The organism is Burkholderia sp. HAN2018 (assembly GCF_024704855.1).
GTDB classification, from domain to species: domain Bacteria; phylum Pseudomonadota; class Gammaproteobacteria; order Burkholderiales; family Burkholderiaceae; genus Burkholderia; species Burkholderia cepacia.
Genome location: NZ_QOBB01000002.1, coordinates 1 through 57671, shown reverse-complemented (window position 1 = coordinate 57671; position 57671 = coordinate 1). Strand labels below are relative to the sequence as shown.

The following is a 57671-nucleotide window of genomic DNA, read 5'->3' as shown; positions in this document are numbered from 1 at the left end:
GACAACGGCCCGTTCGGCGCGGGCGCGGCCTATACGAACCAGAAATACGGCGCGTCGGCGGGGCTCCCGCCGACCAGCGTGCGCAACTGGGGCGCAGGGGTGCACTACACACTCGGCACGGTCACGGGGAAGGCGCTCGTGACGACCGTACGGAACTCGGCGAACGGCGCGGGCGCGTGGTCGGCGGAAGCCGGCGCGTCGTGGCATCCGTCGCCCGCGTGGGTGGTCGGCGCGAGCTACACCTACATGAAAGGCAACGACACACTCGACAATGCGCACGCGCACCAGCTCCTGGCGGCCGTCCAGTACTGGCTGTCGAAGCGCACGATGGTGTACGTGGCGGGCGTGCATCAGCGCGCGAACCACGGCAGCAACGCGCAGATCAACGGCGTGATGGACGCGAACGGTGCGTCGAGCGGCGCACTGCAGTCGATCGCGCGGGTCGGATTCAGTACGCGGTTCTGACACGCGCGGCGGTCGGCCGCGCAACCCGCGTAGCCGGCCCGAAGCTTTCGTTGCGGCACACGCTCGGCTGCAACGACTTCGGTACGACGAGGGTCGGCTTCACGTAGAAACCGTCGCGCGCATCACGGCCGCGCCCCCGGCCTGTCGCCCGACCGGCCGGCAAGCGCATCGAACGTATCGAGGCAAACGCGCCGCAACCGACCATACGCCGCAGAACCGGATCCGGGCCTACCGGCTGCAAGCAAATTTGAGCGGGCGCGCCGCAATCGAGCCGGCGCCCGCCCCTCATCGCGCATCCCGTCAGTCGCCGTCCTTCTCGAGCACGTTCTGCGTGAGCGCGACCGACGGAATCGTCGGCTTGAGCGACGCGCGGTGCGCGCGGCCGCTCAGCCACTTCCAGCCGGCCACGAGCAGCAGCGCGACGAGCGGGATCGACGCGATCGTCCACGTGCCGTTCGGATAGTCGAATGCCATCAGGACCAGCACGCCGAGCAGGAACAGCAGCGTCAGCCATGACGTCACGGGCGCGCCGGGCATCCTGAACGACACGTCGTCCACCTCGCCGCGCGCGACCGCCGCGCGGAACTTCATCTGGCACACGACGATGAATGCCCACGTACTGATGATGCCGAGCGACGCGATGTTCAGCACGATCTCGAACACGCTCGACGGCACCAGGTAGTTGAGCAGCACGCCGACCACGTAGATCGCGACCGTCACGAGAATGCCCGCGTACGGCACGGATTGCCCGCTCATCCTCCCGAGGAACGCCGGGGCCGAGCCGCCCATTGCGAGCGAACGCAGCACGCGCCCGGTCGAATACAGTCCCGAGTTGAGACTCGACAGTGCCGCGGTCAAGACCACCAGGTTCATCACCGAGCCGATGCCCGGCACGCCGAGCGCGCCGAAAAACGTGACGAACGGGCTCTGGCCCGCCTTGTACGCGCTCCACGGCAGCAGGCAGACCAGCAGGACGACCGACGCGACGTAGAAGATCGCGATGCGCCAGATCACGTTGTTGATCGCGCGCGGCAGCACCTTGCGCGCGTCCTTGCATTCGCCGGCGGCGGTGCCGACCAGTTCGACGCCCGCGAACGCGAACACCACGCCTTGCACCAGCACCAGCGCCGGCATCAGCCCGTGCGGGAAGAACCCGCCGTTGTCGGTGATCAGGTGCATGCCCGTGTCGTGGCCTGCGACGTGCCCACCGGTGCCGAGGATCACGCTGCCGATCACGAGAAACAGCACGATCGCGGCGACCTTGATCAACGCAAACCAGAATTCCATCTCGGCGAACCACTTCACGCCGATCAGGTTCATCGTCGCGACGATGCACAGCGCGGCGAGCGCGAAGATCCACTGCGGCACGCCCGAAAACGGCGCCCAGTAATGCATGTAGAGCGCGACCGCGGTGATGTCGACGATGCCGGTCATCGCCCAGTTCAGGAAATACATCCATCCGGCGACGAACGACGCTTTCTCGCCCAGGAATTCGCGCGCATACGACACGAAGCTGCCGCTGCTCGGGCGATGCATCACGAGCTCGCCGAGCGCGCGCAGGATCAGGAAGGAAAACACGCCGCATACCAGATAAACGATCGCGAGCGACGGCCCGGCAGCCTGCAGGCGCGCGCCCGCGCCGAGGAACAGGCCGGTACCGATGGCGCCGCCGATCGCGATCATCTGCACCTGTCGATTGCCGAGGGTCTTGTGATAGCCGGCCTCGTGGGATTCGAGCCAGTTCCGTTTGCTGGTGTCGCCGGTCGGCGCGGGTTCGGGAATCGATGCCATGACTGCATCCTCGTGTGCTTGCGTGATCTCGTTCGGACCGTACCGCGATCCGGGCCCGTCGGCGCCCGCGGCCGCGCGACGCGCCATCACGCCGCGCATCGAGGCCGCTGCGCGCCGGACATGGCGCGCGGCACCGTCAACCGCGAACGTATGCAGCCGTAATTCCGTTCACAAACGCTATGCAAATTTCGACTGTCCCGGCATCGAATCGCGCATGCGACATGGATGGAAAGCATTTTGAAATACGTCAGGATTTCGAAAGACGAAAGCGGGAGCACGAGATGAAACTACGCCTCGACCGACGTCGCGCCCGGAACCCGGCTCCGCTGGCGGACGACCGGTCAAGTCACGGAAACAGCAGTGCCGGATTCAACTCGGCTTCGCTGCGTGGCCGGGCGCACCACCCAAGATCCACCGGCACCGGGTAAAGCCGTCGTGCACCAAAACGCGGCCAGAGATGACACAGCGCCCCTCCGCCTCGACATCGAACAACTGATTGATTTCGGTCAGCGCGCGCTGCACCGCGATTCGGCCATCCGGACGGGAGCCGAAGCCGATCGAAAAGCGCCCGTCCTGCGGATTTTCCGCCGGCGCGGCCACCGTCGGCACCTCGAGATCGGTGGTGATGTCGAGCGCCCGCAAACGCCACCCGAACATCCGCGCGCGCGAAGTGCTCCGCGACGCCGGACGCATGCGCACCGGCGCCGCGACCGGCTTACGCCACCCGCGCGCGGCCGACGCGTGCCTGGTTGCCGCGCCGCAGGTCGGGCGGCATCGACTCATAGGCCGCATCGCGAATCAACGCATGGCGGAACGAATAGACCACGCGATCGCGCCGATGTTGCGCGTACAGGACCCGTTCCTCGAGCAGCAACTGCAGGTGCGCGTCGAGCGTCGCGCGATCATGCGGCGAAGCCGCGACGAGCAGTTGCGCATCCACCTCGAGCCCGATCGTCGCGGCGAGCTGCGCGGTGTCGCGCGCGTCGTCGATCCGGTCGAACGCTCGACCGAGCATCCCGCCGAGACTGAGCGGAAGCGGACGGGGATCCGTCGTCAGCAGCCCGGCGAGCGTGCCGTCCGCGCCGCCCATCGTCAGCTCGCGCGCGACGGCCTCGATGAACAGCGGAATGCCCGCCGTGCGCCGGACGAGCGGGTCGAGCCAGAGCGAATCGAGCTCGCCCGGGCCCAGGCATGCCGACATCAGGCGCTGCGCGTCGTCGCGCGGCAGGCGGCGCAACACCAGGCGTTCGGTCGCGCCGCGCCAGCGCGCGAGCTGGTCGGGGCGCGACGTGAGCACGATGCCGAGCGCCGCCGCGCGCGGCGAACGCCGCAGGTACGCAAGAAAATCCTCGGTCGAGCGGTCGATCCACTGGACATCCTCGACGAGGAACAACACCGGCGCGCCATTGCCGAGCGACACGATCAGCTGCTCGAGAACGTCGAACAATGCGTGTCGTTCGCGCGCACTCGACCATGGGACCCTCGTCCCTTCGCAGGGCACCCCCAGCCAGGTCGCGAGTGCAACACGGGCCGCCGCGTGATCGCATTCGAGCGGCGCGATCATGGTGTCGATCGCCGCGAGCGCGAGACCCGCCGGGTCGTCGGCGTCGATATGCCAATGCGCGGCGATGAATCGCAGGATCGGAAACAGTGCGTGATTCTCCCGCTCGGGCAGGCACCCGCAATACGCGCAGGCAGAACCCTCGCCCCGGACGGCCTCGCACAACTCGTGGACGAGGCGCGATTTACCGAGCCCCGCGTCGCCGACGACCAGCCGCAGCACACCGTGCGGCGCAGGCTCGCCGCGCATCACGCGACGATGTCGTGCGAGCGTCTCCTGCCACGCGCGCAGGAGCACGTCGAGTTCGCGCGCGCGGCCGACCATCGGTGCCCGCATGCCGGCGTCGAGCGAATCGAACGGCGTATCGGCGCGCCGCTCGCCGAGCAGTTCGTGAACCGGCTGCGGCACGAGGCCCGCCCGCGCGAGCCGCAACGGGGTCGGCCGACAGTCCGCATGCCGTTCGAGCGCCAGCCGCGCATCGTCACTGATCAGAATCTGTCCGGGCCCGGCAAGCCGCAGCAGCCGCGCAGCCGCGGCAGGCGTCGATACGCCCGACATATGCGACGCATGGGCGAGAACCTGCCCGACGTGAATCGCGGCGGCCGCTTCGACGCGCCAGCTTGCACCACCGGCTTCGCCGCCGGCCGCCGCAGGCACCGGCAGCCGTGCGCGCCCGGCCACCCGCACCATGTCGAGTGCCGCGCGCGCCGCGCGGCGCGCCGGCCAATCGATGTCGCCTTGCAGGCCGAAATGGAACAGCAGCGTATCGCCGAGCCGTGCGTCGACCTGCGCGCCGTAACCGACGGCGATATCCGCGCACTTCGTCTGCCATTGCTCCTCGTAGCCGTCGAGCAAGGCGTCGTGATCGACCCCGGCGTGGCGTCGCCGGCCTTCTCCGGTGATCGTCACACAACAGCACAACGTGGTGATCTGACGGTACCCGCCCGCCGTTGCGATCGGCTCGCCGTACGGCGCGAACGGGCGCGGATGCGTCGGCCCGCTTGCGCGGCCGGCATCGAAACGGCCGACGAGCGCCGCGAAGTTGAGCGTGCGGAACGCTTCCGCGAGTTCGTCGGCCGACGCGGCGCGCTGCTCCGGATTCTTGCTCAGCGCGCGCCGCAATACCGCGCCGAGCGGATGCGATGCGATCGGCGGAGGGAACGCGACATTCGCCGGGCTGAGCTGCTGATAGAGAATGTCGGCCACGCTCGCGCCGCGCATGACGACCTCGCCCGTCAGGCATTCGATCACGACCAGGCCCCACGCATACAGGTCGCTTCCTGGCGTCGGCGGCTCGTTGCGCAATTGCTCGGGCGCGCAATAGGACGCCGAGCCAAGCACCTCGGTCGCCAGCGTCAGGGTCTGGCGCCCGATGTCCTCCGCTCCGGGCAGCAACGCGCCGATGCCGAAATCGAGGAGCTTCGCGTGCGGCCCATCATCGGCCATCGCGATCACGATGTTCTGCGGCTTCAGGTCCCGATGCACGATGCCCCGGCGATGCGCGGCCGCGAGCGCGTCGAGCACCTCCGCCATCAGCCGGCCCGTGTCGACGGCCGACAGCGGCCCCTGTGCCGCGAGCCGGTCGCGCAAGGTCGGGCCCTGCACCAGCTCGAATACGGCGAACAGCCGGCCGTCGGGCGCTTCCCCCTTGTCCAGCAAGGCCACGATGTTCGGGTGCCGCAGCGCCTCGCACAGGCTCGTCTCGCGCTGGAAGCGCGCCCGCTGGCGCGCGCGCTCCGTCGCGGTCCGCGCGGCGTGATCCCGCATCAGCTTGATCGCGACGGCTTGTCCCGTTTCGCAGCAGGTCGCGCGAAACACCACGCCATTGCCGCCTTCGCCGAGCAACGAACCGAGCCGGTAACGCCGCTTGCCGGCCAGTTCCGCAAATGGCGCGAGGGGCACGGCCGGCGCCGAGACCGGTTCTCTCGAGTTCATGAGCAATGGACTACCGGGGCCGGCGCCTGACGATGCACGCCGATACGCGGCTGAGCGGGCGGCACCGACTGGCATTCGAGATGCGCGCCGCGCATGACGCGGAACGGGAAATCGCCGAACCTGACGCTGCCGCGCCGACGCTCGACGAGCTGGCTCGCGCCCAGCCCCGGCAGGGCCGCGAACTGGCTCCGGGCGCGGTGAATCTGCACGTTGACGTGGGACGTATCGATGCCGAGCATGCGCGCCAGCCGGTCGAGTTCGATCCAGCCTTGCGTGGCGGCGTCGTAGCCGGCCTGCATGTCGGCCGAGCGCGCGCGGGCAAGCGTGACGAGACTGTAGTGATGCGCGCGCTCGCCGAGGTCGACCACGCCGCCGCGAACATGCAGCAGCATGCGCACATGCTCTTCGTCCCGGCTGACGAGGAATTCGAGCAGTTGTGCCGGCACGGCCGGATCGGCGGGGGCGGCGAGCCTCATCGTCGAACCATTGCGCGCGAGTGCCAGGCGCCACGTGGCGTCGCCGGTCGATACTTCGTCGCCGTCATGGAGCGCGCGCGGCGGCAACGTGTCGTCGCACAGCCATTCGCCGGCCGGCGACCGGACGATCGTGACCGGCTGCGCGGCGCGTGCGGCCAGGATCTGGCGCGGCGCGAGCACGATCGGATGCGCAGCGCCTCGTATCGGCCACAGCGTATCGGCCGGATCGTCGAGCGCATCGACGCGCCACGGCGCGATGCCGGCCCTGCCGAACCGGATCATGTCACCCGGCCGCAGTACCGCGTGATCGCCGTGGCGTAACGGCACGCCGGACAGCGACGTGCCGTTGCTGCTGTGATCGTGGAGTTCCCACAGCCCGCCCACCCAGCGGATATGGGCGTGAACACGGGACACCGACGCATCCCGGATGACCGTATCGCAACGCGCGGCATCCCGGCCGAACACGTGATACGCGCGGAGCAGGCACGCTTCCCCGGAAGAATCGTTCATGAGTATCGCCATGGCTGCCCCGTATCGAATCCGCCCGGGTCGCTCGAATGACGCATCGACGCCCAGGCAAACGATTGCTTCAATGAACGCGAACGATGTCGCCCGTTCGCCGCCTCGTTATCCGTTTCTTCGTCAGCTTCCTTTCGGATCGTTGCTCATCCGGCACGTGTTGTTTCGACTAATTGAATGGCCGGCTGTATTGTTGCCTTGAAATCGAGCAACCTGATGAAAATCCTGCCAAATAAAATCACGCATCGCAATCGAAACACTCAACTCTCTCCTTGATATTGCAATGCTTTACATTTTCGACCGATTTTTATATCGCATATAAAGGGTCGTAAATGCGAATCGCCCCAGAGCCCCGACAGGCTTACTTGAAACGGACGCAGCCACATTGAATGACGAGGCGAACTTAAATACCTTTGCCGGCGCGGATGTTTTGTTTGATTAAAAGGAAATAAATTAAATAGTTTCGGCTATTTAAATAATTATCCTCGATGTTTTGGCGAATTGCATTGCAAGAGTTACTGTGGGATTAAGGTGTCGCATCTGATGTTTCGGGGGGTGTCGGCGGGCAAGCGGGTACCGGCACGCCGCGCGTCACGATCGATTGCCGGCAACGGCTGGACGCAGGCAAGGCGTCGACGATCCGATCGCCGTGCTCGCTCCGCCAGGAGGCCGATGGAACCCATCGGCAACAACCACCGCCGCAAGCGGCAGGCTCGCAAAGAAATGGGGCCGCTATGGCCCATGCCACTCACGGCTTGATCATCTGGCCTGCGCGTAGCAACACCTTGCCGGGGAGAGGTCGCGCGGCAACTCCGATTCTTGCGAGGGAACGAGAATGCGCCGTCGTGAGGGCCGGTCCGTTTTGTGAGCGCACGGCACTGTCTCACGCCCGATCCAGGTTCCCGATCACCTTGAAGTCAAGCGCATACCGCGTTCCGTGAGGTTGGCGGGGCCGAACCGCGCAATCATTTTCTGCCGTCCCGGATGCTCGAGATGCCCGGTGTTTGGCGGCGCAAAGCCGACAGACCACATGTCCGAAAATGGCGCACGTCGTGGGCGCGCGGGATATACGATGTCACCCATGCCTACCCCCATCGACACCCCCGACAGCGACGCCTGCTACCTTGCGCTGAAGGCGCACGACGCGCGCTTCGACGGCTCCTTTTTCGCGGCCGTCACCAGCACCGGCATCTACTGTCGTCCGGTGTGTCGCGTGAAGACACCGCGTCGCGAGAACCTCCGCTTCTACCGTCACGCGGCAGAGGCAGAAGCGGCCGGTTTCAGGCCCTGCTTGCGTTGCCGCCCCGAATTGGCCCCGCGCGCGGCATCCTGGAGCACGGAGGACGCTTCGCGCATCCTGGCCCTGCAGGCCGCAAGGTTGATGGATGAACCCGACGCATGGCGGCACATGACCTCCGCGCGCCCGACCTTCGGACAGTCGAGCGGCGGCTTGATGCCGCGCATTGCGCAACGGCTGGGTGTGACCGACCGCCATTTGCGCCGCATTTTCGACGCACACTTTGGCGTGTCGCCGCTTCAGTACCTTCAAACACGCCGGCTGTTGGCGGCCAAGCAGTTGATTGCCGACACCCGATTGCCGATGAGCCAAGTCGCGGCGTCCAGCGGCTTTTCCAGCGTCCGACGCTTCAACGATGCCTTCTCGCGCCACTACGGCCTGAATCCCAGCGCCTTGCGCCGGGCCAGATCCGCGTCCGATGGACAAGGCGTGACCGTGCGACTGGGCTGGCGACCTCCCTATGACGTACAGGCAATGGTGGGCTTTTTGCGCCTGCGCGCGTTGCCCGGCGTCGAGCAGGTCGCGGGCCTGGAATACACGCGAACGCTGCGGCTTGTGCAAGGGACGCAGGCGCGTAGCGGCTGGTTGCGCGCTCGCTTCGACGAAGATCGCGCGCAGGCCGTGCTGACGATCAGCGATTCATTGGCCGCCGCCCTGCCGGCGCTGATCAACCGTGTGCGCGCCGCGTTCGATCTGGACGCCGACCCGATCGCCATCCACGCGGCTCTGCACGCCGCGTTCCCGTTGGGCGAAGGCTTGCGCGTGCCGGGCACACTGGACGGCTTCGAGCTGGCGGTGCGCGCCGTGCTGGGCCAGCAGGTCACCGTGGCCGCTGCACGCACACTGGGCGCGCGACTGGTTGCGGCCTTCGGCGATCCGATCGAAACGCCTGTCGCGGGTCTGGATCGTCTCTTTCCCACGCCTGCTGCCCTGGCGGCCGCCACCGGCGATGAGCTCGGCCGCCTGGGCATCACGCGGCAACGCCAGACCGCGCTGCATGCGCTGGCGCACGCGGTGCTGGACGGGCGCATCGCTTTGCACCCCGGCGTAGACGTCGCTGCGACTTGCGCCGAATTGTGCGCGCTGCCCGGCATCGGCGACTGGACGGCGCAGTACATCGCCATGCGCGCGCTGCGTTGGCCCGACGCCTTTCCCGCCGGCGACGTCGCGTTGCAAAAAGCCCTGGGTGTAGGTAGCGCCCGTGCCGCGGCACAAGCCGCCGAGCAATGGCGGCCCTGGCGCGGCTATTCGGTGCTGCGTGCGTGGCATGCGATGAATCACGGTGCTTCGGCCTGACTACGACTCATATCGACATCTTTCCCGGCCGCGTGACTCGTCACCCCCGGAAGCGATCAACTTGCACGATGAATTCAATCACACGGATCCCGAGCACGGTACCTGCACAGAGCGATTTGTTCGGAAGCAGCGACGCCGAATTCTCGATAGACGAGTCCTTTCGATCGGCAAGGCGTTTCGATCTCGACGCTCATTCCTGGATCGAAATCGTGCCCGGATGGATTTCAGGGGCGTCGCAGCTCTATGAGCAGTTGCGCAACAGCGTTCCGTGGCTGGAGCACGATCGGCGCATGTTCAACCAGGTGTTTCGCGAGCCGCGCATGACGGCGGTCTACAAGCATGTCGCCGATGTGCCCGACGCGCGCCTGCTGCAGGCCGTCCGCGCGCTGTCGCGTCACTACGGCGTGGAATACGACGGCCTGTGGATGAACCTCTATCGCAACGGGCAAGACAGTACAGGCTGGCATCGCGACCACGGCTCGTGCCGGAAGCTCGACTGCATCGTCCCCGTCCTGACGCTCGGCACGATACGCCGGTTCCTGATCAAGCCGATCAAGGGCGGCCGCTCCATGACCTTCAAACCGTCTTCCGGAGACTTGGTGGTGATGGGAGGGCGCGCGCAGCAAGACTGGGTGCACTGCGTGCCCAAGGAACCGGAAATCGAGGGCACGCGGATCAGCGTCAACTTCATGAGCTCGGCGCAGGGCGTGAGGGATTAGCACGCGAAGCTGCCGAGGTCTGACGGCATGACGCCTCTCGACACGAAGACAATCCGCATGGATATTCATCCGGGTCGAGTGCGCGTGGATGCCGACTGACCGCTGCGCATTGGTGTCGAGTTGACCCCGTCGTTCAGGGCAAAGCCTCGCACTGCGGTTGATGAATCCACGGCGTGTCAAGACAATGATGGCGTGGCGTCGATTGACCGTCCCACTCTCGTCCCATGCGCCCCCTCGCCGTTGAGCAAAAGCCGCACGATACTTGCGCATCAGATCGTTCGGGTCGCGCGCCAGCTCATCCAGCAAATACCGCTCGCTCCACACCGAACGGCTGAACGGCCGGCCGAGACCCGCTTGCAGCTTGTCGGCTACCTCCCCGTAAACCAGCCTTCGGTATTGAGCGACATCGATTCCGCTACGCGTACTTGTCGCCGACCGTACTACGAATCGGATGGGTGTCGTAGACGATGATCATCCGTTCGATGAGCCCCGCGATGTCGAACTCGAACACGTCGACGCACTCGAAGCGCACCGCCGATCCGTCTTTCAGGCCCCAGTCGTAGATGAAGTAACCTGTCGCACGTCGAGCCCCACTCGCGCTGACGCAGATATCGATCGGTGTAATCTTGCTTTCTCCCGACGCGGCAGCGACCTTCGAAAAAAAGGCCTCAGGATGCATCCAGCCGAGAAATGGCGAGAAAATCTGCGCGTCCGGCGTAAATAGCGCGCAGATGGCACCGACATCGCCTCGCTCCAGTTCCCGAAGGTACGCGCGAACCTGTTCCGTATATAGTGATCCCGACGTTGAGTCCAAAATTATCCTCCGATCATTCGTTGACAACCCCGTTCATTCGCAAGAACAGGGCATCCGGTAGACGCACGATAGCGACGCACCGATGACCGAACAATCGAAAAATGTGCAATCCGGGTATGCAGCGCATGCATATCCGCTGGCTGACCTGACGCGGCCCCTCCCACCGTTGGCAGCGATTCAGTCATTCGTCGCCGCGGCGCAGCTTGGCAGCGTCAGCAAGGCGGCGGCTCATCTATGCCGTACGCAAGGCGCGGTGAGCCGCCAGATACAGCAGTTGGAAACGCATTATCGATGCGCACTCTTTGTGCGCCACGTATCGGGTCTGACGTTGACAGCAGAAGGAAATGGACTGCTGACGGTCGCGGTCAACGTGCTCACGCAATTGGTTCAGCACGCAGACTTCCATGCGCGGACGACTTCAATTCTCACCTTGAAGTTGCCGTCCACGTTCGCCATTCGCTGGTTGCTCCCGCGGCTGCCGGACATTCATCGCGCCATGAGCGGGACGGAGCTTCGTATTTCGACATCCGCGGACGATACGCCGGATTTCACTACGTCCGACGTCGATGCCATCATTGTGCGAGGCACGGGACAGTGGACCGGTATGGAAGCGGTACCGCTGTTTTCCGAGACGCTCACGCCGATGTGCGCGCCCGCATTGGCAACATCACTGCGATCCGTTGCCGACCTTGCGCATGTCGATTTGCTCCATCCCGGGCCCAGCCACGCGGAGTGGAGATGCTGGCTCGATCATGTTGGGGCACTCCAGATCGATGCGGAACGTGGACTTGTATTCGATACCCTCGAATTGACGCTCGCGGCATCGATGGATGGACACGGAATTGCAATCGGCGACCCACGAATGGCACGAGACCGGCTCCGTGCCGGATCGCTGGTGACGCCGTTTGAGGACGTGGTTCAGGACGGCCTTTCCTACTTCCTCGTATATCCGTCCCAACGTGCGGCACAACCGAAAATACGAGCCCTCGCCGACATCTTGCTGCGGCTTGCGCGAGAAGACTGATCGATAGGCGAGAGTCCGATACCCGGGCAGGGCCGACAGTCGGATGTTGCAGCCGAAGTACAGGCGAATGACAGGATCGGGTCATGATCGGCAAGCTACCCCACCTGCTCCTTTCCCGTCGCGCCAGTTTGGTCAACGCTTGTGGACAACCGAATCGAGCACGAAGCTGGTCGTCATGTTCTGCACACCGTCCATCGCACTGATCGTCGCCCAGATGTCGCTGATGCGCTCGTGTGTGGCGGCCTCTATCTGTACGAGCAAATCGACCTCGCCGCTGAGCACCGCGCAATCGCGCACCTCGGCGATCCGCTCGAGTGCGGCAAGCACGTCCGCACCGCGCATCCGGTCCTTGCGGTAAACCAGCATCACGGCGCGCACCGGCACGACCTCATCGGGCAATGCGAGCCGCACCGTATAGCCTGCAATGATGTTCAGTGCTTCGAGCCGGTCGATCCGGTTCCGGACCGCTTGCCTGGACAAACCGATCCTGTCGGCCAGCACCGCGAGCGGAATCCGCGCATCGGCACACAACGCGTCGATTATCTTCTGGTCCAGGCCGTCGATCTTCATTCGCCGAGCCCTGTGTGCCGGGCACCGCGTGCATCGACCGCGTCGCGCAATGCCGCGATGTGGCCGGGGCCGATGCCGCAGCATCCGCCGACGATCCGCGCGCCCAGCGCAAGCCACTGCTCCGCCCATCTTGCATAGCCGGGCGGATCGATGTCGCCGCGCAAACCGTGGAGTTCCTCGTTCGCACGCGCATCGGCGCGCTGAGGCGGAAACGCGTTCGCATAGGCGCCGATCACGAGCGACGTTCCCGTTCGCGCAAGCCCGCGCTGCACCGTCTCGATCGCCGCACCCATCGCCTCCGGCTGGCTGCAATTGAACAGCAGCGCGGTCGCGCGCGCGGACACGGCGGCGTCGATCGCTTCGCCGAGCGTCTGCCCCGATCGCAATACCGGCGTGGCGTCTGCTTCGACGTCATCGCGCAGCGTGAACGAGACCCAGAGCGGCTTCGGATTCTCACCCAGCGCTCGCCGGACCGCGCCGATCTCGTCGGTCAGGCTCTGCGTCTCGGCCAGCCACAGGTCGACGTAGGGATCGAGCCCATCGACGAGCGTCGCCAAGATGGCATCGGCGCGCGCCGCGTCGAACAGGTCGGGGCGGTAGGAACCGCCCGTCGGCGGAAGCGATCCTGCGACGCGCACGGGCCGCCCTGCGCGGTCCGCCGCTTGCCGCGCGAGTTGCCCGGCAAGGGCCGCGAGCGCGACTCCGTCGCGACGGAACCGCTCCTCGCCGATATGGAACGGCACGACCGCATAGCTGTTTGCGGTGATCACGTCGGCACCCGCCGCGACGAATGCGTCGTGCGCAAGGCCGACGTAATGCGGCGCTTCCATCAGCGCGAGTGCCGACCACTCCGGCTGCCTGAACGGCGCCCCCATCCGCGCCAGTTCGCGCCCCATGCCGCCGTCGAGTACTGTGATGTCATGCATAGTCCGTGCTCCGTCGTTGCAATCCGCGCATCTCGTGCCCGAATCGATTCAAAGGTCGGCGCGACGCACACGAGACGTCGATCGAGCGTGCGCACCGGTCCGTGTCAGATCTGCTCCAATGCTTGCGCGATATCGCTTTTCAGGTCGTCGATGTGCTCGATGCCGACCGAATATCGGATGAAATTGAGCGGAATGTCGGCAGCGCGCATTTGCTCCGCCGACATCGTGCCCGCCCACATGGATGCCGTATGGATCGCGAGCGAATCGACGCCGCCGAGATTGCCTGCATTCAGCGGCAAGCGCAGCGCCTCGACAAAGCGCTGCGCTTCGCCGTAGCCTCCCCGCACGCCGAACGCCACCACACCGCCGAAGCCGCGCATTTGCCGGCATGCGAGTCCGTGCTGCGGATGGCTGCGCAGGCCCGGATAAAACACGCGTTCGATCTTCGCGTGCGCTTCGAGGAATTCGGCGAGCGCCTGAGCGTTCGCGTTGATCCGCTCGACGCGCATCGGCAGCGTGCGCAGCCCGCGCAGCAGCAGCCACGCGTCCATCGGGGACAGCACCGAGCCGAGCGTGATGTGCGTATGCCAGATCTGCTCTGCGAGCACGTGGCTCGTACAGATCACGCCGCCGGTCAGGTCGTGATGACCGCCCAGATACTTGGTCGCGCTGTGCACGACGATGTCGACACCGAGCCGGTGCGGCTGCTGATTGACCGGCGACGCGAACGTGTTGTCCGCGAGCGTCAGGATGCCGCGCGCCCTTGCGATTTCAGTCACCGCGGCGATGTCGGTCACGAGCAGCAGCGGATTGACCGGCGACTCGAGCACGATCAGCCGCGTATTCGGCCGGATCGCACGATCGAACGCGACCACGTCGGTCTGGTCGACGAACGTCACCTCGACACCGAACCGGCGCAGCATGTCGTCGAGCATTTTCGTGGTGCTCATGTAATGACGCGTCTGTCCGACGACGTGATCGCCGGCCTTCACGACACTGAGGATCGCGGTCGCGATCGCGCCCATTCCGGATGCGGTGACGAGCGCGGTCTCGGTGCCCTCGAGCTCCGCCATGACCGCCTTTACGCGCTCGTGAACGGGATTGCCGTAGCGGGTGTAGTTGCGCGGATGCTGCGGCACGCTCGACATCTCCGCGAATTCCTCGCTGCCGGCTGCCTTGAACACCGCCGAATAGTGGATCGCCGGCGCGACCGACTTCTCGTCGGTCACGTCGCGGTCCGCAGCCAGCGCCAGCGTTTCAAGCTTGTATCCCATGTCGTCCTCGGATCGTTGGTTGTGTCGCGTTCATTCGGTGCCTGTCAAGCACGCGCGCTGCCCAGATGGCGATTCAGCAGGCCTTCGATGCGTTTGAGCACGGTCGAAAGCACCGCCGTGATGCCGACGTACACGATGCCGGCCAGCATCAGCGCATCGGTCGTATAGGTTTCGATCGCGATGCGGCGTGCGACACCGGTCAGGTCGAGCACGGTGATCGTGCTGGCAAGCGCGGTCGACTTCAGCTGCAGCACGATCTCGTTGCCGAGCGTCGGCGCGACGATGCCGATCGCGCGCGGCACGATCACGAACCAGGTGAGCATGAAGCGGCTCATCCCGAACGCGAGCGCGGCTTCCTTCTCGCCGGCGGGGACGCCGGCGATCCCGCCCCGGATGTCTTCCGCCATGTACGCCGCGAGATTGAGCGTCAGCGCGCACAACGCACACGAGAACGATCCGCCGACCAGCAGCCACAGAGGCGACGCACGCACGATGGAGAACTGCGCGAGCCCGTAATACAGCACGAAAATCTGCACCAGCAGCGGCGTGCCGCGAAACACCGACATGAACAGGCGGCTCGGTGTCGACAGCCACCGGCACGCCGACGTGCGCGCGACCGCCAGCGGCACCGCGAGCGCGAACGCAAGCGTGCATGACAGCACCAGCAGCTCGAGCGTGATCCATATGCCGCGCGCGACGTCCGGGCCGGACTGCACGATGAGGGAAAGAAAGTCGTTCATCACGTGGCCCCCGTCAGGTGCGTTTTGCGTAACCGCGGCCCGCGATGCGCTCGAGCCACGCGAACACGGGGTTGGATACGGCGAGAAAGCCGAAATAGACGATGCCGACCGTCACGTAGAAGACGAATGGCTGCTTGGTGAACTGCGCGGCGATGTTGGCCTTGCGCAGCATGTCCTCGAGCCCGACGATCGACACCAGCGACGTGTCCTTCAGCAAGTTCTGCCACATGTTGTTCAGGCTCGGCAGGCAGATGCGCCACGCCTGCGGCAGACGCACGTGCCACAGTGTCTGCAGGCGTGTCATCCCGTACGCGCGCGCGGCCTCGATCTGTCCGGCCGGCACCGCGATGAACGCGCCGCGGAACATCTCCGACGAGTAGGCGCCGAACACCACGGCGAGCGCGATCACGCCGGCCGAGAACGGGCTGATGACGATGGCGCCATCGAATTGCGCGTTGAGCAGATGCGACAGCCCGAAGTAGCAGATCAACAGGATCAGGAACTCGGGAATGCCGCGCAGGAAATTGGTCAGCGCATAGGTCGCATGTCTGAGCCACCCCAGGCTCGACAGCTTTGCCGATGCGCCGGCGATGCCGAGCAACATGCCGACGCACAGCGCGGCGACCGCGAGCTCCAGCGTGACGAGCGCGCCAGCCGCGATCTGCGCGCCGTAGTTCACCAAGATGTCCATCGTAATATCGCTCCTTGTGAGCCCGATTCGCGCCGGCCGCCATACAGCGACCGCGCGGTCCCGATACGCGGTTATTGCGGCGCGATGCTGAACGGGAAATAGCGCTTGTTGGCTGCGGCGAACGTGCCATCCGCCTGCACCTGCACGATGCCCTTGTCGAACAGCGCCTTCAGCGGCGCGTCGCCCTTGCGTACCGCGATCGCCGTACCGTCGCCGAAGATCTCCGCATCGGCGATCGGCTTGCCGACGAAGTCGAAGCCTTCCTTCCTGCCGGCCTTCGTCAGCCAGTCGTACGCGACCGTGTTGTCGGCGAATACCGCATCGACGCGCCCGGCCTCGAGATCGAGCCAGGCCTCGTCGAGTGTCTGATAGACCTTCACGTTGATCCCCGACTTGCTCGCCGGCAGGCGGCGGCGCAGATAGGATTCGTGCGTCGAGGCCGTCTGAACGCCGATCGTCTTGCCACGCAGCGTGGCGGCGTTGTCCGTGATGCCCGAGCCCTGCTTCGCGACGAGCTGCACGGGCGCCGTCGTGAAAATGCGCGAGAAGTCCACCGACTGCTCGCGCTCCGGCGTCTTCGACATCTGCGCGAGCACCGCATCGATCTGCTTCGCCTTGAGCGCCGGAATCAGCGCGTCGAAATCCATCGTCACCCACTGGCACTTGACCTTCATCGTGTCGCACATCTTCTTGCCGACGTCGATCTCCATGCCCTGCAGCTTGCCGGATGCATCCTTGTATTCGAACGGCGCGTAATCGGCGAGCGTGCCGATCCGCACGACCTGCTCGGCGTGCGCGACCGATCCGAGCAATGCCGCGCCCACGCACAGCGACTGAAGCAGCTTCTTCATGGTTTCCTCTCCGGTTGACAATGAATCCGCATCAGATGATGCTGGACAGAAACTTCTGGAAACGCGGCGACTTCTGGCTCGCGAACACCTCATCGGGACTGCCGTCTTCCTCGATTCTTCCCTGATGGACGAACACGACCCGGTTCGCGACTTCACGTGCAAACCCCATCTCGTGCGTGACGACGAGCATCGTGCGTCCCTCGTCGGCCAGCGAGCGCATCACTTTCAACACTTCACCGACGAGCTCGGGATCGAGCGCCGACGTCGGCTCGTCGAACAGCATCACGTCGGGGTCGGTCGCGAGTGCACGTGCAATCGCGACGCGCTGCTGCTGGCCGCCCGACAGCTGGTTCGGATAGTGTTCGCACTTGCCGGCGAGCCCGACCCGTTCGAGCATCGCGATCGCCTTGTCGCGGGCGTCGCGCTTCGGCACGCCGAGCACGCGCACCGGCACGAACATCACGTTCTGCAGCACGGTCATGTGCGCCCAGAGATTGAACTGCTGGAACACCATCGCGAGCTTGCGGCGCACGCGCATCACCTGCTGCGCATCGGCCGCGACTAGCGCGCCGTCGCGTCCCGCCGGCTTCAGCGCGAGCGTTTCGCCGTTCACGCAGATCCGGCCGCGGTCGGGCATTTCCAGCAGGTTGATGCATCTGAGGAACGTACTCTTGCCTGACCCGCTGCTGCCGAGGATCGACACGACCTCGTGATTCCTCGCGGTCAGCGAGATGCCCTTCAGCACCTCGACACCGCCGAACGACTTGTGAATATCCTCGACCACCAGCGCGTCCGCCGCCGGTTTGCATGCAGGAATTGCTGCTGGCATCCTCGACTCCTTCTTCGATACGTTGCTCACCACACCGCTCCGGTTCGCGCCGCGCCGGCCCGCCAGGCGCCGGCGCTTGCGCATCAGCTCGACAGCCGCCGGTTGCGCCTGAAGCAGACCACCTTCGGCTGCGTCATTTCCGTCATCGCAAACCGAACGCCTTCGCGGCCCAGCGACCCATGCTTGAATCCGCCGAACGGCATGCCGTCGAAGCGGTAGTCGGAAGAATCGTTGATCATCACGCCGCCCGCCTGCAGTTGCTCGGCCGCGCCGAGCGCCACCTCCAGCCGGCTGGTGAACACGCCTGCATGCAGGCAGCTCTCCGACGCGTTGGCCGCATCGAGCGCCTGCTGCAGGTCGGTGAATTTCTCGATCGTCACGACCGGCGCGAACACCTCGTCGGTCCATACACGCGCGTCGTGCGGCACATCCGCGAGCACCGTCGGTTCGTACAGCGCCCCGCGTCGGCGATGACCGCTCAGCACCGTCGCACCGCACGAGACCGCTTCGTCGACCCAGCGTTCGACGCGGATCGCCTGTTCCTCGCCGATCATCGGCCCCATGTCGGTCGCATCGTCCAGTGGGTCGCCGACGACCATCCTGCCGGTCAGCTCGACGAAATACCGGACGAACGGCTCGTATGCGGCCTCGGCGACGAAGATCCGCTGTGTGCCGATGCAGTTCTGTCCCGCCGCCCAGAACGCGCCCGACACGCAGGATTCGGCGGCATCCTTCAGGTCGCAGTCGGCCATGACGATCACCGGCGCATTTCCGCCCAGGTCCATCGCGATCTTCTTGAGCCCCGCATCGCGCGTGATGGCTTCGCCGGTCTGCGGGCCGCCGGTAAAGGTCACCATCCGGATCCGCCGGTCGCGCACCAGGGCCGACGCGATATCCGCGCCGCCGTGCACGATCTGCAGCGCGTCGCGCGGCGCCCCGGCTTCCCACAGAACCTCGACGAGGGCCTGCGCCGACAGCGGCGCGAGCAACGAGGGCTTCAGGATGACCGCATTGCCGGTCGCGAGCGCCGGCCCGAGCTTGTGTGCAACGAGGTTCAGCGGGTCGTTGAAGGGCGTGATCGCGAGAATCACGCCCAGCGGCTCCAGCGTGTAGTAGCCGCTGCGATCCTCGGAGCCGGGATACCCGTCGAACGGGATCGTCTCGCCGGCCAGTCGCTTCGCTTCCTCGCCCGACAGGCGCAACGTGTTCACGCAGCGCGCGACTTCCTTGCGGGCCTGCCGCAGCGGCTTGCCCGCTTCGAGCGCGATCGTGCGTGCGAATGTCTCCGCTTGTGCTTCCACGCTCGCGGCCGCGCGAAACAGGATGTCGGCCCGCCGGCTGCGTGGCAGGGTTGCGGCCGAGCGCGCGCCGTCGAGCGCGCGCTCGACGAGGACCGGCGCCGCATCTGCAGGCGACAGGCGAACCTGGCCGACGATCGAGCCGTCATAGGGCGACCGAACATCGGCCACGCCGGCTCCCGTGCAGTCGGTCACCACCGCATCGCGCGCGCTCATGCCACCACCTCGTGCGAGGCTGCGCCGATTCTGTCCGCGAGTTCAATCAGGTCGGAGAGAATCGCGAACGCCGTTTCCTCACGGCCGGCACCCGGCCCGCTGATCGTCACGCCGCCGAGTACGTCGGTGTCGAACGTGATCGCGTTCGTGACGCCGCTCGCGGCAAGCAGCGGATGGCCGGCCGGGAGCTTGCGCGGTTCGACGCTCGCGGTCACGGTGCCGTCCGGATGACGGACGGCAGAACCGATCAACCGCCACGACATGCGCTCCGCCGCCGCCGCGCGCACGTCGTGCTCGGTCAATTCCACGATGCCGCGGCACGTCACGTCGCCACGCTTGAGGCCGGCATTCCACAGCGCGTTCGCTAGAATGACGACTTTCAGCTGTACGTCCGAACCGTTGACGTCGGCCGCCGGATTCGCCTCCGCATAGCCGCGCTGCTGCGCATCCCGGATCGCCGCATCGAAGCTCGCGCCGGCCTCGACCTCACCGAGGACGTAATTCGACGTGCCGTTCAGGATGCCGGCGAAGCCGTTGATGTCGCAGCCGCGCAGCGAGGTCGCGAGCTGCCGCAGCACCGGCGTGCCGCTCATCACCGTGCCCTCGTACATCACACAGGCACCCGATTGCGCGGCGATCCGCGCCAGTGCCGGCTGCGCGAGCGCGATCGGCCCCTTGTTGGTCGTGATCACGTGCTTGCCGCATTCGAGCGCGGTACGGCAATGCGACAGCGCAGGCTCGCCGGTGTTCGGATCAGTGAAGGTCGCCTCGACGACGACATCCACGTGGTCCGATGCGATGGCCTTCAGCACCGCACCGAGGCCGACGTCCGGCGACACCAGCGTGCCCGGATCGCGGCGCAGCGCTTCCGCATCGACGCCCCGCCGCGCGGTTTCGTCGAGGACGTCCAGCGCGATACCGCGAGGATTCGTCGCGATCCCGAGCCGCAGGTCGGCGACCATCGTCACCGATACGTCGAGTCCCGCCGCCCCCAGCATTGCACGCTTCTTTTTGAGCAGTTCGACCAGTCCCTGATTGACTCCGCCGAAACCGACCAGTGCCAGTTTGAGTTCCATCTCGATCATCTCCTGTTCATTGACCACGTGATACAGGTTAGTCGTGCGAATCGATTTTCAAATTAGTCGTTTCGCCCGAATCAGGTAGTCATCCGTTGCGGTTTGTCATGCGGAACGGGCGGATCGCCCGTTGCCGCGCGAAGCAATTGCGTCAGGTGGCCGGCGGTTCGTCGTCCTTGTCGACCGGCACGAACAGCCCGACCTTGACCGCGCTCAGCACGACATTCGTGTTGATCCGGCGGATCATCGGGTTGCTCTGCATGATCCGCGCGGACAGCCGGTCGTACGCCTCGACGTCGCGTGCGGTGATGATCGCGATCAGGTCGACGGAGCCGGTCACGTAGTAGATCTGCTGGATTTCGTCGTGCGCCTTCGACCACTCGCGGAACCTGGCGACCGTCTCGTAGTTTTCGCGTTCGATCTCGATTGCCGCAATGAACGTCATCGGCCTGCCGACCGCCGCGCGATCGACCACCGCGATTTCCGCCGAAATGATCTTTTCGGTGCGCATGCGTTTCAGCCGCTTCTGCACGGCCGAGGTGGACAGACCGATCCGCTCGGCAATGGCGTCCGCCGTCGCGGTGCAATCGCGCTGGACGATATTCAGGATCTTGCGGTCGAAGGAGTCGAGTGCGTCGGTCATGGCGTGGCCTGCCGGAGAACGGGTACTTGCGTCAAAGATAAAAAGGACGGGCCGATCTGAGCCCGACCAGATGCCGGACACGGTCGAACGCGGTAACCAGCGTTTCGCGCCACTGCGCGACTGGCCCGCGGATGCATACGGGTTCGAAATGAATCGTGTCCACACCTGCAGGAATACGGAACGGGCGCTCGATGCCATCGTCCGATTCGGTCACGAGTGCGGTGCCGTCGACTTCTGTCAGGCTCATCAGCAGATGGGCGGGCGCAGTGGCGCCAAGCAGGTTGCGCAGAGGCGACTCGTCCGCGGACAACTGCTCGAGCAGCGGCAGCTCGTACGTGCCGGGCCACCAGGTATCGTGCTCGTCAAGCCACGGGCCGACGCCCGGCATGCCGACCATCTCGAGGATCCGGTTCGCACCGAGATGCGCATAGGCTCGACACCGGCCCGCCCCGTCGGTCGAAGCGCGTGCCAGCCAGCCGCCGACGCTCGGGACAGGATCCGTCAACGCGACGTTCGCAGGCTTCAGTCGGCCGAGCATTTCAGCCGCGCTTGCAGCGGATCGGTGCCCTTCGCAGGATCTCTGTGCGTGATCCGTGACGATACGACACACCCACTTGGGACCATCCTGCAAGGCGGCGGGAGCGTCGCCGGCCCGGACTTGGGCGGTTCGCCTGCGGGCGTGTTCGACGATGACGATTGGCGTGTCCGGCATACAACTCTCTCGTGCTTGCGGGGCCGCGTCGCAGCAATGCTGGCGCGCGTCATGGATTGGCCGACGATGTTGGGGCTGGAGAAATCATATCGCCTCGGTGCGACCAAAAAAATCTCAACCGCGTCGAACATCGACGCAAAACGTCGAAAAGCACGGCTTTCTGGACGTTTTACATCCCACCAAACACCGGCCAGCCTGGCATCCGTCGCGAACGCCAAACCCGCAGGTCAATCCGATGCACCGAACAATCGAATCACGACACCACGCAGCCATCGATTGCCCGCCTCATGGTGATATCGCGCATGCCAATGCTGCCGTACCGCAAACCCGTCGACCGGGATCGGGCACGCATGAACCGCCAGATCGCTCGCCTGAGCCAGTGTCTGGCCGATATGACGAGGTAGCGTCGTAATCAGGTCGGTCGTCTGGACGATCGCCCCCAGGCCCAGAAAACCCGGCAGCTCCAGCACGACGTCGCGCTCGATGCGCGCCTGCCGCAGCGCCTGCTCGAGGAGTTGCGCGCCGGTTCCCGCCGTAATGGCGACATGTCCTTCGGAACGATACTGCTTCGCCCCGAGACGACCGCGAATCCTCGGGTGATGCCGGTTCGCCAGGCATACCCAGTCCTGGTCGTACAGCTTCTGCTGATAAATGCCGCCGCCTAGCCACGGCACATAGCCGATCGCGAGGTCGGCTTCGCCGGATTCGAGCGCGCGCTCCGTATTGCCGTCGATCCGTGCGGCTTCCAGCCGGACGCCGGGCGCCTGCGCCCGGACATGGGCCAGCAGCCGCGGAAGCAGCGTGACGTGGCTCGCGTCGGTCATGCAGATGCGAAACCGTCGCTGGGCCGTCGCGGGATCGAACGCGATCTCCCACGCAGTGAAGCGCCGCAGGGATTCGAGAATTTCCCGGCATGGCCCGATCAGCGCGTCGGCTTGCGGTGTCGGCGCCATGCCGCCGGGCGTCCGGATGAAAAGCGGATCGTGCAGGTGTTCCCGCAAGTGCCCGAGCCAGATGCTGACCGTCGGCTGGCTCTGGCCCAGTTGCTCGGCTACGCGCGTGACGCTGCGCACGTCGTACAGGAGATCGAAAAGCTGAAGCAGCTTCAGGTCGGGCAGGTCGGCGGGCATCGCGGCGTTATTGTCCATGGCAATGACGCCATTGTATCCATTGCATTGGCGGCATGAGCGGCGACGCCTATCGTGATGCCATACGTCAGCTTTGCATGGGACCAGAGTAAGGCGCCAAAGCGCCAACTCTCGTCGACAAAGGAGAATCCATTGAAAATAGCAATTCTGGGCGCCGGCGCACTGGGCTGCGCGATCGGCGCCACCCTCACCCAAGGCGGCCATGAGACCTGGCTGATCGACCGCTCGCCCGCACACGTCGATGCGATGAGCCGTGACGGCCTGCGCGTCGACGACGCCGGCGGCACCCGCCACGTGCGCGTCCACGCGACGACCCGGGCTGCCGATGTCGGCGTGGCCGACCTGGTGGTGGTGCTGGTCAAGTCGTTCCACACCGATGCGGCCATCCGCGGCGCCCAATCGCTGGTGGGGCCGGATACCGCCGTGCTGTCGCTGCAGAACGGCCTCGGACACGAGGACATCCTGATCGACGTCGTCGGCCGCGAGCGCGTCCTCGCGGGCAAGACCTACGTCGGCGGCGTACTGCGCGGCGCGGGTCATATCGAATCCGGCGTGATCGGCAAATACACCTACATCGGCGAACTCGACGGCCGCATCACACCGCGTGTCGAGGCGATCGCCGCGGCGTTCAATGCCGCCGGCCTCGCCACGACGATCAGCGACAACATCGTCGGCACGATGTGGGACAAGCTGCTGGTGAACGTCGCGACGGGTGCGCTGACGGGCCTGACCGGCCTCACCTACGGGCAGCTTTACGACGAGCCGCTGCTGAAGGCGACGTCGCTCGCGGCCGTGGCCGAGGCGATCGCGGCGGCGCAGGCTGCGGGCGTGAAGCTGTCGATGACCGATCCCGAACAGGCATGGACGCTGGCCGCCGAGGGGCTGCCCGCGACCTTCAAGACGTCGATGCTGCAAAGCCTGGAGAAGGGCTCGATCACCGAGATCGACTTCATCAACGGTTCGGTCGTGCGCTGGGGCCAGCGCTACGGCGTGCCGACCCCGGTGAATGCAACGCTCGTCGCCTGCATCAAGGGGCTGGAACGCGCGATGGCCGACCGCCAACGGCAGGAGGCGGCCGCATGAATGCCACGAAAGCCTATCTCGAACACGTTGCGATCTGGGTGAAGGACATCCGCTGGCACATCCGTTTCTTCGAGGACGTGCTCGGCATGACCCTGCGCGAAGTGGACGGCACGCTCGACGCGCCGCGGCAGTACTGGACGCTCGGCGGCCTGCAGTTCATCCACGCGCCGGAATACGAAGGCCCGGAAGGCCGGCTCGCCCATCTCGGCGTGATGTGCGAAGACCTGGAGGCCGCGCTGGCCGCGGCCCAACGATTCGGCGTGACGGAGATGCCGCAGGGGCGCAACTGGCTTCGCCTGCCCGACGGGCTCGCCGTCGAACTGATCCAGGCCAGACCGGCTTCCTGCGTCGCACAGGCGCTGGCAATCAACCCGCGCGCGGAGGCGTGACCATGACGATCGTCGAAAAATACTGGGACGACGCCCGCGAGGGTGACACGTGCACGAGCCCGAACTACATCGTGACCAAGGAGCGCATTCTCGCGTACGCCGACCTCACCGGCGACCATACGCCCGTCCACGTGGACGAGGAATACGCGAACGCGAGCCATTTCGGCTGCCTCGTCGCGCACGGGCTGTTCGGCCTGTCCATCGCCGACGGCCTGAAAACGCAGAGCGACTATCGCTTTCTGCCGGGCATGTCGCTCGGCTGGACGTGGGATTTCCTGCTGCCGATCAAGGTCGGCGACGTGCTGCACGTGAAGTTCCGCGTCGGCTCGATGCGGGCCAGCAAGAGCCGCCCGGACTGGGGCATCGTCGTGCTGCCGTCGGAGCTGATCAATCAGGACGGTCAGGTCGTTCAACGCGGCGAGCATCGCCTGATGGTGCCGCGCCGCCCGGAGGCACTGTAATGCAGGCTCGCCCACTCGAAGGCATTCGCGTCGTCGACTACAGCCACTTCCTTGCCGGGCCGTATGTCGGGCGCTGTCTCGCGGCGCTCGGCGCCGAGGTCATCAAGGTCGAACGGCCCGGGTCGGGTGACGCCGGAAGGCAGCACGCAACCGTGCTCGACGACCAGCAAAGCGGCTACTTCCTGCAGCTCAACATGGGCAAGCGCGGCGTGAGCGTCAACATGAAGGACGCGCGCGGCAAGGCGTTCATGCAGCGACTGTGCGACTCGGCCGACGTGTTCATCGAGAACTATCGGCCGGGCGCGCTGGACAAGCTCGGGCTCGGTTATGCCGAACTGTCGGCGCGCAATCCGGGCCTCGTCTACTGCTCGATTTCGGCCTACGGGCATACCGGCCCCGACGCGCATCGCGCGGGCTTCGGGCTGATCGCGGAAGCCAAGAGCGGGATCATGCAGATGGTCGGCACGCCGGGCGAGCGGCCGCCGCTGCTGCGCATCTCGCTCGGCGACATGTACACCGGCATCCATGCGGTCGCGGCCATCAATGCCGCGCTGCTGGGGCGCATGAAGAGCGGCCGCGGGCAACACGTCGACATGGCGCTGTACGACACGCTGGTATCGATGCACGAATATGCGGTGCAGTGCTACACGCTGCAGGGCGTGCTGCCCGAGCAGACCGGGCACGACATGCCGACCTCGACGCTCTACGGCGTGTTTCGCGCCGCGGACGGCGATCTCGTGATCGCCGCGCAAGTCGACGACGCGTGGAAGCGCTTCGCCGAGCTGATCGCGACGCACGGCGGCCCGGCGGGCTTCGGCGCCGACACGCGGTTTCACGACAGCACCGGGCGCAACGCGCACCGCGCGGAAATTCTGTCGGTGGTCGAGCCGTGGGTGGCCGCGCGTTCCGTCGCGTCGGTACTGGATCTGCTGGACGGCATCGACGTTCCGTGCGCGAAGGTGCAGCGCATCGACGAGGTATTGAACGATCCGCAGATCCAGGCCAGAGGCATGGTCGTCGAGCAACAGCATCCGCGCTACGGGACGCTGCGCCTGCCCAACCTGCCGTTCCGGTTTTCCGATTGCGACACGACGATTCGCGACGTCGCGCCCGATCTCGGGCAGCACAACGCGGAGATCGCGCGTTCCCTCGGGTTCGATCCGGCCGAAATCGACGCGATGCAGGCCGACGGCGTCCTCTACTCAAAAGCGAGCCAATGATGACCGACCAATACGCGGTGATCGGCAATCCGATCGGACACACGAAATCCCCGTTGATTCACGGCCTCTTCGCGCAGGAGACGCGGCAGGACCTCAGCTATACGGCGATCGAGGGGCCGATCGAACCGGCAGGCGCCTTCGCTGACGCGGTTCGCGCGTTTTTCGACGGCGGCGGCAAGGGCATCAACGTCACCGCGCCGTTCAAGCTCGACGCGTTCGCGATGTCGGACGAACGCAGCGAGCGCGCGCAGCTCGCGGGCGCGGCCAACGCGCTCAAGTTCGACAGCGGCCGCATCCTGGCGGACAACTTCGACGGCATCGGGCTGGTGCGCGATATCGAAACGAACCTCAATCTGCCGATGGCCGGCAAGCGTGTCCTGGTGCTCGGTGCCGGCGGCGCGGCACGCGGCGCGCTGCTGCCGTTCCTCGAAGCCGGCCCGGCGGAACTCGTCATCGCGAATCGCGACGTCGACAAGGCGCGCGCACTCGCCGCGCAGGTTGCCGGACGCGGCCCGCTCGTTGCCAGCGGTTACGCGGACCTCGCGCGCATGGGGCGTTTCGACCTGGTCGTCAATGCCACGTCGGCGAGCCTGACCGGCGACCTGCCACCGGTTCCGCCGAGCGTGTTCAGTCCGGCCGGCACGGCCTACGAGCTGGCATACGGCAAGCGTCTGACGCCGTTTCTCCGGCTCGCGAAAAACGCAGGCGTACACGGGATCGCGGATGGCGTCGGCATGCTGGTCGAGCAGGCGGCCGAAGCGTTCGCGTGGTGGCGCGGCGTACGCCCCCAAACCAGCGCGGTGATCGATCGCCTGGCCGTGCCCTTTGATTGAACACGCAACGGAGATTCGCATGAAGAAGATCCTGATGCTGCACGGCATCAATCACAACATGTTCGGCAAGCGCGATCCGGCGCAGTACGGGACGATCACGCTCGCGCAGATCGATGCGCGGCTGCAAGGGCTGGCGACGGAACTGGGTGTGCAGGTGGAATCGTTCCAGACGAACCACGAAGGCGCGATGTGCGAGCGCATTCATCGCGCTTTCGAGGAACGCCAGGACGCGGTGCTGATCAACGCGGGCGCATGGACGCATTACAGCTACGGCATTCGCGATGCCCTTGCGATCCTCACGTGCCCGATCGTCGAACTGCACATGTCCAACATTCATGCACGCGAGCCGTTCCGGCATCACTCCGTCCTGGCCGAGATCGTCAGCGGGCAGATTTGCGGTTTCGGTGTCCAAAGTTATCTGCTGGCGCTGAGGGCCGCGGTTTCGGCACTCGGCGACGAATAAGCCGATTCCCGCATCGGCTGCCGATGCGGGACCGACGCGCATGCGCAGCCGTCGCCAGGGCGCGGCGTTGCGCACCGCGCGTGCTCGCCGCGTGCCGTATCGACGGGCCGCGGTCAGGTCGCACGACGGAGTCGACACATCGGGCAGTGACGACTCCCCGCATCACCCGCCTTGCCCGGCATACATATCAATATCCGGAGACGACGATGACCACGACCTTGCGAGACGAGCCCAGGGGCAGGCACCAATCGAGAAAAGCCGCGATCAGCGGCTGGATCGGATCGGTGCTCGAATACTACGATTTCTTCATCTACGCCACGGCATCGGCACTGATCTTCCCGCAGATATTCTTTCCGCACGGGAGTCCCACGACGGCCATCATCGCGTCGCTGGCCACTTACGGCGTCGGCTACGTGTCCCGCCCGATCGGCGCGTTCGTGCTGGGCCACCTCGGCGACACGCGCGGACGAAAAACCGTCCTGCTGTTCTGCATGTTCCTGATGGGCATCTCGACCGTCGGCGTCGGCCTCCTGCCGACCTATCAGCAAGCCGGGTTGATCGCGCCCGCCTTGCTGGTGACGCTGCGCCTGCTGCAGGGTTTCGCCGTGGCCGGCGAGATCACAGGCGCGAGCTCGATGATCCTGGAGCACGCGCCGTTCGGCCGGCGCGGCTACTTCGTCAGCTTCACGCTGCAGGGCGTGCAGGCCGGGCAAGTGCTGGCCGCCGCCGTGTTCCTGCCGCTCGCCTACTACATGCCGTCCGCGCAATTCGATAGCTGGGGCTGGCGCATTCCGTTCCTGCTGAGTGCGCTGGTCATCGTGGCGGGCCTGATCATTCGCCGCGAGGTCGACGAGTCGCCGGCCTTCGACGAAGCGGTACGCAACCGGTCGCAAGCCGGCTCGCCGGTGGCCGACGCTTTCAGGCACCACTTTCCCGACATGCTGCGCGTGGCCTGCATGTCGATGATGAACGTGATTCCGGTCGTCGCCACGATCTTCGGCGCGGCCTATGCGGTTCAGCCTGCATATGGAATCGGATTCCAGAAGGATGTCTATCTCTGGATCACGGTGATGGGCAATATCGTTGCGATGATCGTGATTCCGTTCGTCGGCAACCTGTCCGATCGCATCGGCCACCGGCCGCCGATCATCGTCGGCTCGCTGGCCGCCGGGCTGCTCGCGTTCGCGTACCTGTATGCGATCAGCATCCGGAACGTGCCGCTCGCATTCGTGATGTCGATGCTGATGTGGGGCGTGGTGTACCAGGGCTACAACGCGGTATTTCCCGCCTTCTACCCGGAACTCTTTCCGACCCGCACGCGCGTCTCGGCGATGGCCATCGCGCAGAATCTCGGTACCGCAGCCACGGCGATGCTGCCCGCGCTGTTCACCGCGGTCGCGCCGCCCGGCGCCCATCACGTCTGGCTGATCGTCGGTGCGATCGCGTTCGGCATCACCGTGATCGCGTCGCTCGCGGCCTGGAGCGCACGCGAGACCAGTCGTGTCCATTTGAACGACCTGGGGCGAGCGAACGCGCAACCGGTCGCCAAGGCAGAATACGACCTGCTGCGCGCCGAGGCGCTGTCGCACGATCGCGTCGTGCGCGAACCCGTGCCCGGATCCGTCGGCAGCTAGCCGGCGTTCGGCGGGGCGTCGGGTTCGGCGCCCCTTCCGCCCGGCCATTTCAGCTCGCCGCGGCCGCGCTCGCCGGACGAGCAACCTTGCGTAACCGCAGCCCTTACTCGAAGCTCGATGCCCGATACCGTGTCGAAAACCGCCATGCCGGACTCCACGCGACCCGCTCGCCTGAACTTCGCGCTCATGTTGCCGCTTCTGCTGGCGGCCCAGCCGGTGGCGACCGACAGTTACCTGCCGGCGCTGCCCGAAATCGCCGCCACGCTGGGCTCCGCCAGTGTCAGCCTCACGGTTTTCGCGCTGATATTCGGTGTCGGGCAATTGCCGATGGGCAGCCTTTCCGACCGGTTCGGCCGCCGCCCCGTCCTGCTGACCGGCCTTGCGCTCTATGCGCTGTCCGCACTGGCCGCTGCGCTGGCCTCAACCGCGGCGATGCTGGTGGCCGCTCGCGCGATGCAGGGGCTGGCCATGGCCGCGATACTGGTATGCGCCCGTGCGACAGTGCGCGACCGGTATTCGGCTGGCGACGGCCCGTACGTAATGGCGCGCGGTTTCATGGGGATGGGGATGATGGCGTTCCTCGCCCCGATCCTCGGTGCGTATGTCGCACAGCAGGCCGGATGGCGATGGGTGCTCGCCGGGATGAGCGTGTATGCGCTCGGGTTGCTCGTCATGTGCTGGTACGGCTTCGAGGAGAGCTTCGCGCGAAGCGCGCCGAGCCGGGACTCGAACCGGGAGGTGCGCGAGATACTCGGCAATGCCCCGTTCAGGGTATGGACACTGCTGGCCGCGTCGACGTACACCGGCATGTTCTGCTTTCTGCTGCTGTCTCCGGCTATCTACATCGGGCAGCTCGGCATCTCGCCCCAGCGTTATGGCTGGATACCGGCGGGCGGTACGCTCGTCTATGTCCTGAGCACGTTTGGTTGCCGCGTGCTGCTGCGCCGTCAAAGCATGTTGCGAACGGTGCGGCAAGGCGCAACGCTGAGCCTCTGCGGCGCAGTGATCCAGGCATTGGGGTGCGCGCTGCTTCCCGGCAGCATCTGGCCGCTGCTCGTCGGGCATGGCGTGTATTGCCTCGGCCACGGAATCCATCAGCCGTGCGGGCAGGCAGGGGCGGTCAGCGGCCTGCCTCACCTTGCAGGCCGCGCCGTATCCTGGTCCGGCTTCATCATGATGTTCTTCGCGTTCAGCGTAGGACAGACGGCAGCGGGATTCGCCGATCCGCGTTACCAGTCGGGCGCGTGGCCGATGGTTGTGCCGATGCTCGTCGTCGGCGTGACGCTGGTAACGATTGCGTATGCGTGGCTGCCAAAAGTCATCCACGCGACCTTGGTCGCCAGGTAATCTCCTCGATTTCCACGATCCGGCGATCTGCCGCAGCGCAAGGATCACACGCGTCAAAGAGACCGGGCTCTCACCGGCCCGTTACGTGCCGGCTGCGCGGGTCGGGCGTGCGAACGGCTGGAGCGGGCCGACAGGCCGCTCGAACGGATAGCCGAACGATCGGGATCCGCAAGCGTGGACGCGTTACAGCGTGCGTTTGCAAAATGCGTCGGCGCATCGCCGCGGGACTATCGTGCGCGGTTCGGGCAACCACGGCGGGCAAACCCGAAGACATCGGTTTCAGGCAACGCAACACGCATGGCGCCGGCAGAATCATGCACAATGCACCGCATCTGAGTGGCGGAGATTTGCCTGTGGGGATCAACTTCGATTTAACCGACTTGCAGGCATTTCGCGCCGTAGTGGAAACGGGGAGCTTCCGAAAGGCCGCCGACGCAGTCAACCTCTCCCAGCCGGCCTTGAGCCGTCGTATCGACAAGCTCGAGGAAGCGCTCGGCGTACGACTGTTCGAGCGCACCACGCGCAGCGTCTCGCTCACCACGGTCGGTCGCGTGTTCGCGCAGAGTGCCGAACAACTGCTCGACGATCTCGATGCCGCCCTGCTCGGCATTCGCGACGTTTCATCGAGCCGCCTCGGCCATGTGACGATCGCATGCGTGCCGTCGGTCGCCTACTACTTTCTTCCCGCCATCGTCGCGCGCTATCATCAGCGCTTTCCGCGCATCAGGGTGAAGCTGCTCGATGCAAGCGCCAACGAGGTGCTCGGGGCCGTCATCAGCGGCGAGGCGGATTTCGGCGTGAGCTTCATCGGCAGCCAGGAGGCTGAGATCGAGTTCAAGGTGTTGCTCCAGGAACGGTTCGTTGCCGCCTGTCGCCGCGACCACCCGCTCGCACGCAAGAAGCGCGTGACCTGGAACGAGCTTTACGAGCACGACTATGTGTCGGTCGACAAGACTTCCGGCAACCGTCTGCTGCTCGACCAGGCGCTGACCGCCGTCGCGCCGCGCGCGCCGAGCGTCTGCGAGACACGCCACGTGACGACCCTGCTCGGATTGATCGAAGCGGGGCTCGGCGTCGCCGCGGTCCCCTCGATGGCGATGCCTGGGCATGACCACCCGATTCTCACGAGCGTGCCGCTCGTCGAACCGGTCGTCAAACGACGCGTGGGAATCGTGAAGCGGCGCGGACGACCGCTCACGCCGGCCGCCGAGGCATTTCATCGGATGGTCATCGAGGCGAAGCGTGGCGGAACCGCAAGCAGTGGCGCATCGGCGTAACGACGACAGAGAGACACGAAGGAAGACCGGACAGTGAGGTTGGCCAGGCCGCTTGGATCGCTTTACGTGCAGGTTCTGCTCGCGATGATGCTCGGCATGGGCATCGGTCACGCATGGCCCGCGGCGGGCGCGATGCTCAAGCCCCTCAGCGATGCGTTCGTCGGCCTGGTCAAGATGACCATCGCCCCGATCGTCTTCTGCACGATCGTCTCGGGCATCACGTCGCTGGCGAACGGGAAGGCGATCGGCCGCACGATCGTGCGGGCACTGGCGCTCTTCTATCTATTGACCGCCGCTGCGCTCGCGCTCGGACTCGTCACCGCATATGTGCTGCAGCCCGGCGCCGGCATGCACGTCGACGTCAGCCACCTGGATGCAGGCATCCTCGCTCCGTATGCGAAGCATGCGGAGCCGCGGGGGCTTGTGGCGTTCGGGCTGAGCGTGATTCCGGACACGATGCTCGGCGCGTTCGCCAAAGGCGAAGTATTGCCGGTGCTGCTGCTGTCGCTGTTGTTCGGCTTCTCGCTGAATGCGCACCCGCGGGCCGGCCGGCCCGTTCTTGCGCTGATCGACGGTGTCGCCCAGGTCGTCTTTCGCGTGCTCGCGATGATCATGCGGCTCGCGCCGCTCGGCGCATTCGGCGCGATGGCGTTCACGGTGGGCCGTTTCGGCATCGGTTCGGTCGGCTCGCTCGCGAAGCTGATGGCGTCCTTCTACGTGGCCTGCGTGCTGTTCGTCGCGCTGGTGCTCGCACCGCTCGCGCGACTGCACGGTTTCGCGCTGTGGCGGCTCTTGCGCTACATGCGCGAAGAATTGCTCATCGTCCTCGCGACGTCGTCCACGGAGCCCGTTCTGCCGCGTCTGATCGTCAAGCTGGAGGCACTCGGCTGCGACAAGGGCATCGTGGGGCTCGTGCTGCCGGCGGGCTATTCCTTCAATCTGGACGGTACCGCGATCTATCTGACGCTCGCGGCATTGTTCATCGCCCAGGCGTGCGACGTGCCGCTCTCCGCGTCGCAGATCGCGGTGATGCTCGCCATCATGCTGCTCACGTCAAAGGGGGCGGCCGGTGTTTCCGGTAGCGGGCTGGTGGCGCTGGTCGCCACACTCGCCGTCATGCCCGACCTGCCCGTCGCCGGCGTCGCACTGCTGGTCGGCATCGATCGCTTCATGTCGGAGGCGCGCGCCCTGACAAGCGTGATCAGCAATGCCTGCGCGGTGATCTTCGTTTCGCTGTGGGAAGGTGCGTGCGATCGCATGCGGCTTGCGCAGAGGCTCGCCATGGCCGGCCCGGCATCCCCGAACGGGGCCGATGAAGGCAGTACCGCAGGGGATGCCGGCGGCAACGGGAAGACTTTGTGACACAAGCCTTCCCGCGGGTCGGACTCAATGCGCGGGGACGGCATCCAGTCCGGTTGTTTTCACGTCAGCCTGCACGTCGGGCGACGCCAGATAATCGAGCAGCGCCTTCGCTTCCTTCGGATGCTGCGCGCCGACGGGGATGCCGGCAGCGAAGCGCGTGACGGACTGCAGCGATTCGGGAATCTTGCCGACGAAGGTCGCACCGTGGACGGGCAGCAGCTCGCTGACCTGCTGGAAGCCGATTTCGTAGTCGCCGTTCGCGACGACAGAAGCCACCGGAATCCGCGGGATCATCTTCGCCTTGGACTTCACCTGCTCCTCGATGCCGAGTTTCTTGAACAACTCGCGTTCGATATACACGCCGCTCGCGCTGTCCGAGTAGGCGATCGACTTCGCGTGCAGCAGCACCTGCTTGAGACCTTCGGTGGTGCTGATGTCGGGTTTTGCCGCGCCGTCGCGCACGACCATGCCGATGCGCGAATCGGCGAGCTCGACGCGGGATCCGGGGATGACCTTGCCTTGCTTGATCAGTTCGTCCAGCGCGTAGCCGACCATGATGACGGCGTCGGCGGGCTCGCCGCGCGCGAGCCGGTTCGGAATCGCTTCGGGCGACTTGCCCATCGACGGGCCGAGCGCGGTGTCGAGCGTATTGCCAGTCGTCGACGCGAACCGCGGGCCGAGCAGTTTATAGGCGGCCGTGAAGCCACCCGAGCTCATCACGTGGAGCTCGGCCGCCTGCACGTTGGCCGCAAACGCCGCGGTGGCGACGAGCGCGGTCGCGCAAAATTTCAGGAGCTGATTTCTCATGGTCGTGGTCATGCGAATTCGTGTGTGTGGGTGAAGTTTCGGATGGGCTATCAATGCGCCGGCGTGAGCGTCGCCGTGCGGTGACGGTAGAGCGCGAAGGTCGCAAGCAGCGCGCACACCGCGGCGAAGCTCATCCAGTAGCCGGGTGCGGCCTTGTCGCCCGTCATGTGAATGAGCCCGGTCGAGATGGCCGGCGTGAAGCCGCCGAACACGGCCGTCGCGAGGCTGTAGGCGAGCGAGAAGCCCGCGACACGCACCTGCACCGGCATCACTTCGGTGAGCGCGACGACCATCGCACCGTTATAGATCCCGTACATGAACGAGAGCCAGAGCAGGACGAGCAGCATGTTGGCGAACGACGGCGCGTGAGCGAGGAACGACAGCGCCGGATAGGCGGTCAGGACGGTGAGCATCGTCATGCCGACCAGCAGCGGCCGACGGCCGAACCGATCGGACAGCGCACCGCCGATCGGCAGCCACACGAAGTTCGACACGCCGACGCAGAGCGTCACGAGCAGGCTGTCGGCGGTGCTCAGATGCAGCACCGTCTTGCCGAAGGTCGGCGCGTAGACGGTGATCAGATAGAAGCTCGTGGTGGTCATCGCGACGAGCATCATGCCGGCGACCACGACGCCCCAGTTCTGAACCAGCGTGCCGAACACTTCCTTCATGCCCGGGCGATGCTTGCGCGCCTTGAACTCCTGGGTTTCCTCCAGGTTGCGGCGCAGCATGAAGATGAACGGCACGATCATGCAGCCGACGAAGAACGGCACGCGCCATCCCCAGGTGGCGATCTGCGATGCGCTCAGCCACTGATTGAGCGCAAAGCCGAGGCCCGCCGCGATGACGATCGCAACCTGCTGGCTGGCCGATTGCCAGCTGGTGAAGAAGCCCTTGCGGCCGGGCGTTGCCAGCTCGGCGAGATAGACCGATACACCGCCCAGCTCGGCGCCTGCGGAGAAGCCCTGCAGCAGCCGCCCGATCAGTACGAGCACGGGCGCCAGCAGTCCGATCGACGCGTAGCCCGGCACGAACGCAATCAGGATGGTGCCGCTCGCCATGATGGACAGCGTGACGATCAGGCCCTTTCGGCGGCCTACCTCGTCGATGTACGCGCCCAGCACGATTGCGCCCAGCGGCCGCATCAGGAAGCCGGCGCCGAACACGGCGAAGGTCATCATCAACGAAGCGAACTCGCTTTGCGCAGGGAAGAAGACATTGGCGATCTGCGTGGCGTAGAAGCCGAACAGGAAGAAGTCGAACTGCTCGAGAAAATTGCCGGCCGTGACGCGAAAGATCGCGGCGGCCTTCGAACGTTCGGCCGGAAGGCTGGACGAGGGGTGCATCGAGGTGTCTCCTGAAAATCCGGAAATATGCGGGGCGGGTCGATTGTGGTTTTCCGGAATGTTCGCTCGACGTCGATCAAACGATAAGTGCGATTTTTGGAAGAATTGATGCAAGGAGGTTATCAATCGACACGGCCTCGCCAGTTTCGATCAGCACCTGCACGGCGTGCGACGTCGGTGGGCATCACGAGATGTCGAGCTGATCAAGCGAAACACTCGGCGACTGCTCGCCAGGATCGCCCACGGTCGCCAGCGCAGCATGCTGCCTGACGAGGTGTCCGAGAAGGACCCGATGGAGTTCGACGGAGAAACCCGGGCGACCATCAAGCAGGCGATCGTCCGCCTGGCGGATCTGCTTTTTGGCGACGCCGGTTACCGTGCGACAGGCGCCAGCGGACCAGCTCGTCCGCGCCGGGACCCTCCTGGATCTCCAAATCCGCCGCGTTGGTCTGCTCCCCCGTCTCCTGATCGATAAAGCTCCACCGCACCTCGGCTCCCGTCTTTCGATTCACGAACTTCATCGGAGGCGCCGAAGCTCCGGAAACTTCCAGACTGTCCCCAATCTGGGCGAGTACCGGCATCACCGGGGCGATCTGCCAGCCCTTGTGAGTCAGGAGATATTCAAATCGCTCCGGATTCACCTGATAGCGCCTACGCTCAACGAGGCCGTTGGCCTCCAGATGCTTGAGCCGGTCGCTGAGCGTCGCGTTGGTTATGCCGGACGACTGGCGAAACTCGTCGTACCGGCTGAGCCCGCAGACAAGGTCGCGAAGTATCAGCAAGCCCCATCGGTCACCGATCGCCGCCATGACGCCGGCAATCGGGCACACCATTCCGTCAAAACCCTTCGAGCGCATGAGCCGTTTCCCAGATTAGCCCCGGCGATCGTCGCCGAGGGTGAGTCTCATTATAAGAGTCGCACGAGCATCGACTGGACGTTTCCACCCAAGAGCCCTTCGCCCTCCCGGTTCAAGTGTCGAAAAGTCCTTGTCTTGCGGGACACTCACTCTTATTATAAGAGTGAGTGTCCCGCTTGTTGACCGGCGTCGTCGGTGGGCGTCCGTAGCATCGAACTCAAGGAAACCATCATGCCTTCCCATGCCACTTCCAGAATCTTCGTCATCGGTGGTACAGGCGCGCAGGGCCTGCCTGTCATCAGCGCGCTCGTCGCGGACGGCAAGTATTCCGTTCGCGCGTTGAGCCGAGATCCCGATTCCCGGCGCGCCAAGGCGCTGCTCGCACTCGGCAACGTGTCGATCCTGAAAGGCACGTTTGCCGACGAAGCCGTTCTGCGGGCAGGCTTTCGCGGCTGCGACGGTGCGTACATCAATCTGGACGGGTTCAACACCGGCGAGAAAACGGAGATCTACTGGGCGATGCGTTGCTACGAAATCGCGCTGGAAGAAGGCATCAAGTTCTTCGTGTATGGCAACCTCGACTACGCGCTCAAACAGGCCGGCTACGATTCGCGCTTTCGTGCTGGCCACTACGACGGCAAAGGCCGCGTAGGCGAATGGATCCTGTTCCAGAACCAGACGAACCGGGACCGCATGGGCGCGGCCGTGTTCACCACCGGGCCATACATGGAGATGGCCATTTCGGCGATGACGCCGATGATGCCCTTCGTCGAGGACGGAGTCGTCACCTGGCGCGTGCCGCTCGGCAACGGTGCGGTGCCGCATGTCGCACTGGAGGATTGCGGCTACTACGCGCGCTGGCTGTTCGATCACCCGGAGCGCGCGAACGGCATGGATCTCCAGGTCGCCATTGAGCATGTCGAGTACGGGAAGCTGGCCGAGGCATTCGAACGGGTAACGGGGCATCCTGCGCGCTACATCGACACTGATCTGGACACTTACTGGAACGGCCCGCTCAAGATGGCGGCGAGCTCGCCCGCCGGATACAACGCGGACCCGAATGACAAGAGCACGATGAGTTTCCGCGACAACTTCACTGGATTCTGGAACATCTGGAAGCACGACGTCATCCGCCGCGACTACGCGCTACTCGACGAAATCCATCCGAACCGCATCCGGACCGTCGAGCAATGGCTTCGACGAGAAGACGAGCGTGGCCAGCAGCAAGGCAAAGGAAGTCTCTGGGAGCGGGTGCAGCCGGAAACCCTGTTCAAGTCGGTGCCGCTTCTGAAGCTGTCCGAAGACGGCAGAAAAGGCGCGCTTTAATCTACGGCATCACGTCCAGTAGACACCGGGAATTCGATCAATGTTTAGTCAACCTAATGGACGTCGGAAATGAATCAGATCGTCGAGATCCGGAAGAACGGCGGGACGGGCTTGCTGGGTGTGCTGATCGTCTGGGGATTAGCCGTTGCCGCGGCGGCCGAAGCGGGGGTTTATCGAGCGGTCTACCCGCTGGGGCTCGCCTGCCTCATTGCCCTCGGTATCGTGGCGCCAGTCGCCGTTTATTCGATGTCCCGGAGCTTTCGCACATACATCGCGACCATCGGGCTAAGAACGCTGACGGCGTTTCATATCTGGCGGATTGCGGCCGCGCTGGTCTTCTTCTGGTACGGGGCGCACGATCTCCTGCCGGAAGCATTCGTCAGGAACGCCGGCTGGGGCGACCTCATCGCGGGGTTGATGGCGTTCGGCGTCACCATGCTGCCGAAAACGCGCAACCGGTACCTGATCTTTCATCTGTTCGGGTTCGCAGATTTCGTCGTGGCGGTCGGTACGGGATTGACCTACTTCCTGCTCAACGATCCCCGCATGTCCGGCATCCAGACGCTGCCGATGGCATTGATCCCGTTCTACGGCGTCGGAATTTCAGGAGCGAGCCACATCATGGCGTTCGACCTGCTGCGCCGCCGCCCGGGCCCCTCGAACGTGCGGTGAGGCTTGCCGAAGCAACGGCGCTAGTGCCCCCTGTACGAAACCCCTTCTTCAATCGGACAAGGAAATCATCGTGAACTTTCGTCGTACCCGTGCCGCAGCCAGTGTGCTGTTCGGCTTGCTGCTGTGCGGCCCCACGTTTCAGGACACCGCCTCGGCGCAGCCCGGTATCCCGTCGGCCGCCTCCGCCGGCGAAGCGACGGCGCCGTGGGACCAGAGCGCGAATCCGACGGCCGTTGAGAACGATGTCTGGTTCGACAACTACCGGTTCCGGGATGGCGAGACGCTGCCCCGACTGCGGATCCACTACGCAACGCTCGGCACGCCGCATCGCAATGCCCATGGCGCCGTTGACAACGCCGTCCTGGTCCTGCACTGGACCGGCGCGGACAGTCGAACGCTGCTGAGTCCGACTTACACAAAAGCCCTGTTCGACCGGGGACGTCCGCTCGACGCGAATCGCTACTACCTGATTTTTCCCGACAACGTGGGCCACGGCCAGTCGAGCAAACCGAGTGACGGGTTAAGGGCGAAATTTCCAAACTACGATTACGGCGACATCGTCGATCTCCAGCACAAGCTGGTGACCGAAACCTTGGGCATCGAGCATCTTCATGCGATTCTCGGCATGTCGATGGGCGGCATGAACGCCTGGCAATGGGCGGAAACATATCCCGACATGATGGACGGCGTCATGCCCGTGGTCTCGCTACCGATTACGGTCTCGGGCCGCAATCTGCTGTGGCGGCGCATGGTGATCGATGCGATCCGCTCCGATCCCGACTGGAAGAGCGGCGAGTACACGCAAACGCCCCGCGGCTGGGTCCAAGGCTTCGGGGTGTTGCGAATGATGATCGACAGTGCGCCCGCGCTACAGCAGGAAATTCCGGACGGCGCGGCGGCAAGCAAGTTTCTCGCGACCGTGCGCTTCCAGGCGGAGCATGTCGACGCGAACGACATTCTTTATTCGCTCAAGTCATCGTTTGACTACGATCCCGAGCCAGGGCTTTCCAGGATTCGGGCCAAGCTGTTTGCCCTGAATTTCTCCGACGACGAATTCAACCCTGACACCCTGCGCGTTCTCGAGCGACTTGTGCCGACGCTTCAGCATGGCCGGTATCTGGTGCAGCAGGGCACACCGTCGTCGCCGGGCCATTTCACGATGACTCGTCCCGATCTTTGGGCGCGGCATGTGGGCGAATTCATGCAATGGCTGGGCGATGCACCCTCGCAAGCGAGTCTTGGCGATATCTGGCCGATTCCGGTTTCAGCCGGCTCATGATGTGTTCTACGAGGGATGGGTCCGCGGCGACCGCTTCTGAATCTCGATGACGCAATTGAGCGGTCTATTGAAGTCTCGGCCAGTGGCAGCCACTGGCCGAGACTGTGTAGAAACGCGTTCGATCACCTGGGCTGGATCAATCCGTTCCGATGAGAGGCGACGATGGGGCGTTTTGTCGACGGCGAGGACCGCAAGCAAATAACGTTGCGTCCCGAATGTCTTGATGACTTCATCGCCGAGGACAGATCACTCCCGCTACACCGCTTGCATGAATTGAGCAGATGTCCCGACTGGGCCAGCGAGCGCTGGATCAGTTCGTTGGCCTGGGTATCGAGGGACGGCATATTTTCGGGCACAGCAGCGACCGAACCCATAAGCCCGACGATCAGGTCGGGCGGTTCGATCGCATATCCGCTGGGCGCGAGTACCCGGTTCACGTGGTGCCAGGGCGGCAGCCCCATATCCGGATGCAGTCGATCGATACCGCATATGCCGTCATGCAGGCACTCGACAAAGAGTGCGGCGTTATCGGCGAACCGTCACTGAAATTCAAGAGCGTTGAATTTTCGCTACCCAGAAAACATCACAAGTTTCGAGCCACGCCACACCTGCAGCGCTCGATGCGCAACGCTCGTACAGTTCCCGCCCGGTTGGTGACCCATTTGCTACATCGCTGGAACACAATCTTCGCCCCTCCTATTCGGCGGTTGCTCCAACAAGCGTGGTCACTGTAGGGTCTCAGCGAATCAGCCTTTCTGCCCCTATACAAATCAACAAGTTAGGCACGTTCATGAGAATTTTCTCTGTTGAAAATTCTCATGATTCGATATCGCGACCTACAAATTTCTCGTGAATGTGAACGTACCCTGGTTAGGAGAGTTTCGTGCTCGGTACGGTTGCCTTGTCACTGCTAATAGGGCCGCATCGTCCGGACGCCAACTCGTCTTCGCATGTCGCCGAAGTGCCCCTTACTTTCTGTTTGTCGGCACGCTCTCCATTCCAGCAGGCGCATATGCCGCCCCGGCATCCAGCGATTCGCCATCAAGCGAGCCAACTATCACAGACATAAATCGATCCAAATAAATTATCGAACTGTATGTTTGTACAGGTATCGTTCTATATTGAACAACGGCGGCAAGCTGCGACGAACTTCGTTGAGCGGTAGAAAGGTGGTACATCGTTTGGCAGCACAACTTCCGATTTTTCAACCTCAACATGTGGTAGAATTTCCGGAAGTTAACCTGCCCATTGGAGGCGCCTTTGTCGGAACCGTTTGAACTCAACGCGCAGCCTGAACGCTCTAGCGCATCGGTCGTAACAGACCGCGATGTAGTTGCAATGCGCCTTGCGCAACTTCACGAGACCCTCAGCGAAGAATTGCTACGGGAAGCGAATGAGCATGGCTATCGAGCGCGAATCGAGGCGACGGAGTTGCACGCGCCGACGGCGGCCGGGACGTTCCACTGGCATGCAACGCTCTTTCAAATTCGTCTCGCGTTGGCAGCTCTCGGCTGGACTAAACAGGATCAGCGAAATTGCCCGTTCATCGTTTCACCAGACCGCAAAGTTGCTATTGCGGTCATGACGGGAGACATGGATACGGGGCTGGAGATGGGAAACCCGACGAATCAGGCTTCGAAAGGCGCCGTGCTTCGTCAGGCGGTTGACCGGAATCGGCAGCTCGAGATGTTCGATCCAGCTATCATCACCGACCTCGCAAACTCCGAGGACGCCACGCAGCTGTGGATTTTGTTGTATCACGTTGCAGTTGGAGCAGACGGGAAGCCGGAATTGCGTGCAGAGCTATCCGCTCCGCGACGTTTCGACCGCAAGCAGATTGTGGAATGGTCGGAGCGACTCATTCTGGAAGCGCTGCGTCCGGAAAGCGAGCCGTTCATGGATCAAGATTCGCCGACTGGCCCGATTGAACCGACTGGTCCGATCGACGTCCCGGTCGAACGCCGTACAGGCACTCAGTAACTGAATAGAGAAGATGTTTTTTAATCCGTCTAGACTAGAATTCGCTCGCACGCGTCGTGGTTGGACGAAGGCACGCCTGGCAAAAGAGCTTGGCTTGCAGGTACGGTCGATTCAAGGCTACGAGTCTGGCGAATATGCTCCGGAACCGGACAAGCTCACACTAATATGTGATGTGCTCCGGTTTCCGGAAGAATTCTTCGCGGGCGACGACCTACCCACTATCGCTCCCCATTCCGCGAGCTTTCGTTCGATGTCGAAGATGTCGGCGACGCTGAGAAATGTCGCACTTGGCGCTGGGGTGACGGCATTCCTTCTGAATGATTGGATTGAAGACCGTTTCCGACTTCCTGAAGCAGATGTTCCCGACTTAAGTGACCTTTCGCCGGAAGACGCGGCTGCATCGCTTCGTCGGATGTGGGGCCTTGGTGAGGCACCGATCGGTAACCTGATTCACTTGCTCGAGTCCAAGGGGATCCGCGTCTACTCGCTTGCGATTGAAGCGCGTGAAGTCGACGCGTTCAGCGTTTGGCATCGTGATCATCCCTTCGTTTTCCTGAATACTATAAAGTCTGCCGAGCATAGCCGCTTCGATGCGGCGCACGAACTCGGCCATCTTATTCGTGACCGCCACAGCATGTTGCACGGCGCGGCTCACAGCCCGGACATGGAGCGCGAGGCAAATGCGTTTGCTTCTGCGTTTCTCATGCCAAGGGCCAGCATCTATGCACGTAGATCGGGCATGGTCACAATAGACAAGCTCATCCAGCTAAAGCAGAACTGGGGGGTATCGCTGGCGGCTTTAGCCTTCCGTATGAATCAGTTGGGGCTGTTGTCCGAGTGGACTTACCGCAATCTCTGTATCGAAATGGCAAAGAACGGCTACAGGACATCTGAGCCGAACCCCATACGCCGCGAGGTCTCGCAAGTATTGCGTAAAGTATTCGATGCATTACGTACGGACGGCATCAGCCGCACCGCGCTTGCGCGCGACCTTAGTGTTTCGCGAGAAGACATAGATAATCTGACCTTCGGCCTCGCACTATCCAGCGTGTCTTCTGTGTAAGCGCAAACGTTTCAACCTCTGCAGGCATTGTCCACACGGCAGATCGACTACGTGAGCATTCTTATATTGATGGAGTTGGAGAAAAAGGGGACCCTACCAGTGGGTCCAACCGGTCGACGCAGCGTCTAGTGTGCTGCGTCGACCGGTTGAATCCGCCACCCATCCCAGCCGTTCGGGTTTCGTTGAGCAATGTCTGCTTTGCAGTGCGGTCATACGTTCTGCGGAATTCAATGCAAGAAGAGCTGCTCAACATTGTCGCGACTAGTCAGATCTAGTAGCCCGCGGCGACGAGTTGCTTGAAGTCAGACACGAAATCTCGTCGTAAATAAAAGGCCCGGTATGCCTTCTCCACCATCGCGAAGTATTGGTCGGGCTTGTTCCACGTAACCTCGTTCAACACCTCGCCGGCCGGCCCCTCTTTGGCGTGATAGTCGTTGTACTTCACGAGATCCTCAAATCGGAAACCCAGGCGGGCGAGCTGCTGATAGGTGCGCCGTTCAACCGCATTTACCGGCTCGAAAAGGCTCGCTGGGACCGAGGGCGCAACGATGTGCTTGCGCGTCGTGAATACGTCGTCCCATCCCGAAAGCATCTGCTCGTAGTCAAGCAGACTCTCCGTTACTGGATCATGCAACCCACGATCTCGGCTCAGCTGCTTCTGCGCTCGGACAAAGTCCTTGTAGAGCGCAAAGTAAGCTAACGTTGCGCCCGAAGATACTGCAAACGAAATCGTCTCCCTTGCCAAGCGTGCGTTTTCCTTGTGGCCGCCAATGATGAAGTAGGCCTTAGTGAAGATTCCTTCGTCGCGAAGTCTCCTGAACAGATTCCTGATCACCTGGTTCGTGAACTTATCACCACCCGCCTTGATGCTGTGCCGTCGCGCTGCATTGCCCGACTCGACGCCGAACGCCAGCATGTTGCAGCCCGCCGCAGAGAGAAGGTTGACAAATCCCCCCCTCTCGCCCTGCGCTTCGTACGCGTCGAAGTCCTCAAGCCTAAAGATACCGCGCCAAGTCAGGCTGCCGCTCCGCTCGCGTCGGATTGTGGCAAGCCCGTTCAGGAACCGCTCGGCCCAGGCAACGCCCTCTTTCACTCGGACGCTCCCAGCGTTTTCCGGCGATGCGATCTGAGGGAGCAGGTTGTCATCGATGAACTGAATTCGCAAATTGGGATGCGAAGCCGCAAGCTGGCGTATTTCCTCCAAGATGGAGTCGACCTCGCGCCGACGCTCGCCTTTGCTCAGACTTCGTCGCTCGGTGCAAAAGCTGCAGTTCCAGTCGCAGCCCTTGGACATCACTACATGAGCCTCGTGAACGCGCCCCTTCACATCCCGCGTCCTGCCTGGCTCGTACTGCCCCTCAGGACCAGCGTACAACCTCCGGTCCAGTTGGATCTTCATCCAGCCCAAGTCCCTGACCGGCTTGTCCACGCCCGCAATGGCGGCCACGGGCAGCGCCTCAACGTCGCGCAGGGCGACGAAGCTGCTGTGCGGATTCGCAACCAACCCATTGCTCAGCGGCCAGGGGATCGGCGTCTTGAGCGCCTCAACCAACAGCTCGAGGTTGCCAACGGCATCATCGGAGATCGCGAAATCCCAGTTGTCTCGGTCGCCCTCATCTATCGCCGAAAACTGCCAGCCGTCAAGGTTGACTGCAGGCCCACCGACCACTAGAACAGGTCGCCCAGTCGCAGTGCGGATCCGGCTGAGCATCTGCCGAGTAGACCGAACCGTGCTGAAAACCGTGTTGAAACCGATCAGGTTGAACGTCTTGGCCCGATTGAATACATCGGTGGTCAAATGCGGGAACCGGTGACAGTCGACCAAATGGACGTCATGCCCAAGATTCGAAATGTGGGTTGCCAATAGCCCGAGGCCAAGTGGAGGCGTGCTGGTCTTCGATGCTGCCCGACCCGCGTCGGTTTGGACAGAGATCGGTGGCAGGACCAATAACACTCGCTTGACGAATTCAGCTGCTCGTTCGCGTGCGTCGATGACTTCGGGATGCATCTGACGGCCCAATGGGCCACCTTTATGCCCAAGACTGGGCCCAAATAGCTCCCTCGACACCGGGAAGTCCGTCAACGTGAACTTGGCCAGCTGAGCCGGCCACGGATCCTTCGAACTGTGCTCCTCGCGGTAGTGGTGCAAGAATTCCCGAGTCAGCCAAGGATGGCCGCCATCGAACGAGACGGCAATATCAACAATTTTGCCAAGCTTGGCACATAGCGCGCGGCCAGAGCCTAAAGACGCATCCGACGACGCCAACCGGACGCGCAGCACAGGAGAAAAGGCGAGGTCAAGCGCGGCCCATCGGATGGCCTCTTCTTCATCGTTGGCCATCGCCTCCAGCACATGGAATACATGCGCACTCGAGATGGAGACTGTGATCATCCCCGCCGCTAGCCGCTTGTCGCCACGCCAAGTCTTGGTCACCTCATTCTTCGGGTCCAGCCGGTTGAAAAAGCCGATTGGCTGTTCCATCGACTGTCGTGCGGCGTCGGGCTTCAAGCTGAACAGCGCCAGCGCTGTGGGTGCAATGTCGGCCTCTCGCTGAAGCAGCTCACCGATGTCAAACGGCCTTGCCATGGCCTTGGCGCATCGCGCTGATTCCTCGGCGAAGTCTGGGATCCCATCCGTGTCGATCACGCGTTTGAGGTTGGGATTGGCCACGCACAGGCGGGCCACACGGATGCGCAGCGCACGATCATGAGGGAGATGCTTGACCAGGGGTTCAAGGAAATCTCTGGCCTGGTCATCGAACCGACCTTCGAAGTCGGCCGAATAGCGTGACACGTAAAAAAGTAGTTCCTTGCGCAGGAATCCATCCCCGAATATGCAGCCGCGCATCACGTCGGGCAGGAGTGCCTTGAAATCGCCGAAGTTCTTCGCCAGCTTAGTGGTGGCGGCCAGGAATCTCCAGCACAGATCGAGGAACACCGTGTCGAGAATCGGCAGTCCGCCTGCTTTGACATGATCGGCCAATGCTTCAGAGATCGCCCTCCCTATCGTCTCCAATGCCGTCTTGAATTCCCGTCGATCCTTCATGGTCGCAGTGGCGCCGACATCGCTGAAGAAGTTCATTGCGGAACAAACTTGGCCCCAGTCGCGCTCAACATACCCGGATTGACACGCCTCCAACGCGGTCAATATCATTTCGGCACCAGCGGCCCCGTCTCGACTGTCGACTGCTCGCTGTGCGGCCAACTGGCGCTGAAACCAGTCTCGCGGGTTCGCCCATGGCCACTTGGCATTGGCCAAGAGTTCGGCAGCACATTCTTCCCAGGTGAACAACTGCCTGATGAGTGGCGCAAGTTCCATTGCGGCCTTCTTGCGGGCCGGGTACTCGCGCACCATCTTTTGAACTGCATCGCGCAGCGCATTCGTGTCCAGCTCGGAGGGTTGCCCGGCCGGTGATCCGCCGGCCATGACGACGGGAAGCACCCCAGCAAAATCCGAGTCCGGGAACCGATCCCGAAGTTGATCGACCAGGACAGCTAAGCCGGATTGAGTCGAACAGACCAATGGAACGCCTGCACAAAGCGCTTCCCAGCCAGCCAGCCCGAAGCCTTCGTGCCATGACGGCATCAGCGCCACATCGGCGTTGATGACGTAGTTATGCAGATCTTCCTGCTGGTTTGTGAACGGCATCGGTTCCAGTTCAAAAGCGGCGTCCTCCCTGACGTCCCTTTTCAACATGTCGATGAGCTCGCCGTCCTTCTCGGGATCGACACCACACGCATAGAAGTGCCCACGCAGCGCCCAGCGCCCAGGGGTTGCACTCGACCTCTCCGCGACATAGGCGGCTTTCACGGCGCGAACTGCCAGCACCCCGTTCTTGATTGGATCGTCCTCGAGGCCTAGTCTGCCGCTCATATAGAATCTCAGCGCTCCATCGCCCTCGGCTTGCGCCCTGATGGTTGAGCTCCCAGGTGTCAGTGCAATGACCCGGTCCTTGCGATCGCGACGTGCCTTCTGAAATCCATCGGCAAGCAGTGGCCCGATAGCAAACGCAAAGTCGGCAGCAGAGACAACGGCGTGCTGCCTGCGCGACTTCTCGAAGACGCTGGGCAACGCCTGCCCCTTGCGTCGCGAGTATTCGGCGTAGTCCATGTGACTAATCACTGCCGACTTCACCGACGTGTCGCGGCCCAGCCGAATCTGCAGATCCTTGGCACAGTCGATGGCCAATTGACCCGTCTTCAGGTCGTGCCCGATGACTAGCAGCCCTTCGATATCGGGCTGCGGCGTTTTCAGAACCTCTTTGAAAACTGCCTCCAGAACCACGTCGGCCTCAAAGGTCAAAGGACTGATGACCTCGACCTTCGAGGGAATCGCTGTCTTCAACGTCTCCTCAACGACGCAAATGCACCGGCCGCCCTTGGGAAGGATGTTGGCAGCCCCTCGCGCCAATCCCGTGTTGACCACGTTGATGCCACCATGCGCGCTGCCCCAACTGGTGGCAATACAGACAACGATGTAGGCCAATTCTCTCTCCCCTATTCATTTGACGGCTGAACCCACTTGCCAGACGGGCCGTTTCTGACCGCCTGTGTCTATTAACGGAGTCTAAGCGAATGTCCACCGCCCTGCCCAAGTGAGGATAAGGTAGCTTTCTAGCCGTGATCCCGACAACGATCACGAAGACTCACTAAGTACACCGGCTGGGCTATCCGACGTCGATACGATGCCGGTCCCACCATAGTTCCCAAACTTTGATTGCGGTGAGCGCCGTCGAGAGCACCGCGCCCCACGCTGCCAGCATCTGAGCATTCATCTACTTTTCCCCGAGTCGTATGCCCCGCGGGCTTCGTCGCGACATCCTTCGTAGTAGACCGAGAGATCATCCGGCAGATTCGAGCATTGCGGCATCGCGAACGTCGATGCAGGGCAGTTCGCGCGGATGTACGAGTACAGAAAGAGGACGCATTTCAATGCGATTTCGAGTGACGGAATCTGCATGACGCTGAGGTCGTCCAGATGGGCGACGAACTTGTCACGGTAGACCCGCATCGAGTCCAGGTAGCGCTTCCAGTCGTTCGTATTAGTTGGCGCATTGCGCAGCAACTCGCCGAGAAAGCGTTGCTGCTCGATGTCGTCTCGAATGACGCGCTGCCAGTGATGAAGTGCCTTACGATCGGCAAATAGTTTGCACCACTCGAGGATGGCAATATCGAGCATGTTGCCGTTGACCGTTGCGCCAAATTGCGTACGTTGCTTCGGATCGCCGGAACCCTCCTCGTTGACGAAGCCAACGCGGTAGTACGCGATGTTGCGCACGCAATGGCAGCGGAGCAAACACACCCGTCGCACAAACCTTGGATCCAGTGACGCGAGTGACATAGCAATGTCGCTTTCTTTTGATCAGGCGGGCCGAGCACATGCTGACTGTTAGATTGTTCTCCAGCGACTCAAGGTACGGTCCCATGGATCAACCTGTTGGCCGGAAGGGCCGGCCTCGCCTACTAATCGGGGCGGTTGATCTAACCCGGGCCGGGATCAAATCGCACAACGCGCTCGCTGGTCCCAAAGCAGGTTCGACACGCTTCAGCGGAATCCTCGTCAACCTCGACCGGCAACACGCGCAGGCCATGATCGCGCAACCACGCGAAACGATGGCGCCCGTCCGTGAAAACTGCCTTTCCATTTTCCAACGAGAGAGTTGGAATAAAAATTTGGCGCTTGCCGTCCGCTTCATATTTGCCGTTCTGGTCGGATCCGCGATCCGCCTACGCCAACATAGTCTGTGGTATCGCGCCACACCGCATCAAGCAAGTCGACAGCCGCCCATACGACTGGATCCTGAGCCACGTTCCAGCCTGCACCAACGGAGTGCTGAATCCAAACCAGTTGTTGAAAGTTCGTCGTTGCCCTCGGGACGGCGGTCTGTCCTGCGGCGACTGTAGCTCACATCCTTGCAGCACCCGCGCCGGTGGACAGCATGTTATCGCGGGAAACGGGTTGGATGTAAATACGCCAACAGCATACAACGACCCATACCGCTAACTTCGCTTATCTCGTTATCACACCGTTCGGCGATGTCGGCAACAATCACGCGCGACACCCAATAGTCGTTGTGGAGCGTTTCGAAAGGCTCTTTTCAACCCCGAAGCAGTCACCCGATGTTTCGCCGATTCAATGACCGTTCTTGAATGACAAATGGTCACATTGATTTCGCTAATACATAAAGATCTCTTCGTTCGAATCATCTAATTCAGTTAAATTATAAAATCGCCCATCTTCGGGTGCGACCATATTCATATATGAATACACTAGCCGAAATATTTCCACACCACCAGCATCGCGGGCTCGAGCGATAATCTCGTTCGGAATATGTAGGTTATCCTTCCTGTCGGATATCACAAAAACAAACAATTTCGGCACATTCTTGTGATGACCGCATGTTGAAATATTCAACGCCCTCCAAGAAATGAATTTCTCCAGCATAGAGATTGAGAAATTTTGATAGATGTCGTAGTGGTGCGCAATATAAACATATTCCGAGGTTTTTTCAAATTCCGCCATACATGTGAAATACATAAAATCATGCGGCTCGTGCATAAGCGGGCACACATCAAGCCGGCCATACTCCGAAGATTTGTGATATTTTTCGGATAAAAATTTAAAAAGCGCAAGCTCGACTATATCTGAGTGCTGCGGCATACCCGCGATGGATATTAATTTAGATTTAAATTTTTTATCCAAAATCTGAGCTTTTGGAATATGTATCTTCCATGCACTATCAGTTTGTATAACGTTTGATCTGGTTACTTCGACCCAGTAGCATGTATCGGTCGCTTCGTCACAAAGAATTATAATTACCGGCAATGAGTGCAGCAACCAATATCTAAGATGTTTGTTATTGCCGTGAAATACGTAAACATCCTCCCGCTCATTCTTGAAATATGATTTTCCAGTTTTCACTTGAACTGCTATTAAGCGACCTGTTCCATTTCTTTCATCGCTGACAATTTCGATGTGACCGTCGATACCCAAGTCGTTTTTGGGTTGCTCACGAAAAATCCAAGAAAACTCTCGTCTCGTTTTCATTGAAACGATATCGATTCCGATATCTCCAATTTCATCTTCTTTTTCGTATTTCGCCATTTTTGCTTCCCGTCAATTCTCTGTGGTTCGGATGTGCAATCTCCGCATATATCTGATGCAAACGTAGAAGTCGAACCGGAGATCGCAACGCAAATATGTTTAAAATATCTCCTCGATCATACTGGATTTAGATTATCTGCTTGGCAGCGAACGAAGATTGACTCCCTCAGTGCTGTAACGGCAACTGGTCGCCGATCTTTACCTTATCTCAAAGCGGTCTCGCCGGATTACCCAATTGCATCTAAGACCGCCGGTGCCGACGTGGCTATGGCTGCTTGCGAGTGCCGAGCGGCCTTTCGCCCGACCAAATAGGCGTGTTGTAAACTTCCGCTTCTGGCCGGCAACCGCCCGACGCAACTGGCCGCAGCCGTTAAGGGTTGTGAGTGCGCCCTCGCGTGCTGCTGGCAGGCGTCGAACGAGCACCTTTCCTACGTGCGCCACGATCAACGTAGCGATCAAAGTATGCGAGTTCGAGCAGTAGATCGCAATGCGGCGGTCGGGGCTGGGCGCTTAGTGCATGGAATCCATATATGTGCTCCCTGTTTAATCCAGGGCGTTCGCATCCTCCTCCTCATCCGGCGCTAGACCGAGCATCTCGATCATATTGTCCAGAGTGTCTGGGTTCAAATCACCGAAGTGATGCGATACGAGGGCCGAGTAGAAGTCCGTTACATCCTTATCGTCGAAAATCCAGGTGATCTGCGTGTTGTCTTGTGCGACATCACACAGGGCATTTGCCTCAAACGTCGTGAAGTTATGCACGAAACGCTTCAATTCGGAGATTGCCGCATGGGTTACGGCGAAGCTTTCTGATTCAATTAGCCTCTTCATTGCCTCGTGCTTCAAGGCACGGTCCTCCGGCGTGAGTCCGTCGTTCTCGATCTCCGCACGTCTTTGCGGCTCGGCTGCAGGCGCTTCTGGCTCTACTGGCACCGGTTCTGCGGCCGGCTGTTGCTCCACTGGCTGGAAAAAATGCTGCGCGTCTAGTGCAGGGAGCCCCTCGTGCAGCACATTGATCTTCCTGAGATCAAGCTCGAAATCGCCGTCTGGGGCGTGTTCCGGTTTCCTGAGATCTAGTTCGAACTTAACCACTGGCTGCGGTGCAGCGTTGATGGCGATCGCCTTATCGTAGTGCGACAACAACGCCTTCAACGTCTCAAACACATACAAGTTGTAGCCAAGCTTCTTTGTCTGCCATTCTTCCCGAAGAAACGCGTTAGGATATGTCATCCCTCCTTCGTCCTTTCCGTCAAGAGCAGACACGAAGTCCCCGTCCTTTGTTATGACGTATAAGTCTGTCTGTGGCACGCGTGCGAGAAGCATTTCCCAATTGTATTGATCGCCGTTGCTGCCCGGCTTCCCCGGCGGATTTCCGCGCTCGGCTCGGAGCTTTCCGGCGGAAAACACCGTGTCATCGTGTTGATATTCTTCTCCGGCCTCGAACAGCGACTTGATATATATATCGACGTCGAGTTGATGCGTACGTGCCTTCAGGTTGGCCTCCGCAATCAAGGTGTCCCGTGCCTTCCTTGCTTCGAGGATTGCCTTTTGGTAGGAGTCGGCCTTCGACAGCCCCAGCATGTGTCGAGGTATGTCAGTCTTGAACGGCACGTTCTTGAAATCCTTCGCAGCGGCGGCGAGCCTCGCATCGCGGTTGCGTGTAAATTCGTCGCGAACCTGACGGGGAATGTGCAGAACGATGGATCCCTTCGTGACTTCTTGAAAGAGCTTATCCAGAGCGGGAACGTCATCCCCCGTGTGCTGGTAAAAGCTTAGGTACGCGTTCGTGTCGATGAACAAGTGCATAGGGATATTCCGCGCCGAAATGAGATTTTTCGAAATATTGCCACGAAACCGACGTGTTGCTGGGAAAAGTAGGAAAAGGGCGGCGAATGGACTCAGTGGCTCCTCAACGACGAGCTCCATCGTGGATCGACCGGCCGCTTCTTGGGTGGAGACGACATTGGAATGTCTGAGTGACGACGCAGCAAAATGACGCTTTCTGGCCGCAGCCGAACCGACAGCCAACACATCATTTCTGCAGTGTCGCGGAGCGGGATATCGGTTGCCGCACCTTGAGGCAATCGCGTACGCGTCGACGCGTGGCAGTCGTCCATGACGAGTCGGCGCCTTGAGTAATGGCAGACGCGAGACTTATTATTGCCTTCCGGGATCGCGGAAAACACGCTATCGGTTCGCAACGGAGTCTCTGCATTGAACAAATCCCGTGCTCACTACCGCCAGCCAAAGCGAGGAAAGGTCTAGATATCGCCGGACATTTTCGATGTCGATCTCAAACCCCAGGGTTGGTCGGACGATCCGGACCTGCGACGCGGCGTCGATTGGCTTCTAAGCTTTGTCGAGAAGAACGCCTGAAATCAAGCAGGATTCAGTTTAGAGACCGTCCGGTGCGCAAGCATGAACCATAAATCGAACGTGCACACGAACGAATGTACATCGGGAAGCGAATCTATTCGATGCAGTAAGAATGAGGTGCAATACTAAGATTCTTTAGCGCCATTGTAGGCTCGAACTACTGGAGGAAGTCCACACGCAGAACGTCCGTCAAAGGCCAAATGACCGTTGACATCTTCACGACGCACATAGTGAAGAAACATTTGATACTGAACGCTTCCGGTGAATGCGTTCCTCCAATGCGGAACATCGATACCTCTATATACCAATCCGTCACCGGACGAAAGACAAATTGCTCGCGACCTGTTGTCAAATCCGCGCACCCACAAAGGCCACTGAAAATCGTCCGGCTCTACTGCAATAGATATAGAAACACTGATTTCACATGCCGCGCGATCGACATGTTGTCGTAGCACAGCACCTCTTTCATAGACTCTCCAAAACGAATATGTTGGGACCAAACATTCGCCCACCACCGCTTCAATTCGGGACTGCAGCGATGCCAGTAGAACTTCCCCGAGCATCGCACCATACTCCTCAAACTGCCCTTGGACCACCTCGTTTTTACAAATATTCATCCTGCCAGCCCGCAAAGATAAATCCATATAGTTGCGAACGAGGCAAACCATTTCAAGAGACAATAGATCTTCAACTACTTCATAACCACTCAAACCAAAATCGCCATGCTTTTTATTCGATCTTTTCGACTGAAGTGACATAGTTGCGCCCCGCGGAAAGGACACTGATACGATACGATTCTAATCTCGTGCTTGAAGAGATATTGAAAACCCCAAAGATGGACGAAGCGCAACAAGGGAAATATGCTTCGGCAACTTGTACACCGTAACGGAATAGGCACTCAAGAACCAACCAAGTGCCGACGACAAGAACGAAATGTTCCATCGTGCGGCAGGGCACCGCCTTAACCCCATACCAAACGGCATGAATGCTGAGAACTGGCGACGATCGTCGAGGAACCTTTCTGGGAGAAATATACTAGCCTGGTTCCAATATTCACGAGCCCGATGCAAAGCAAATGGAGAAATAACTACAGACTCCCCTCGACGAATTATCGTACCCGAAAGATTCTGAGTTTCCATGCATACACGCCCAATAGCCCATACAGGCGGATACAGCCTGAGTGATTCCTTGATTGTAGCCACGTAGTCTATTCGCCCTCGCCGACCACAAAAACCAGAATCCCCAACAATCTCTCCTACCCCTCTCCTAATGAGAGTATCTTTCGAACTTTCTTGACGCCCGATCAACATCAATGTCCAGAGAAAGGAATACGCCAAGGGAATGGTCGCGCTCAACAGAGTTTCAATAATCGCGTGCGTGATTTCCACCGAAGGATTGTGTCCGCGATATTCTTGAATACGATTCGCCAATCGGTGAAATATGGCCATCGCCTCAACTTCGCCAGAAAATGGTTTCTTACTGTGCTGACAGTGAGGTTGACCGCCGCGTCCAGACCGAGCGTCCTCGATACGATCAGACGCACGCGCAATATCGATCGCCTCATAACCCAGATCGAAATCAAATAGCAAAGAGGTACTCAGCGAAAAAAACATCGCCTTTACGTCGAAATAAAACTCTTTGGATGATAGCAAAGTAGATTCGTTCACGTCCCCGAAACGAGAAAAATTCGGACAAACACCCCAAAAACCCTCTACTCGCCGCATCATCACATCGAAATCTAATGCCCGCTTTTCAATACCAAGCCACGCAAATCCTAATGGCGACAAAATTGGTCGAAGCGCACGAAAAGGATGTGGCACCGAGCCAAATTCGGCGGACATCATAATCGCTCTTATGTCGTCGAGAGAATTTATCAAATAGGCACTCCCTTGATCACATTTATAGCGACAAACCGCCCTCTCCGAATTCGCCAGCTTCACAAAAAGACTCGCGGCATCCATCACCATAGACTCCCCAACAAGAGTCAGCGCATCGTTACTCCAATGTGGACATGCGATCCACCCATATGCGAACGATTTCAGTCCGATCAGCTAAATTGTTGTCAATCAACTGCCTGAGCTCGGTGAGCCTCTCAATGAAGAACTCATCGACCTCATCCATGGATAAGAACTGCCCACTATTGTCAGCATGAGGAACCATGGGCACCGAGCCGCGCCATAAGGGGTCGGACATAAGCTGCTTCTCCAGCGCGCCAAATATGATTTCTTTCGCGCTACCACGACCAACGTGATTGAGCGTGACAGCGAGAGATAGCGAATGTCCTATCGCTCGCGCCGAATGCCAAACCCCGGCAGGAACAATAAGAACATCACCAGGATCCAAATTGTATTTTTTTGAAAATTTAGAAAATATGGGCTGCTCAAATCTCTCCCATTCCTCAATTTCCGGATAATCCCTAAAGTATCTAAAAATCCCATCCGGAAAGCACCCTGCATTTGAAACGGGGTTATGCACAGCTGGTTTATCGCTTACCTCCCAGATCTTTTGACCTTCTATTTGAAACGTAATAACACACTTATCATCGAAATGTGGCGTATAACCCGAACCGTCGCGGGATAAATAGGCTCGGCAGTCCACGATGCCCGACCAACCAAGACTCGCCTTGCACGTTGCCGACAAGAGGCGCAGTTCATTACATAAATTGTTGATACCTGTCAGGCAGATAGTCCCGCCGGCCTGATAGTGGGCATCGACCTCGGACGCATCGATGCGCTTCAGTGGACTCATACTCTCTCGCCCCTCACTTGGATATGTCACGTGAAGGTCGTTCGTCAAATGGCACGCATCGTCGAAGCGCTTTCTATCGAAAACCTGACAGAGCTCGACTGCAGCACCTACCTCCATCCTCGGACGACCCGACTCAATACACGCAGCAATATCCTTTGACGAGAGAGGTGCGATCAGCGCTTCGAACCAAGGCCTTTGTTCCACCCCCGCCTCCAGTTAACGCATTAACTATATATAAAATACTGCCGTCAATTTCCGGACTCCATCATTCCGTGAAGCCAACGCCATTTCTATCCCCCCTTTTTTGATTTTGTCTTTTTCGCAGTGACATTTTTTACTGGGACGGCCTTCCTCGACCTTGCAGATGTTTTCTTCGCCGCGATCGGAAGTGACTCAGTTTTTACATAACTCCATCCATCATGAGGGCCGAGTGGAATGTCTACCTTGGGATCCAAGCAAAGGCTCTCCGGCTGATTCCCTTTTTGAGCCGGCACGGTAGACACCAAATACTTCTTCAATTCAGAATCCGGAATATTATAAATATTCCCCTTCTCGTCGCGAATGATTGCCATCTCGTTCTCCTATTTTTTATTACAAGTAACCGCCGATATTTTATCTGCGTGCCGCCCGACATCTAGCTCATCCGAAATCACCCCACAATCCAACATTGCTGCGATCTCCAATGCCCCTTTTACTCGCGCATGCTGACAAAGAACTTTGTACTTGTTATTGAACGATGGATAGCCCGCCTGATACTCAACAATCTTGCTACTAAAGATTTCCCCATTTTTGGCAAGCATTAGCGCCCGTCGGTTTCGAAGATCCGAAAACTCTCCACTCATTTCCTCAATGTCGTATTTCTCGTTTAATGGAATAACAATGAGTTGAGCAATCGGATCACCATACTTAAACTCAATGCATTGTCTTGCTGCTGGCGCTTTAAAAACCAAGAAAAATGGACGAGGCCACCAATACGTTTCAACTATCCCAGGAACCGCAAGAGGGGCTGTCCCGGTAGTGTCCAACACACACCTAGGATGCGGCAGCACAAACAACCCCATGCCGTCAGGGACTTGAATATCTAGCAGAGGACTAAATCCGAAAAAGCCCGGCGAGAAGACGCTAAAGGGCTGCCAGTCTGATGGAGTACCTGGAGGTAATTCAGCCGAAAGATCGCCCGTCCACTCGGGACGCCCCTGGTTCAATGACACATAACATGGCGTCCTCCAACTGAACCGAAGCTCAATTCCATATGTCCCCGCGTCAGTAAACGGTTTGCAATGCCACGGTTGTGGAATATCGTGCGTGGCCTCACCGCTCCATCCCGGCACCTCAAGTCTCGTACGACGAGGTTCCAGAGCATCATGCATTTTTCGGAACGCAATTCGCATGAGATTGCTCACGTGGAAACTACTTGTTCCTCTTCTTTGGGTAACGTGCCGACAGGCATCCTGCCGAGACTAAACTCAACTGGTCTGGTTACAGTCGACTGATTTCCTCGAGAGTGTGACCGAACCTCTGGCCACTCACAACCCGAAGTATTCACCAAGCTACCCAATGCCCGAAAGAAAATATAGGTGACAATCCCTCGAAGAGGCAAGCCGAACTTGCATACGAATATCGTGCCCGGCGGATGCGATGGGTTCGATTTCGTCAGATCATTTCGCCTCGCGACTCTAAGAGACGGCGACGGTTTTATAAGGACTGGTCGGCCGGTAGAAGGGTATTCCAGCAGATTAGGCAGCAACCAAGTTTGAGGAACGCGCCATGAGTGTCGGCACGGCGCTCGAATCGAATGCGCACACGACGGAAGTGATGCAGCCAGGCATGCGTGCGTTCGACGACCCAGAGATATTTGCCAAGGCCGCTGCCATGTTCGGTGCTGCGCTTGGCGATCACCGGCTCGATACCGCGATCGCGCAACGCGCGTCGATGCCGCTCGGAGTTGTAACCGCGATCGACGTAGACCACACGCGGTCTCTGCCGCGGGTGGCCGCGCAATCCGCGAATCGGCGGAATCGCGTCGATCTGCGGCATCAATTGCGTGACATCGTTGACGTTCACGCCCGTCAGGATCGCGGCGAGCGGCGTACCGTTGGCGTCGGTGACGATGTGGCGCTTGGAACCGGGGGCAGGCAAAAAACTGGACCAAACACTACCGATCGCGCGCGAAGCCGATCTGGCCTGCTGCGCGCACCTTTACGAGCAGTAGCTCGTGCAAGCGATCCCACTCGCCGACTGCTTGCCAATCGCGCAACCATCGCCAACATGTTACGCTCGAGCCATCCCATCTCGGCGAGCACATCGCGCCAGCGCAGTCCGGTCGTGAGAACGAACAGGATTCCGGTCAGCACGGCGCAATTCGAAACAGACTGGCGGCCCGAATTCTTCTCGCGCCGCGGCTTGGGTGGCAACAGCGGCTCGTTCAGTGTCCACAATTCATCGTCGATGAACGGCTTGGCCATCTGCTCGGTCTCGTTTGTTCCAATGCCTGAGGTTAGCAGCTCGCTGCGAAGGTTAACAGCACCACTTGGCCCTATTGAAACCGTCTCTAAGCCGGTGCTGTATGCGGGCGGTAATGTGATGGTGACGGCCCTCAGTAGTTCTCGGTGATATGTCGAGATTGGCCAACAAACGAAGGATGCACTACCGTCTAGACCGGCCTCGTCCCGGCAGCGAGCGGACGGACGGAAATTTGGGCCTCGCGCATCTGTGGCGTGGCTGCGGACACCAGTCGCAATCTTGCTCGCCGGATGGCGGCGCATAAACGCTGATTGCGACAGCCTGGTCGGTAGTCGCTCACGTAAACTACCTCCTCGCCATCAATGTTATGAACTGATGGTACGTAATCCAGGCCATCAAATGGCAACCGTCCTTTCTGATCGAGGCTCATCGATATTGTTCCTCCCGGATAGTCTACTCGTCAGTGGACAGGTAGCCATTCTGCACACGAGCAAGGAGATCTCGGTCAAATAGCCATCCAGTAAATCCCGGCTTGTCACGCAAGACCGCTTCTATCCTTATGGAGTTGACCCTGTAATACCGGACACAGCATCACACTAAGGTTGCTGAATCCATCGAGCGCCGGAACTCGCGAGGCGAGCGGTATTTCAACGCGCTATGGGGATGCTTCTCGTTGTAATGCTCGAACGCGATGGCCAGGTTGCGTGCA

At 61.6% G+C, this 57671-nt stretch carries 50 protein-coding genes and 4 pseudogenes (1 of these 54 running past the window's edge); 21 read left to right on the top strand and 33 right to left on the bottom strand.

Annotation, left to right across the window (positions count from 1 at the left end):
* Window positions 1–465: the 3' portion of a porin gene (locus DPV74_RS00825; RefSeq protein WP_119336336.1), read on the top strand. 627 nt of this gene lie to the left of the window's left edge; only the last 465 of its 1092 coding nucleotides appear in the window; the start codon falls outside the window, past its left edge; the stop codon is at window positions 463–465.
* 300 nt (window positions 466–765) lie between these two features.
* Here DPV74_RS00825 and ansP read toward each other — a convergent pair whose 3' ends face one another.
* From ansP to DPV74_RS00805, 4 genes and pseudogenes are all read right to left on the bottom strand, one after another.
* The gene (ansP, locus tag DPV74_RS00820) at window positions 766–2256 is read right to left on the bottom strand and encodes an L-asparagine permease (RefSeq protein ID WP_027790119.1); all 1491 of its coding nucleotides are present in this window, start codon (window positions 2254–2256) and stop codon (window positions 766–768) included.
* A 346-nt stretch (window positions 2257–2602) separates the two neighbouring features.
* Window positions 2603–2907 (bottom strand): annotated as a pseudogene (locus tag DPV74_RS00815) (YcaO-like family protein); the annotation flags it as partial.
* 64 nt (window positions 2908–2971) lie between these two features.
* Window positions 2972–5719 carry a TOMM system kinase/cyclase fusion protein gene (locus DPV74_RS00810; protein WP_257942885.1) on the bottom strand — a complete coding sequence of 916 codons (2748 nt, stop codon included), beginning with the start codon at window positions 5717–5719 and terminating at the stop codon, window positions 2972–2974.
* 29 nt (window positions 5720–5748) lie between these two features.
* Entirely contained in the window at window positions 5749–6750 is a 1002-nt protein-coding gene (locus DPV74_RS00805) for an FHA domain-containing protein (protein ID WP_119336335.1), read from the bottom strand.
* A 1078-nt stretch (window positions 6751–7828) separates the two neighbouring features.
* Here DPV74_RS00805 and DPV74_RS00800 point away from each other — a divergent pair.
* Both DPV74_RS00800 and DPV74_RS00795 read left to right on the top strand, forming a co-directional pair.
* Entirely contained in the window at window positions 7829–9340 is a 1512-nt protein-coding gene (locus DPV74_RS00800; protein ID WP_119336334.1) for a DNA-3-methyladenine glycosylase 2 family protein, read from the top strand.
* 68 nt (window positions 9341–9408) lie between these two features.
* Window positions 9409–10059: an alpha-ketoglutarate-dependent dioxygenase AlkB gene (locus DPV74_RS00795; protein ID WP_162922916.1), complete on the top strand. Its 651-nt coding sequence runs from the start codon at window positions 9409–9411 to the stop codon at window positions 10057–10059.
* A gap of 180 nt (window positions 10060–10239) precedes the next feature.
* Here DPV74_RS00795 and DPV74_RS00790 read toward each other — a convergent pair.
* Window positions 10240–10446 (bottom strand): annotated as a pseudogene (locus tag DPV74_RS00790) (aromatic alcohol reductase); the annotation flags it as partial.
* Window positions 10447–10474: 28 nt separating this feature from the next.
* Window positions 10475–10873 carry a nuclear transport factor 2 family protein gene (locus tag DPV74_RS00785; RefSeq protein WP_027790134.1) on the bottom strand — a complete coding sequence of 133 codons (399 nt, stop codon included), beginning with the start codon at window positions 10871–10873 and terminating at the stop codon, window positions 10475–10477.
* An 82-nt stretch (window positions 10874–10955) separates the two neighbouring features.
* Here DPV74_RS00785 and DPV74_RS00780 point away from each other — a divergent pair, with 82 nt between their 5' ends.
* Complete coding sequence (locus tag DPV74_RS00780) at window positions 10956–11897, top strand: LysR substrate-binding domain-containing protein (protein WP_119336332.1); 942 nt, start codon at window positions 10956–10958, stop codon at window positions 11895–11897.
* Window positions 11898–12029: 132 nt separating this feature from the next.
* Here the strand turns inward: DPV74_RS00780 and DPV74_RS00775 are convergent, their stop codons facing one another.
* The 12 genes from DPV74_RS00775 to DPV74_RS00720 form a co-directional block, all read right to left on the bottom strand.
* The gene (locus tag DPV74_RS00775; RefSeq protein WP_021157543.1) at window positions 12030–12467 is read right to left on the bottom strand and encodes an Lrp/AsnC family transcriptional regulator; all 438 of its coding nucleotides are present in this window, start codon (window positions 12465–12467) and stop codon (window positions 12030–12032) included.
* Window positions 12464–13393 carry a homocysteine S-methyltransferase family protein gene (locus DPV74_RS00770; RefSeq protein WP_027790137.1) on the bottom strand — a complete coding sequence of 310 codons (930 nt, stop codon included), beginning with the start codon at window positions 13391–13393 and terminating at the stop codon, window positions 12464–12466. Before DPV74_RS00770 ends, DPV74_RS00775 begins: the two co-directional genes overlap by 4 nt.
* A 104-nt stretch (window positions 13394–13497) precedes the next feature.
* A complete protein-coding gene (locus tag DPV74_RS00765) occupies window positions 13498–14667 on the bottom strand; it encodes a PLP-dependent aspartate aminotransferase family protein (RefSeq protein ID WP_027790138.1) in 1170 nt (389 codons plus the stop codon).
* Window positions 14668–14711: 44 nt separating this feature from the next.
* A complete protein-coding gene (locus DPV74_RS00760) occupies window positions 14712–15407 on the bottom strand; it encodes an ABC transporter permease (RefSeq protein WP_081066296.1) in 696 nt (231 codons plus the stop codon).
* Window positions 15408–15420: 13 nt separating this feature from the next.
* On the bottom strand, window positions 15421–16098 hold the full coding sequence (locus DPV74_RS00755; RefSeq protein WP_059699164.1) for an ABC transporter permease: 678 nt from the start codon (window positions 16096–16098) through the stop codon (window positions 15421–15423).
* A gap of 71 nt (window positions 16099–16169) precedes the next feature.
* Window positions 16170–16949 carry a transporter substrate-binding domain-containing protein gene (locus DPV74_RS00750; RefSeq protein ID WP_119336331.1) on the bottom strand — a complete coding sequence of 260 codons (780 nt, stop codon included), beginning with the start codon at window positions 16947–16949 and terminating at the stop codon, window positions 16170–16172.
* A 31-nt stretch (window positions 16950–16980) separates the two neighbouring features.
* Window positions 16981–17778 carry an ABC transporter ATP-binding protein gene (locus tag DPV74_RS00745; protein WP_034196105.1) on the bottom strand — a complete coding sequence of 266 codons (798 nt, stop codon included), beginning with the start codon at window positions 17776–17778 and terminating at the stop codon, window positions 16981–16983.
* An 83-nt stretch (window positions 17779–17861) separates the two neighbouring features.
* Complete coding sequence (locus tag DPV74_RS00740; protein WP_119336330.1) at window positions 17862–19292, bottom strand: aldehyde dehydrogenase family protein; 1431 nt, start codon at window positions 19290–19292, stop codon at window positions 17862–17864.
* On the bottom strand, window positions 19289–20368 hold the full coding sequence (locus DPV74_RS00735; protein ID WP_119336356.1) for a homoserine dehydrogenase: 1080 nt from the start codon (window positions 20366–20368) through the stop codon (window positions 19289–19291). The genes DPV74_RS00740 and DPV74_RS00735 overlap by 4 nt, the downstream gene beginning before the upstream one ends.
* Window positions 20369–20519: 151 nt before the next feature.
* Window positions 20520–21011, bottom strand: a complete 492-nt coding sequence (locus DPV74_RS00730) for an Lrp/AsnC family transcriptional regulator (RefSeq protein ID WP_027790145.1) — start codon at window positions 21009–21011, stop codon at window positions 20520–20522.
* Between the two features lie 31 nt (window positions 21012–21042).
* Window positions 21043–21723, bottom strand: coding sequence for a hypothetical protein (locus DPV74_RS00725; RefSeq protein ID WP_119336329.1), 681 nt, complete (start codon window positions 21721–21723; stop codon window positions 21043–21045).
* 227 nt (window positions 21724–21950) lie between these two features.
* Window positions 21951–22871 (bottom strand): LysR family transcriptional regulator, encoded by a 921-nt coding sequence (locus tag DPV74_RS00720; protein WP_027790147.1) that lies wholly within the window; start codon window positions 22869–22871, stop codon window positions 21951–21953.
* Window positions 22872–23003: 132 nt separating this feature from the next.
* On the opposite strand from DPV74_RS00720, the gene DPV74_RS00715 reads away from it, so the two are divergent.
* The 11 genes and pseudogenes from DPV74_RS00715 (at window position 23004) to dctA (ending at window position 32940) form a co-directional block, all read left to right on the top strand.
* Window positions 23004–23954 (top strand): ketopantoate reductase family protein, encoded by a 951-nt coding sequence (locus DPV74_RS00715; protein ID WP_027790148.1) that lies wholly within the window; start codon window positions 23004–23006, stop codon window positions 23952–23954.
* Window positions 23951–24343 (top strand): VOC family protein, encoded by a 393-nt coding sequence (locus tag DPV74_RS00710; protein ID WP_027790149.1) that lies wholly within the window; start codon window positions 23951–23953, stop codon window positions 24341–24343. Before DPV74_RS00715 ends, DPV74_RS00710 begins: the two co-directional genes overlap by 4 nt.
* Before the next feature lie 2 nt (window positions 24344–24345).
* Window positions 24346–24804, top strand: coding sequence for a MaoC family dehydratase (locus DPV74_RS00705; RefSeq protein WP_021157528.1), 459 nt, complete (start codon window positions 24346–24348; stop codon window positions 24802–24804).
* Entirely contained in the window at window positions 24804–26024 is a 1221-nt protein-coding gene (locus DPV74_RS00700) for a CaiB/BaiF CoA-transferase family protein (RefSeq protein ID WP_119336328.1), read from the top strand. Before DPV74_RS00705 ends, DPV74_RS00700 begins: the two co-directional genes overlap by 1 nt.
* Complete coding sequence (gene aroE, locus DPV74_RS00695; RefSeq protein WP_119336355.1) at window positions 26024–26857, top strand: shikimate dehydrogenase; 834 nt, start codon at window positions 26024–26026, stop codon at window positions 26855–26857. The genes DPV74_RS00700 and aroE overlap by 1 nt, the downstream gene beginning before the upstream one ends.
* Before the next feature lie 19 nt (window positions 26858–26876).
* Window positions 26877–27320, top strand: a complete 444-nt coding sequence (gene aroQ, locus DPV74_RS00690; RefSeq protein WP_027790151.1) for a type II 3-dehydroquinate dehydratase — start codon at window positions 26877–26879, stop codon at window positions 27318–27320.
* Window positions 27321–27526: 206 nt separating this feature from the next.
* On the top strand, window positions 27527–28954 hold the full coding sequence (locus DPV74_RS00685; RefSeq protein WP_119336327.1) for an MFS transporter: 1428 nt from the start codon (window positions 27527–27529) through the stop codon (window positions 28952–28954).
* Window positions 28955–29098: 144 nt separating this feature from the next.
* On the top strand, window positions 29099–30301 hold the full coding sequence (locus DPV74_RS00680; protein WP_027790153.1) for an MFS transporter: 1203 nt from the start codon (window positions 29099–29101) through the stop codon (window positions 30299–30301).
* A gap of 52 nt (window positions 30302–30353) precedes the next feature.
* Window positions 30354–30637: pseudogene (locus DPV74_RS00675) on the top strand (helix-turn-helix domain-containing protein); the annotation flags it as partial.
* A gap of 17 nt (window positions 30638–30654) precedes the next feature.
* Window positions 30655–31578 (top strand): LysR family transcriptional regulator, encoded by a 924-nt coding sequence (locus DPV74_RS00670; protein ID WP_060083134.1) that lies wholly within the window; start codon window positions 30655–30657, stop codon window positions 31576–31578.
* 33 nt (window positions 31579–31611) lie between these two features.
* Window positions 31612–32940 carry a C4-dicarboxylate transporter DctA gene (gene dctA, locus DPV74_RS00665; protein ID WP_119336326.1) on the top strand — a complete coding sequence of 443 codons (1329 nt, stop codon included), beginning with the start codon at window positions 31612–31614 and terminating at the stop codon, window positions 32938–32940.
* Window positions 32941–32964: 24 nt separating this feature from the next.
* Here the strand turns inward: dctA and DPV74_RS00660 are convergent, their stop codons facing one another.
* The 3 genes from DPV74_RS00660 to DPV74_RS00650 form a co-directional block, all read right to left on the bottom strand.
* Window positions 32965–33747, bottom strand: coding sequence for a substrate-binding domain-containing protein (locus DPV74_RS00660; protein ID WP_060357175.1), 783 nt, complete (start codon window positions 33745–33747; stop codon window positions 32965–32967).
* A gap of 50 nt (window positions 33748–33797) precedes the next feature.
* Window positions 33798–35093 carry an MFS transporter gene (locus DPV74_RS00655; protein ID WP_027790157.1) on the bottom strand — a complete coding sequence of 432 codons (1296 nt, stop codon included), beginning with the start codon at window positions 35091–35093 and terminating at the stop codon, window positions 33798–33800.
* Window positions 35094–35416: 323 nt separating this feature from the next.
* On the bottom strand, window positions 35417–35950 hold the full coding sequence (locus DPV74_RS00650) for a helix-turn-helix domain-containing protein (protein WP_049098464.1): 534 nt from the start codon (window positions 35948–35950) through the stop codon (window positions 35417–35419).
* A 231-nt stretch (window positions 35951–36181) separates the two neighbouring features.
* Here DPV74_RS00650 and DPV74_RS00645 point away from each other — a divergent pair, with 231 nt between their 5' ends.
* The 6 genes from DPV74_RS00645 (at window position 36182) to DPV74_RS00620 (ending at window position 42270) form a co-directional block, all read left to right on the top strand.
* Window positions 36182–37276, top strand: coding sequence for an NmrA family NAD(P)-binding protein (locus DPV74_RS00645; protein WP_119336325.1), 1095 nt, complete (start codon window positions 36182–36184; stop codon window positions 37274–37276).
* Window positions 37277–37345: 69 nt separating this feature from the next.
* On the top strand, window positions 37346–37948 hold the full coding sequence (locus DPV74_RS00640; protein WP_119336324.1) for a permease: 603 nt from the start codon (window positions 37346–37348) through the stop codon (window positions 37946–37948).
* A gap of 70 nt (window positions 37949–38018) precedes the next feature.
* Window positions 38019–39227, top strand: coding sequence for an alpha/beta fold hydrolase (locus tag DPV74_RS00635; RefSeq protein WP_240439894.1), 1209 nt, complete (start codon window positions 38019–38021; stop codon window positions 39225–39227).
* A 281-nt stretch (window positions 39228–39508) separates the two neighbouring features.
* On the top strand, window positions 39509–39961 hold the full coding sequence (locus DPV74_RS00630; protein ID WP_162922915.1) for a hypothetical protein: 453 nt from the start codon (window positions 39509–39511) through the stop codon (window positions 39959–39961).
* A gap of 526 nt (window positions 39962–40487) precedes the next feature.
* The gene (locus DPV74_RS00625) at window positions 40488–41207 is read left to right on the top strand and encodes a hypothetical protein (protein WP_154641580.1); all 720 of its coding nucleotides are present in this window, start codon (window positions 40488–40490) and stop codon (window positions 41205–41207) included.
* A gap of 13 nt (window positions 41208–41220) precedes the next feature.
* Window positions 41221–42270 carry an XRE family transcriptional regulator gene (locus DPV74_RS00620; RefSeq protein ID WP_162922914.1) on the top strand — a complete coding sequence of 350 codons (1050 nt, stop codon included), beginning with the start codon at window positions 41221–41223 and terminating at the stop codon, window positions 42268–42270.
* Window positions 42271–42541: 271 nt separating this feature from the next.
* Here DPV74_RS00620 and DPV74_RS00615 read toward each other — a convergent pair whose 3' ends face one another.
* From DPV74_RS00615 to DPV74_RS00565, 12 genes and pseudogenes are all read right to left on the bottom strand, one after another.
* Window positions 42542–46756, bottom strand: a complete 4215-nt coding sequence (locus DPV74_RS00615) for a radical SAM protein (RefSeq protein ID WP_240439893.1) — start codon at window positions 46754–46756, stop codon at window positions 42542–42544.
* A 285-nt stretch (window positions 46757–47041) separates the two neighbouring features.
* Window positions 47042–47548, bottom strand: coding sequence for a hypothetical protein (locus tag DPV74_RS00610; protein WP_119336322.1), 507 nt, complete (start codon window positions 47546–47548; stop codon window positions 47042–47044).
* A 203-nt stretch (window positions 47549–47751) separates the two neighbouring features.
* The gene (locus DPV74_RS42065; RefSeq protein WP_374708947.1) at window positions 47752–47922 is read right to left on the bottom strand and encodes a hypothetical protein; all 171 of its coding nucleotides are present in this window, start codon (window positions 47920–47922) and stop codon (window positions 47752–47754) included.
* Window positions 47923–48445: 523 nt separating this feature from the next.
* The gene (locus DPV74_RS00605; protein ID WP_119336321.1) at window positions 48446–49375 is read right to left on the bottom strand and encodes a DUF4365 domain-containing protein; all 930 of its coding nucleotides are present in this window, start codon (window positions 49373–49375) and stop codon (window positions 48446–48448) included.
* A gap of 543 nt (window positions 49376–49918) precedes the next feature.
* Window positions 49919–51301, bottom strand: coding sequence for a PIN domain-containing protein (locus DPV74_RS00600; RefSeq protein ID WP_162922913.1), 1383 nt, complete (start codon window positions 51299–51301; stop codon window positions 49919–49921).
* Between the two features lie 575 nt (window positions 51302–51876).
* Window positions 51877–52509, bottom strand: a complete 633-nt coding sequence (locus DPV74_RS00595; protein ID WP_162922912.1) for a hypothetical protein — start codon at window positions 52507–52509, stop codon at window positions 51877–51879.
* A gap of 39 nt (window positions 52510–52548) precedes the next feature.
* A complete protein-coding gene (locus DPV74_RS00590) occupies window positions 52549–53592 on the bottom strand; it encodes a cytochrome P450 (RefSeq protein WP_162922911.1) in 1044 nt (347 codons plus the stop codon).
* A 154-nt stretch (window positions 53593–53746) separates the two neighbouring features.
* Entirely contained in the window at window positions 53747–54499 is a 753-nt protein-coding gene (locus tag DPV74_RS00585) for a JmjC domain-containing protein (RefSeq protein WP_162922910.1), read from the bottom strand.
* Window positions 54500–54789: 290 nt separating this feature from the next.
* Window positions 54790–55071, bottom strand: a complete 282-nt coding sequence (locus DPV74_RS00580) for a hypothetical protein (RefSeq protein WP_162922909.1) — start codon at window positions 55069–55071, stop codon at window positions 54790–54792.
* Between the two features lie 9 nt (window positions 55072–55080).
* A complete protein-coding gene (locus DPV74_RS00575) occupies window positions 55081–55869 on the bottom strand; it encodes a DUF6065 family protein (RefSeq protein WP_374708948.1) in 789 nt (262 codons plus the stop codon).
* 328 nt (window positions 55870–56197) lie between these two features.
* Window positions 56198–56964, bottom strand: a pseudogene (locus DPV74_RS00570) (transposase); the annotation flags it as partial.
* Window positions 56965–57553: 589 nt separating this feature from the next.
* A partial coding sequence (locus tag DPV74_RS00565) for an integrase core domain-containing protein (RefSeq protein ID WP_162922907.1) occupies window positions 57554–57671 on the bottom strand: 118 nt, incomplete at its 5' end.

Coding starts and splice junctions, on each gene's coding strand:
- DPV74_RS00575 (WP_374708948.1), bottom strand. CDS start 55,869: ATGCATGATGCTCTGGAACCTCGTCGTACGAGACTTGAGGTGCCGGGA.
- ansP (WP_027790119.1), bottom strand. CDS start 2,256: ATGGCATCGATTCCCGAACCCGCGCCGACCGGCGACACCAGCAAACGG.
- DPV74_RS00605 (WP_119336321.1), bottom strand. CDS start 49,375: ATGGCGAAATACGAAAAAGAAGATGAAATTGGAGATATCGGAATCGAT.
- DPV74_RS00730 (WP_027790145.1), bottom strand. CDS start 21,011: ATGACCGACGCACTCGACTCCTTCGACCGCAAGATCCTGAATATCGTC.
- DPV74_RS00780 (WP_119336332.1), top strand. CDS start 10,956: ATGACCGAACAATCGAAAAATGTGCAATCCGGGTATGCAGCGCATGCA.
- DPV74_RS00590 (WP_162922911.1), bottom strand. CDS start 53,592: ATGTCCGCCGAATTTGGCTCGGTGCCACATCCTTTTCGTGCGCTTCGA.
- DPV74_RS00700 (WP_119336328.1), top strand. CDS start 24,804: ATGCAGGCTCGCCCACTCGAAGGCATTCGCGTCGTCGACTACAGCCAC.
- DPV74_RS00725 (WP_119336329.1), bottom strand. CDS start 21,723: ATGCCGGACACGCCAATCGTCATCGTCGAACACGCCCGCAGGCGAACC.
- aroQ (WP_027790151.1), top strand. CDS start 26,877: ATGAAGAAGATCCTGATGCTGCACGGCATCAATCACAACATGTTCGGC.
- DPV74_RS00580 (WP_162922909.1), bottom strand. CDS start 55,071: ATGGCAATCATTCGCGACGAGAAGGGGAATATTTATAATATTCCGGAT.
- DPV74_RS00765 (WP_027790138.1), bottom strand. CDS start 14,667: ATGGGATACAAGCTTGAAACGCTGGCGCTGGCTGCGGACCGCGACGTG.
- DPV74_RS00740 (WP_119336330.1), bottom strand. CDS start 19,292: ATGAGCGCGCGCGATGCGGTGGTGACCGACTGCACGGGAGCCGGCGTG.
- DPV74_RS00630 (WP_162922915.1), top strand. CDS start 39,509: ATGTCCCGACTGGGCCAGCGAGCGCTGGATCAGTTCGTTGGCCTGGGT.
- DPV74_RS00680 (WP_027790153.1), top strand. CDS start 29,099: ATGCCGGACTCCACGCGACCCGCTCGCCTGAACTTCGCGCTCATGTTG.
- DPV74_RS00655 (WP_027790157.1), bottom strand. CDS start 35,093: ATGCACCCCTCGTCCAGCCTTCCGGCCGAACGTTCGAAGGCCGCCGCG.
- DPV74_RS00620 (WP_162922914.1), top strand. CDS start 41,221: ATGTTTTTTAATCCGTCTAGACTAGAATTCGCTCGCACGCGTCGTGGT.
- DPV74_RS00800 (WP_119336334.1), top strand. CDS start 7,829: ATGCCTACCCCCATCGACACCCCCGACAGCGACGCCTGCTACCTTGCG.
- DPV74_RS00650 (WP_049098464.1), bottom strand. CDS start 35,950: ATGCGCTCGAAGGGTTTTGACGGAATGGTGTGCCCGATTGCCGGCGTC.
- DPV74_RS00685 (WP_119336327.1), top strand. CDS start 27,527: ATGACCACGACCTTGCGAGACGAGCCCAGGGGCAGGCACCAATCGAGA.
- DPV74_RS00750 (WP_119336331.1), bottom strand. CDS start 16,949: ATGAAGAAGCTGCTTCAGTCGCTGTGCGTGGGCGCGGCATTGCTCGGA.
- DPV74_RS00595 (WP_162922912.1), bottom strand. CDS start 52,509: ATGTCACTTCAGTCGAAAAGATCGAATAAAAAGCATGGCGATTTTGGT.
- DPV74_RS00775 (WP_021157543.1), bottom strand. CDS start 12,467: ATGAAGATCGACGGCCTGGACCAGAAGATAATCGACGCGTTGTGTGCC.
- DPV74_RS00735 (WP_119336356.1), bottom strand. CDS start 20,368: ATGGAACTCAAACTGGCACTGGTCGGTTTCGGCGGAGTCAATCAGGGA.
- DPV74_RS00745 (WP_034196105.1), bottom strand. CDS start 17,778: ATGCCAGCAGCAATTCCTGCATGCAAACCGGCGGCGGACGCGCTGGTG.
- DPV74_RS00770 (WP_027790137.1), bottom strand. CDS start 13,393: ATGCATGACATCACAGTACTCGACGGCGGCATGGGGCGCGAACTGGCG.
- DPV74_RS00720 (WP_027790147.1), bottom strand. CDS start 22,871: ATGGACAATAACGCCGCGATGCCCGCCGACCTGCCCGACCTGAAGCTG.
- DPV74_RS00710 (WP_027790149.1), top strand. CDS start 23,951: ATGAATGCCACGAAAGCCTATCTCGAACACGTTGCGATCTGGGTGAAG.
- DPV74_RS00645 (WP_119336325.1), top strand. CDS start 36,182: ATGCCTTCCCATGCCACTTCCAGAATCTTCGTCATCGGTGGTACAGGC.
- DPV74_RS00805 (WP_119336335.1), bottom strand. CDS start 6,750: ATGGCGATACTCATGAACGATTCTTCCGGGGAAGCGTGCCTGCTCCGC.
- DPV74_RS00640 (WP_119336324.1), top strand. CDS start 37,346: ATGAATCAGATCGTCGAGATCCGGAAGAACGGCGGGACGGGCTTGCTG.
- DPV74_RS00760 (WP_081066296.1), bottom strand. CDS start 15,407: ATGAACGACTTTCTTTCCCTCATCGTGCAGTCCGGCCCGGACGTCGCG.
- aroE (WP_119336355.1), top strand. CDS start 26,024: ATGACCGACCAATACGCGGTGATCGGCAATCCGATCGGACACACGAAA.
- DPV74_RS00585 (WP_162922910.1), bottom strand. CDS start 54,499: ATGAGTCCACTGAAGCGCATCGATGCGTCCGAGGTCGATGCCCACTAT.
- DPV74_RS00600 (WP_162922913.1), bottom strand. CDS start 51,301: ATGGAGCTCGTCGTTGAGGAGCCACTGAGTCCATTCGCCGCCCTTTTC.
- DPV74_RS00755 (WP_059699164.1), bottom strand. CDS start 16,098: ATGGACATCTTGGTGAACTACGGCGCGCAGATCGCGGCTGGCGCGCTC.
- DPV74_RS00795 (WP_162922916.1), top strand. CDS start 9,409: ATGAATTCAATCACACGGATCCCGAGCACGGTACCTGCACAGAGCGAT.
- DPV74_RS00705 (WP_021157528.1), top strand. CDS start 24,346: ATGACGATCGTCGAAAAATACTGGGACGACGCCCGCGAGGGTGACACG.
- DPV74_RS00660 (WP_060357175.1), bottom strand. CDS start 33,747: ATGAGAAATCAGCTCCTGAAATTTTGCGCGACCGCGCTCGTCGCCACC.